We start from the raw sequence: 54485 nt of genomic DNA, 5'->3' as shown, positions 1-54485 counted from the left end.
TAAGGTAAGCATTGCCTTACTTGATAGACCTCCCCCGGAACCACCGGCCCATGTCACAGCCACTGAGGTTATGCTCACCTAAGCTGCTGGCCCGGGCTGCCCGGTGGTCCGCCAACAGGGCTCCAGAGCACGGAAGATGACCCGGAACACGACATGGAGACCGGCACGTGGCATCAGGCAGAAGGCTTCGCACCACGGTCCTGGTGACGGTGATCGTCGCCCTCCTCGTCCTGCTGTCCCTGCTGTCGATCGCCCTGGGCGCGCTCAGCGTCCCGCTCGACCAGGTCGTGCGCTCGGTCCTCGGCCATCCGCCCAGCCGCCTCGTCGACAACGTCATCTGGTCGGTGCGCGTGCCCCGCACCCTGCTCGGCCTGACGACCGGTGCCGCGCTCGGCCTGTCCGGCGCGCTGATGCAGGCCCTGACCCGAAATCCCCTCGCCGACCCGGGAATTCTCGGGGTCAGCGCCGGGGCGTCCTTCGCGATCGTCATGGCGGTCGGGGTGTTCGGGGTGGTCTCGCTCTACGGCTATGTGTGGTTCGCGTTCGGCGGCGCGCTGGTCGCGAGCGTCGTGGTGTACTTCCTGGGGCGGATGGGCCGGTCCGGTGCCACGCCGGTCAAGCTGGCGCTCGCCGGGGTCGCGATCACCTCGCTGCTCCAGTCGTTCACCAGCGCCGTCGTCCTCACCGACCAGGACGCGCTGGACCGTTACCGCTTCTGGTCGGCCGGCACCCTCGCCGACCAGGACTCGGGCGAGCTGGTGCGCATCCTGCCGTTCCTCGTCGTCGGCGCGGTCCTGGCCCTGGCCAGCGCGCCCGCCCTCAACAGCATGGCCCTCGGCGACGACGTGGCGGCCTCGCTGGGGCGGAGGTTGGGGCTGGTGCGGCTCCAAGGGGTCACCGCCGTCGTGCTGTTGACCGGCGCGTCCGTCGCCGTCATCGGTCCGGTGGTCTTCCTCGGCCTGGTCGTCCCGCACATCGCGCGGGTCCTCGCGCAGTACGCCGGGATCGGCCCCGACTACCGCTGGCTGCTGCCCCTTTCGGCCGCGCTCGCGCCCCTCCTGCTGCTGTCCGCCGACATCCTGGGCCGGATGGTGGACCGCCCGACCGAGATCCAGGCCGGTGTCCTCGTCGCCTTCCTCGGCGGCCCGTTCTTCATCGTCCTGGTCCGCCGCCGGAAGCTCGCGGAGGTATGAGCGTGCCCACCCCCGTCGCTCCCCCGCGCGCCGTCCTCGCCGACCGGCCGTTCCGGCTGACCGTGCCCCCGGTGTCGGGCGTTCTGCGTCCACGCCTGCTCCTCACGGGCGTCGGGGTCGCGCTCGGCGCGTTCCTGCTCTTCTGCTGGGGCCTCACCATCGGCGACTATCCCGTCGCCTTCACCGACGTGATCCGGGCCCTGTGGGGTTCGGGCGACGCGGGAACGGTGATCGTCGTCCAGGACCTACGGCTGCCCCGTGCCCTGGTCGGGTTGCTGGTCGGCGTCGCGTTCGGCGTCTCCGGGGCCGTGTTCCAGACGATGACCCGCAACCCGCTCGCCAGCCCCGACATGATCGGGCTCACCGAGGGCGCCGGAACCGCCGTGGTGGCGGCGGTCGTTCTGGGCTGGACCGGCGGACTCGGGCTCTCCACGCTGGGATTGCTCGGCGCGCTCGCCACCGCGCTGCTCGTGTACGTGCTGGCGTGGAAGGGCGGGGCCACCGGCTACCGCATCATCCTCGTCGGCATCGGGGTGTCCTGGATCTGCTCCAGCGCCACCAACTTCCTTGTGGCGCGCGGCAATCGCTTCGAGGCGGAGGCCGCGCTCGGCTGGCTGGTCGGCAACCTCAACGGCCGGACCTGGAACCAGGTGGACTCGCTGGCCATCGCCCTGGCGGTGCTGCTGCCGGTCACGCTGCGCATGGGCCGCTGGATGCGGACGCTGATGCTCGGCGACGACGTGGCCGCCGGACTCGGCACACCCGTCCAACCCGTGCGGCTGGCCCTGCTGTTGGCCGGGGTGGGCCTGGTCGCGTTCGGTACGGCGGCGGCCGGTCCGGTGGCGTTCGTCGCGCTGGCCTGCCCGCAGATCGCCCAGCGGCTGGCGGGCACCTCGTCGCCGCCCCCGCTCGTCTCCGGTCTCACCGGCGCGCTCGTCGTCCTCGGCTCCGACCTCCTCGCCCGCGAGGCGATCCCGGGGACGGAACTGCCGGTCGGGATCGTCACCGGCGCCCTGGGCGCGCCGGTCCTGCTGTGGCTGCTCATCCGCGCCAACCGCGCGGGCTCTGGAGGCTGATCGCATGTCGACCACTGACCCGCGCGCCCCGCGGACGTCCGAATCACCCGCCTCCGGGCCCGAGTTGCGGGCACGCGATCTCCATCTCGCCTACGACGGCAGGGCCGTGGTCGAGAACCTGAACCTGACGGTGCCGACCGGCCGGATCACGGCGATCGTCGGCGCCAACGCGTGCGGGAAATCGACCCTGTTGCGGGCGCTGGCCCGGCTCCTGGCCCCGCGCGAGGGCGTGGTGGAGCTGGACGGTGTGGCGCTGCGGTTCGTGCCGACGCGTGAACTCGCCCGCAAACTGGGCATCTTGCCGCAGACGCCGGTCGCGCCGGAGGGACTGACGGTCCTCGACCTGGTCGGCCGGGGCCGGTCCCCGCACCAGACCTGGTGGCGGCAGTGGTCGGCGGCCGACGAGGACGCCGTGAACGCGGCCCTGGAGGCGACCGACCTGACCGACCTCGCCGAGCGCCCCGTCGACGAACTCTCCGGCGGCCAGCGGCAGCGCGCGTGGATCGCCATGGCCGTCGCCCAGGGCACGCCGGTGCTGCTCCTCGACGAGCCGACGACCTATCTCGACCTCGCCCACCAGATCGACGTGCTCGACCTGATCACGGACCTCAACCGGCGCGAGGGCCGTACCGTCGTGATGGTGCTGCACGACCTCAACCAGGCCTGCCGGTACGCCGATCACGTCATCGCGATGAAGGGCGGCCGGATCGTCGCCGAGGGCGCGCCCGCCGACGTCGTGACCGAGGAGACCGTCGAGGACGTCTTCGACCTGCGCTGCCGGATCACGCCCGATCCGGTCAGCGGCACGCCGCTGGTGATCCCGCTGGGGCGGCACCACCACGACGGCAACTCCCGTACCGAGGACGCCGTTTCGACCCGCTGAGGCCCCCGCCGGTGCGGGCGGGGACCCGGTCGTCCGGAAGCGGGACGTCAGGGCCGGGAGGTCAGGTACCCGCCCATGGTGCGGAAGTGGTCGCCGGCCGCGTACTCCGTGCCGTCGTCCGTACGCACCCGGCGCACCAACAGCCCCTGGCTGCGCCCGGTATGGGCCTCGGGGCCCGCCACGATGACCACGCCGTCGCCCTCGCGGATGAAGATCCGGCCCGGGGTGCCGCCGTAGCGTCCCTCGGAGACGGCCGCGGAGACGATCCTGAGCCGTTCTCCGCGGTGGAAGGCGTACGCGTTCGGGTACGGGTCCGACTGGGCCCGTACCAGGCGCTCCAGGCGTTCCGCCGGCCAACTCCAGTCGATACGGCTGTCCTCGGCCGACCGCTTGTGGAAGAAGCTGGCGCGGCCGCGGTCCTGCGGCACCCACTGGCCGGCGTCGCGGCCGGAGGCGATCAGGTCGAGCGACTCGCGCACGATGGGCGCGATGAGGTCGACGGTCCGGTGGAACAGGTCGGTCGCCGTGTCGGTGGGTCCGACCGGCACCGAGCGCTGGATCAGGACGTCCCCGGCGTCGAGTTCGCCGTTCATGCGGTGCGCGGTGACGCCGACGCGCGGCTCGCCGTTGATGAGCGCCCAGATGATCGGCGAGAAGCCCGCGTACGACGGCAGCAGCGAGTCGTGGACGTTGAGGGTGCCGTGCGGCGGGAGGTCGAACAGCTCCGGCGGCAGCCAGGTCCGCCAGTTGTTGGCGACGATGATGTCCGGCCGTGCTTCCCGTACGGCGTCGAGGAGTTCGGCGTCGTCGGGTCGGTTGCGCAGCAGGACGGGGACGTCGTTCTTCTCGGCGAGTTCGGCGACGCTGTCGTCCCAGATCTTCTCGTAGGCATGTTCACTTTTCGGGTGGGTGACGACGAGAACGACCTCGTGGTCGGAGTCCAGCAACGCCTGCAGCGTGCGGTGACCCCAGGTCTGATAGCCGAGCATGACGACCCGCATGACAGTCCTTCCCTTCAACGACTCATTGCAAGGTAAGCCTTACCTTATCTAGCATTGGGCTGCCTGAGGGAGGCGATGCCACGGTGAAGTCACCGCTACTGGAATCCGAAGTGGTCCACGACATACTCGGAATCGGATTCGGTCCGTCAAATCTCGCTCTGTCCATAGCGGTTGAGGAGCACAACAGGAGCCTTCCGGCAGACCGTCGTCTCAACGCCCTGTTCCTGGAACGGCAGCCGCGCTTCGGCTGGCACCGGGGCATGCTCATCGACGACGCCACGATGCAGGTGTCGTTCCTCAAGGACCTGGTCACGCTGCGGAATCCGACCAGCGACTACAGCTTCCTCTGCTTCCTGCGCGAACAGGGCAGACTGATCGACTTCCTGAACCAGAAGACCCTGTTCCCGCTGCGCGTGGAGTTCCACGAGTACTTCGAGTGGGCCGCCGCACGCGTCTCCCACCTGGTCTCCTACGGCAGCGAGGTCGTCTCCGTCGACCCGGTGCGCGGCGACGACGGCGAGATCGCCTACTTCGACGTCACCAGCCGCGACCCTTCGGCTTCGGGTACGACGATCACCCGCCGGGCGCGCAACATCAGCGTCGCGATGGGCCTCGAGCCGCATGTGCCGCCGGGGCTCGAACTGGCCGAACGGATCTGGCACAACAGCGAGTTGATCCCCCGGGCGACCCGGCTCGCCGACGAGGGCAGGCCCGTGCGCCGGGCCGTGGTGCTCGGCGCCGGGCAGAGTGCCGCCGAGGCGGTGGACTACCTGCACCGCACCTTCCCGGACGCCGAGGTGTGCTCGGTGTTCGCCAAGTACGGCTACACCCCGGCCGACGACAGCCCGTTCGCGAACCGCATCTTCGACCCGGAGGCGGTGGACGTCTACTTCTCGGCGCCGTCCGAGGTGAAGCAGTCGCTCATCGACTACCACCGGTCCACCAACTACTCCGTGGTCGACATGGAGTTGATCGAGGCGCTGTACGCCACCGCGTACCGGGAGAAGGTGGCAGGCCGGGAACGGCTGCGCTTCCTCAACGTCTCCCGCATCCGCTCGGTCGACCCGGCGGCGGACGGCGGTCTCGACGTCGCCGTGGAGTTCCTGCCCACCGGCGAGAAGCAGGTGCTGTCCGCGGACGTGCTGGTGCTCGCCACCGGTTACCGGCCCCGCGACCTGAGTTCACTCCTCGGCGAGGCGGCCAAACTCTGCCTGCGGGACGACGGCGACGAGATCCGCGTGGGCCGTGACCACCGGGTCGAGACCGTGCCGGAGGTGTCGGCGGGTCTGTACCTCCAGGGCGGCACGGAGCACACGCACGGGCTGACCAGCACCCTGCTGTCGACCGTGGCGGTGCGGGCGGAGGAGATCCACCGGTCGGTGCAGTCGGCGAGAGTGACCGTCTGACGGCCCGTGACTCCCCGGGCCCGGAGGGTACGGTCCCTTCCGGGCCCGGGGTTTTCCCGTGCGCGCCGGGCGCCCTGTGGCTGACGGGCGCCACTGCTCAAACCTCGTTCGGATCAACGGCGTTGGGAGTCGGGCCCGCCGAACACATCCACCACACCCCGCACGGTCCGCACCGCTCCGCACGTCGCCGCGATCCAGTCCACCGCCATCCGGTGGTCGTCGTGCGCCCGGTCGGCCACCGCGTCCGCGACGACGAAGGGCTCCATGTCCTGCATCCACGCGTCGGCGGCCGTCAGCAGCACCTGGGTGCGCGCGAACACCCCGACGATCACCGGCTGGTCGCGCCCCGACTCGGCCAGCCTGCGCCGCAGTCGGGTCCCGGCGAAGGCACTGAACCGCTTCGCGACCAGCACGCTGTCGCCGACCTGCGGGCGGATCGCGTCCACGACGTCACGGGAGTCCTCGCCGCCGGGCAGCCGCGGATGCCCGAAGCCGGCCTCGTGGCCGTCCGGTTCCCGCTCGGCGGTCTTCAGCGTGTACAGCACGGGAATCCCCGCGGCCCGCGCCGACTCCGTCAACTGGCCGACTCCGGTGAGGAGTTCGCCGACCGGTGCGGAGGACTCGCGCAGCACGTGCAGGAAGTGGTTCTGGACGTTCAGCACCACCAGCGCCGCGCGGTCCGGATCGATGGCCCAGCCCGTCCGGTCCGGGGGCAGCGCGGCGGGGCCGGGCATGACGTACGGGATGATGTCGGATGACGGCATACGCGTCGGCCTCTCACCGGTCGTCGGACGTCGTGGGAAGACGTCGCGGGGTCACGTCATGGAGTCATGCCGTGGGGTCGTGCACGGGGGCGGGGACACGAGGCCGGGGTCAGTACGTCCCGTGGGTCCAGCGGCCGTTGGTCATCGTGGCGTGCACGGGCATGGCGCGCAGGGTGTCCGGGTCGGCGTCCAGCGGATCCACGTCCACGACGACCAGGTCGGCCGGGTCCCCGACCCTGATGAGCCGGCGTCCGCGTGCCGCCGCGACCAACGCGTCGGGGACGAACAGGCGTTGCTCGGGGTGCCAGGCGGGACGTTCGTCGTCGGTACGGCTGACGGCGGACGCGATGGCGAGCCAGGGGTCGAGCGGCGAGACCGGGGCGTCCGAGCCGAACTCCAGCCGGGCACCGGCGGCGAGCAGGTCGCCGTAGGCGAAGGCGCGTTCGGTGCGGCCGGCCCAGTGCCGGTCGGCCACGTCACGGTCGTCCGTGGCGTGCCGGGGCTGTACGCCCGCCGTGACCCCCAACTGGGCGAAGCGCGGCAGGTCTTGGGGGCTGAGCAGCTGCGCGTGCTCGATCCGGCCCCGGCAGCGGACCGTCTCGAAGGCGTCCAGGGCAACGGTGTTGGCCCGGTCGCCGATGGCGTGCACAGCGGGTTCGATGCCGTGCGCGGCGGCGTGCCGCATGAGCCGGACCAGTTCGTCCGGGGCGGTCTCCTCGATGCCGTGGGCGCCGTCCGTGCCCTCCAGTCCGGGGTAGGGGTCACGGCACAGGGCGGTACGGGTGTTGAGCGAACCGTCCGTGAAGAGCTTCAGCGGCCCGACCTGGATCAGGCTCCCGGCCGCGCCGACCTCGTCCCCCGTACGCAGCCCGCGCTTGATCGCAGCGTCCAGGCGGCTGGGGTAGACGGCGGCCGACACCCGTACGGCAGGCCGGAATTGGGCCGATCGCCGTTCCCAGTCCACGACCGTGTCGCCGAACTGGAAGTCGATGACACCGGTGACCCCGCGCGCGGCGGCGGCCCGGCAGGCCTCCTCGATCCACCCGTCGACGACGTCGGCCGGCGCGGCGGGCAGAGCGGACAGAACCTCGTGGGCCTCGTGCTCCCTGATCAGCCCGGTGGGGTGATCCCCCTTCCCGACAAGCGCGAGGCAGGCGGAGTTGAGCCACGCGGCATGCAGGTCGGCGCTGACCAACGCGACCGGCCGATCGGGCAGCACCGCGTCCAGCAGCGCCTTGTGCGGGGCATCGGGCCACAGCCCGTCCCGGAAGCCGTACCCGTAGAGCACGGAACCGTCGGCCGTCCCGGCCCGCTCCCGGACCAGGTCGGCGACGGCCCGCGCGGAGGAGGTACCGGCCAGATCGAGCCGGTGCCGGGCACTGGCCCACTCCGCGAGGTGGACATGGGCGTCCCAGAGCCCGGGGAGCAACACCCGCCCGTCCAGGTCGAGTTGCCGCCCCCCGTCCATTTCGGCACCGGCATCCGGCTCCGCCACGACGTGGGTGATCCGCCCGTCCGCCACCCGCACCCGGACGAGCGGCCCACCGGCGCCGAGTCGGACTCGGCTGAGTGTCAAGGAGCTTGGGCTGTCCGCCATAAGGGCCTCCAGGGGAATGCCGAGGGCACTCCTCCAACGATCCACCACGTTAAGTAAGGCTTACCTTACCTTGTGGATCGCTGTTCCGTTCCCCGGTCGGCGGCTCGCTACCTCACCGCTTCACCACGACACTCGTCCGCCCCCGCAGATCCCCCGACGACGCCCCGACCCACACCGAACGCCGCCCGGTCCCCAGCACCCAACCGTGCCGCTTCACATCCCACGACGACAACGTCCGCGCGGCAACCCGCACGGTAACCCGGCGCCGCTCGCCACGCCGCAGCGCGAGTCGCCGGTATCCGCCCAACACCCTGACGGCCTGGTCGAGTTGGAGGTCGGGTGAGCGGCCGACGTAGATCTGCGGTATCGCGATGCCGTCCCGACGGCCCGTGTTGTGGACCGTGAAGGTCACGTCGAGCGCATGTCCGGTCCACCGTGCCGACACGTCGCCGTAGGAGAAGGAGGTGTACGACAGGCCGTGGCCGAAGGGGTAGAGGGGCCGGACGCCCTCCGCGTCGTACCAGCGGTAGCCGACGTGGATGCGTTCCGAGTACTCCTCGGTGCCGTTCACGCCGGGGTAGCGGAGGGGGTCGCCGGCGACCGGGTGGTGGGTGTCGTCGACCGGGAAGGACTGGGTGAGCCGGCCGCCGGGGTCGCAGTCGCCGTAGAGGACGGCGGCGGTGGCCGCGGCGCCTTCCTGGCCCGGGTAGTACATCTGGAGGACCGCGCCCGTCCTCGCCAGCCACGGCATCGACGTGGAGGACGAGGTGTTGAGGACCACTGTGGTGCGTGGGTTCGCGGCCGTGACCGCCGCTATCAACTTGCCCTGGTTGCCCGGGAGTTCGAGGGTGTCGCGGTCGAGGCCCTCCGTCGCGTCCTCGTAGGCGAACAGGACGACGCTTCGGGCGGCGCGTGCCGCGGTGGCGGCCTCGGCCACGTCCTGCGCGCGGGTCGCGGTGGTGATGCGGCGCAGCCGGAACAGCAGGCCCGCGTCGCCGCCCAGGGCGGTGATCTTCAGGGTGTGAACGCCCTGGGCGAGGGTGATGGTCTTGCGGCGCACGGAGAGGCCGTCGGGGGCGGTGGAGACCAGGCCGCCGGAGAAGTACTCGCCGTAACCGGGTGCCAGGGGGAACAACTCCGCGCCGTCGAGCAGGACTTGGGGGCGGGCGGTGGGGGCCGAGTCGAAGTGCAGGACGAACGTCCACTCGTCGGACCCGGTCACCGTGAGCGAGCCGTCGTACTGCCAGGTCCTGCCCGCTGCCACCCGCTGGCCCTCGCTGTCGAAGGCGGGCGTGAGCGCGGACGCGGGAATCGCCTTGCCGAAGAGGTCCTCGCCGAGTGCGTACGTCACCCGGGTCCGCGCACCGGCCCGGGCTCTGATCGCGTCGAGCGGGCTGTCGGCGTGGTCCGGTACGACGTGCGCGCTGCCGCCGCCGCTGACGAAGGGCAGGGTGCCGGTGGGGCCGATCACCGCGACGGAGACCCCGGCGGTCAGCGGGAGGGTGCGGTTCTCGTTGCGGAGCAAGGTGGCGCCCGCCTTGGCGACTTCGAGGGCCACGGCCGCGCCCGCCCTGGCGTTGCGGGCGGGGCGCGGTGGCACGCTGCCGTCGAGGAGCCCGAACCGGTCCATCACGCCGAGGACCCGGCGTACCGCGCGGTCGACGTACTGCTCGGGCAGACTGCCGTTCTGCACGGCCGACTTGAGGGGTGCCCCGAAGTACGTCCCGTCCGGCATCTCCATGTCGAGGCCCGCGGTGATCGCGGCGACGGTGCTGTGCGCGGCGAACCAGTCGGTCATCACCCAGCCGTCGAAGCCCCACTGACCGCGCAGGATGTCGGTGAGGAGGGGTCTGTTCTCGCAGGCGAAGGTGCCGTTGACCTTGTTGTACGCGCCCATCACCGCGCCGGTGCCCGCGTCGACGGCGGCCTCGAATCCCCTCAACTCCATTTCGTGCATGGTCTGTTCGTCGACCCGTACGTCGATGGAGTCGCGGTTCTTCTCCTGGTTGTTCAGCGCGAAGTGCTTGACGGTCGCGATGAGCCCCTCGCCCTGGATGCCCTTGATCTCGGCGGCGACCAGGTCACCGGCGAGCAGCGGGTCCTCGCTGAGGGTCTCGAAGTTGCGGCCCGCGTACGGGGTGCGGATCAGGTTGACCATCGGGGACAGCAGGACGTCCTGGCCGAGGGCGCGGCCCTCACGGCCGACGACCTGGCCGTAGCGGCGGGCGAGGTCCGGGTCGAAGGCGGAGGCGAGCAGGACCGGCGCCGGGAGGGCGGTGGCGTGTGCGGTGACGCGGACGCCGGCCGGTCCGTCGGTGAGCCGCAGGGGCGGGATCTTCAGGCGGGGGACGCCGGGGATGTAGCCGGCCTGGCCGAGCGAGTTCGGGTCGGTGGCGCCGTGCAGGAGGGAGATCTTCTCGTCGAGGGTGAGCCTGGCCAGGAGTCCTTCCACGCGGGGACCGGCCCCCGCCTCGGGTCTGGCCTGGGCGTACGCGTGCGTCGGGGAGACGAGTCCGGTGGTGGCCGCGCTGGCGACCGCGATCGCGCCGCCCAGCAGTCGCAGGGCGGATCGCCGGGACACGGTGTCGGTCATGAGCCGTCACTCCTTCGGTGTGCGGGCACGACGTTGTGAACCGCTGGTGCGCCTTGCCGCCCCGGACCGCGTTCGGTATCTGAAGGCACGGTGTGCGGAGACCGACTTGACGGCCCGTTGGGCAGCGGTGGCGCGGCGGGAAAACTATGACCGTCACTGACTCGTGTCAATGAGTCGAACAGGAATCGACCACGAGCCCACAAGAACCGAAGGAGGGGAAGAGTGCGGGGCCGCCCGGCTCGGGCGGCCCCGCGGATCGTGCGTCGTGGCTCAGCGAAGAACAGGGACCAGTGAGGTGACGGTGCCGACGACGGCCGAGACCACCGTCGTCAGCGGCTGCACGGCACCGGTACCGGCACCGCCGTCCGTGTCGCCGCCCACGGGCGCGGGTTCCGGGGCGCCCGCGTCGCAGCACGCGACCTGCGCCGCCCGTGGCGCGAACTCCGGCTTGTCCTGCTGGGGAAGGTCCGCGGAGGGCGGGGGCGCGTCACCGTCGGGCGCTCCCCCGGGCGGCGCGGGCGGTTGCGCCGCACCGTTTCCGGGCGCCGTACTCCGCCCGTCGGGCGAGCCCTGTCCCGCTCCCGCCCCGTCACCGGCCGGCTGCCCCAGCTTGACCCGCGCGTCCGCCGCGGACTCCAGTGCCCACTGCTGCCGTGCGGAGCCGTCCCGGTCCGCGACCACGACCCGCGACCCGGCCTTGCCGCTCGCGGGAGTCACGGCCAGCTCCTGGCTCCAGCGGAGCAGGAACTCGCCGCGCACCGTGAGGTCGTAGTGCACCTCGCCCGCGTGCACCAGGCAGCCGGCCAGGGTGACCGTGCGCGCGGTGGTGTCGGTGGCGAGGCAGAGGCCCGGGTCGGTGAGGCTGCGCAGGAGGCCGTCCTGGTCGTAGGACCACTGCTGGGACCCGGCGTTCGAGCAGGCCGCCATGGTGACGGCGGTGCCGGACCGTACCCGGTCGCCCGGGATGTCGAGGCACAGGCCTGAGCCGAGGCTGCGCAGGACGCCCTGCTGGACGACCCCCGTCCCGGGGGCACCGGCGGCCGAGGCGGACCCGGCGGAACCCTCCGACGAGGGTGCGCCGACGGGGCTCGGGCGGGTCGAGCTGCCGCTGGGGGCGCCCCAGGTGACGTGCGGATCGGGCCTGTTGTCCCCTTCGCTCCAGCCCTTGGAGACCAGCACGGTCGCGAGCAGGGCGAGGGAGGTCAGGCCCACGCCGACGAGCGCGGCCTTGGGGTGCCGGCGCGGGAAGGTCAGCCGGGCGTCCGGTGAGGGGCGGTGGCGGCCCATCGGACGGCGGGCCGCGCGGGCATGGGCCTCGGGGGTCGTACGGCCGGGCCGTGAGTCGAGATAGCGGCGGGCGCCCCAGCCGAGGACGGTCTCGGCGAGCAGCACTTCGAGGCCGCCGTCGAAATGGCTCAACTGCTCGGCCGCGAAACGGCAGTAGCGGCATGTCATGAGATGCCGTTGCACATCAGGCAACAAGCTGCCGCCGCGGCGGATCGGGACGTCGAGGAGCCGGTTGTAGTGACGGCATTCCGCGGTGGGCGCAAGTTCCTTATGGGCACGTGCACAGCCCTGTCGGAATTGCTCGCGCGCCTGGTCCAGGGCGGCACTCGCGGTGAGCTCGTCGACGCCCAGCAGACCGGCCGGTACGGATATGGGTTCGGCCTCGACCTCGGTGTGCCACAGCAGGCATTGGGAGGCTCCGGACAGCGCGCCGAAAGCCCGTTCCGCGAGCTTTCGCCTTTCCGGGGTGCCGGGCCTCGCCGCGCGTAGACCTCGGGCACCGGTAGGTTTACGAAGTTCCGGCAGCAGGGCGGCAATTCGCTCCTCCGCCGCCCAGGCTTTCACCATCTCCCTTACAGCGACGAGGAGTTGGGGCCGCAGTGCGCCGCCGGTGACCCGACCTGCCAGGACCTGGTGGAAGGCGGCGGTGGCCACCATGGGCGCCGAACTGTCGGCAGTGGCAAGACAGATGACGGCATATTCGCTTGTCGCCTGCCAGTGGCGTGCGAGCAGGAGTGCCACGGCACGGGTGCCCGCGGTCTTATCGCCGAGTTGCGCGACGAGATTGCGGTCGGACTCCCCCGGGTGCGGTCCGGGGAGTGGCGCGAACGGCGGGCGCGGGGGGTAGGGGGATTGCACGGAACCATTTCCTTCCAAGCCGCAGGACGGCACACGGAATGCCCGCCCTGGGAAAGCAGGTACTTGATTGGTGCATACCTATGAGATGTCAGAAGGTGCCGGAGGCGACCCTGACCATTGCCTTCTGATGCCTTCTGACGGCCGGTCTCACAAGGTGGCTCACACTCGCACAAGCGGCTGACAGGAAACAAGGAGTTCGAGTGACCGATGTTCAAAACGCAGAGAATTCAGATTGGTTACCGCGGGTATCCACAGGCGTCTGCACGAAATCTCCAACTCCCCTGCGAACTAAGGGCGGCACACAGGGAACTCCGAAGTTTCTCTCGGGGTGCTCTCATCGCCGTGGGCCACCATGTGCGGCATGATCGCCCCCCACTCCTCAGCCACCCCCGCACCCGCCCGCGTCCCCACGGTCCGCAAGGCGGTCGTACCGGCCGCCGGGCTCGGCACGCGGTTCCTGCCCGCGACGAAGGCGACGCCCAAGGAGATGCTCCCGGTCGTCGACAAGCCCGCGATCCAGTACGTCGTCGAGGAGGCCGCCGCGGCCGGACTGGACGACATCCTGATGGTCACCGGGCGGCACAAGCGCGCCATCGAGGACCACTTCGACCACGCCTTCGAGCTCGAACAGGCCCTGGCCGCCAAGGGCGACACCGTGCGCCTGGACGCCGTACGCGACCCCGCGCGCCTCGCCGACATCCACCACATCCGCCAGGGCGACCCGCTCGGCCTCGGGCACGCGGTGCTCTGCGCCCGCCATCACGTCGGCGACCAGCCGTTCGCGGTACTCCTCGGCGACGACCTGATCGACCCGCGCGAGACCCTGCTCAGCCAGCTGCTGGAGGTCCGCGAACGGTACGCGGGCAGCGTGGTCGCCCTCATGGAAGTCCCCGAGGAATCAGTCCACTTGTACGGCTGCGCGGCCGTGGAGCCGACCGGCGAGGAGGGTGTCGTCCGCGTCACCGGCCTCGTCGAGAAGCCGTCCCGCGAGGACGCGCCGAGCCGCTACGCCGTCATCGGCCGCTATGTCCTCGACCCCGCGATCTTCCCCACCCTGGAACGCACCCCGCCCGGCCGCGGCGGCGAGATCCAACTGACCGACGCCCTCCAGGAGTTGGCCGCCTCGGGCACGGTCCACGGAGTCGTCTTCAAGGGCCTGCGCTACGACACCGGCGACAAGGCCGACTACCTGCGCACGGTGGTCCGGCTGGCCTGCGGCCGGGACGACCTGGGGCCCGAATTCGTCGCGTGGCTCAAGGAGTTCGTGGCGGGACTGGAGAGCGGCGGGGCCGGGGAGAGCGACGGCGCGCGGAACGCGGCCTGACCCTCGCACGCACGAGGGCCCGGTCATCGGCAGGCGATGACCGGGCCCTCGTAGCGGAGTCCGTCGGTTGCGACAACGACCGCACCCCATAACGGAATGGGGACGCTCAGCCGTTCGGGCGGAGGGTCCAGGTGACCGTCATCTCGCCGGTGACGGCGCCGTCCTCGCGCTGGATGGCGACGGTGACGGGGAACTCGGGGCGCCGGCCCGCGTCGAGTTCGGCGACGACGTCGGCGGCGGGGCGGCCGAGGGTCGCGGTGGCGCGGACCGGGCCGAGGGCGATCTTCTTGAACGCGATCTCGGCGTTGACCGGGAGCGGCACGGCCCGGGAGAGCTGGTCGCCGAAGGCGGCGAGGACGATCGCGCCACTGGCGGACTCGCCGAGGGTGAACATCGCGCCGGCGTGCGGTCCACCGACGTGGTTGCGGTACTCGCTCTGGTCCGGCAGGGCCAGCACGGCCCGCTCCGGACTCGTCTCCAGGTACTCCAGGTTCAGGGTCCGAACCATCGGCACCGTGGCGGCGAGCAATTCGCCTATCGACATCTGGTCAGCACTCATGACGGTGATGTTACCCACGAGTAGCCACATCTGGCCAGGTGTGTGCGCCCGCACACCCCGCGCGGCCGTCCCCTCGGTATGGAGTTGGTACGACCCTGACAAGGGGCGGTGACCCAACCGTGTCCGGGGCCGCACTAGGGTTACCCCCCATGTGGCCAGGACAGCAGCCGCCCGGGGGCGAGCAGAACCCGCAGGACAACCCGTACCAGCAGCCGGGGTACCAACAGCCGAATCCGTATCAGCAGCCCGGCTATCAGCAGCCCCCTCCCTATGGGCAGCAGCCGCAGTGGGGCGCGCCGGGTCAGGCGGGCGGACCGCAGCCGCCGCAGTCCCCGCAGGGCGGGGGCGGCGGGAACCGGACGAAACTGATCGCGATCATCGCGGCGACGGCCGTCGTCGTGGCCGCGGGCGTGACCGGATTCCTGGTCCTGGGCGGCGACAAGGACGACAAGGCGGACGGCGGCAAGGACAAGGCGAGCCAGTCGCCCTCGACGTCCGCCGACCCGAGCGCGTCCTCGTCCGGTTCGGACGACAACCCGCGCGGCAACGAGACCGAGAAGCCGACGATCGCGGGCTGGAAGGTCGTCGTCAACCAGAAGTACGGCACCGCGTTCGACGTCCCCGCCGACTGGCAGGTCGGCAAGCCGGGCACGTTCACCTTCTTCGAGGACGAGGTGAAGGGCGACGGCTCCCCGTACATCGGTTTCTCCGCGCCCGCCTATCTGAAGGAGAACTGGTGCGAGTCCGACGACAACAAGGACGGCACCAAGGAGACCTCGTCGCTGGCGTCGAGCGGCACCAAGGGCGAGGACGGCGCGAAGGACACCGCGAGCACCGCACGCGGTGACGCCGCCGCGTTCGCGTTCGGCGGGTACACGGACCAGAAGGACTCGTCCAAGAAGTACCTGAAGATCGGCGCGGCCAAGCCGTACACGACGACGTCCGGTGTGAAGGGCAGCGTCGCCACGTCGTACACGACGGGTGTCCCGAAGACCGGCAAGTGCTCCTCGGACGGCAAGGCGACCACGTTCGCCTTCAAGAACTCGGCGGACGACTTCGTCTCCTGGACCCTCTACGGCGCGAAGGGCGTCAGCGAGGAGATCCCCGACGCGACGATCCAGAAGATCCTCAGCACCGTACGACTGCACGGGGACCCGACGGGCGCAACGAGCTGACAGCCGTGGGCCGTTGACCGTTCGGCTGGATTCCGACGGCAATCCGTTTGGCGGGGTGTGGCATGGGCGGCGATAGTCGGCCGGTGACCGCCACCCCCGCCTCCCGCCGACCGCGCCGACCCGACTGGGCGGGCCGCAACTACTCACTGCTGACGGCCGCCGCGGTGGCCACCGGCCTCGGGGGCAACGGCGCGCTGATCGCGTCCGCGTTCGCCGTGCTGGAGGCGGGCGGCGACGGCGGCGACGTGGGCCTGGTGGCGGCCTCGCGCACACTGCCCCTGGTGCTGTTCCTGCTGATCGGCGGCGCGATCGCGGACCGCGTGCCGCGCCACCACGTGATGGTCGCGGCGAACGCCCTGAGCTGCGTCTCGCAGGCCGCCTTCGCCGTGCTCGTCCTCACCGGCGAGCCCCGCCTCTGGCAGATGATGCTGCTGACCGCGCTGGGCGGCACCGGGCAGGCGTTCTTCGGCCCGGCCGCCGAGGGCATGCTCATGTCCACGGTCAGCGGCGAACAGGCGGGCCGCGCGTTCGCGGTCTTCCGGATGGCGATGCAGGGCGCGTCCCTGGGAGGGGCCGCGCTCGGCGGCGCGCTGGTCGCGGCGGTCGGCCCGGGCTGGGTGCTCGCGGTCGACGCGGCGGCCTTCGCGGTCGCCGGCGGACTCCGCTCCTTCCTCGACGTGAGCCACATCGCGCCACGCGCACCGGGCGGCGGCATGCTGGCCGATCTCCGGGACGGCTGGCGGGAGTTCATCGGCCGCCCCTGGCTGTGGTCGATCGTCGTGGCGTTCTCCATCGCCAACGCGGTCGTCGGCGCGGCGGGCGCGGTCTACGGCCCGCTCGTCGCCCGCGACAGCCTCGGCGGCGCCGGTCCCTGGGGCCTGGCCCTGGCCGCGTTCGGCGCGGGCACGGTCGCGGGCGCCCTGCTGATGACCCGCTGGAAACCCCGCCGCCTGCTCCTCGCGGGCATGCTCGGCATCTTCCCCCTGGCCCTCCCGTCCGCCGCACTCGCCGTACCGGTCCCGGTCGGCGTCCTCTACGCGGTGATGTTCGTCGCGGGCGCCACGGTCGAGGTGTTCGGCGTGAGCTGGATGACCGCCCTGCACCAGGAGATCCCCGAGGAGAAACTCTCCCGCATCTCCGCCTACGACTGGTTCGGCTCGATCGCCCTCATGCCGCTCGCGGCAGCGGCGGCCGGCCCGGCGGAGTCCGCCTTCGGGCGTACGACCGCGCTGTGGGGCTGCGCGGGGCTGGTCGCACTGGTCACCGGGGCGGCGCTGTGCGTACCCGAGGTACGGAACCTGCGGCGACGCACCGCGACGACACCCGCGGAGCGGCCGGACCCGACGGCGGACGGATCAGCCGATGCCGAACGCCCCGTCGGGGGGCTCGGGTGACGGAACGGCGTTCTCGTCCTCGACGGGCCGCGCCGAACCGATGAACTTCCTTACCGCGAGCCCGTGTTCGAGCCGCGCGGGAAACGCGTCCGAGGCCACGAGCCGGACCAGGGCCGCCGTCTCGACCGGCTGATCCGAGGCGACGAGCACCGCGTTGCCGAAGCGCCGGCCGCGCAGGACGGCCGGCTCCGCGATGAGGGCCAGCTCCTGGAACACCGCGCCGAACGTGGCGAGTTGGGCACGCAGAAAAGCGAAGGGGGCCGCGTCCGCGAGGTTGGCCAGGTAGACCCCGTCGGCACGCAGGACGCGGGCGGCCTCACGGGCGTAGGCGAGGGACGTGAGGTGCGCCGGAACCCGCGAACCGCCGAACACGTCGGCCACGATCACGTCGGCCGACCCGTCAGGCGCCGCCTCCAGCCAGGCACGCGCGTCGGCACCGTGCACGGTCACACCGGAGCCGTCCGGCAACGGCAGGTGCTCGGCGACCAGTTCCAGCAACCCGCGGTCCGCCTCGACCACGTCCTGCCGCGACCCGGGCCGGGTCACGGCCACATACCGGGGCAACGTGAGCGCCCCACCGCCGAGGTGCAGCACGTCCAGCGGCAGCCCCGGCTCCGCGACGACGTCCAGCACATGCCCGAGCCGCCGCGCGTACTCGAACTCCAGATGCGTCGGCTCGTCCAGATCCACGTAGGACTGCGGAGCCCCGTCGACGGTCAGCAGCCAGGCGCGATCACGGTCGACGTCGGGCATGAGCTTGGCGGTGCCATGATCGACATCACGCGTCACGGGTATCGGCTCGTTCACGGGGTCCATTGTGCCGGTGACGGCGGAACGCCGGGTTCGGTCGGCGCCCCGAAAGGGGCGCGGGGAACTGCGCGACCAGCCCCCACCGGCCCGCAGCCACCCACGCCCCTCAGCCACCTAAGGGTTCAGTCGACCTCCGTAACCGTCCCGGCCCCCACAGTCCGCCCACCCTCACGGATGGCGAACCCCAGCCCCGGCTCCAACGGCACGTCCCGCCCCAGCTCGACCGCCATCGTGACGGTGTCCCCCGGCCGCGCGACGACCACCTCCCCAAGGTCGATGTCCCCGACCACATCCGCGGTACGGATGTAGAACTGCGGCCGATACCCCGTGGACACAGCGGTCGTACGACCGCCTTCACGCGCCGACAGGACATACACCCGCGCCGAGAACCGCCGCCGAGGCACCACACTCCCCGGCGCCGCGACGACATGCCCCCGCCGAACCGCGTCACGGGGCACACCCCGCAGCAGCAACGCCACGTTGTCCCCGGCCTGCGCCTCGGCCATGGGCTTGCCGAAGGTCTCGAGCCCGGTCACCACCGTGTCCAGGCCCGCGCCGAGCACTTCGATCCGGTCACCCACCCGGACCGTGCCCCGCTCGACCGCCCCCGTGACGACCGTCCCGCGCCCGGTGATCGTGAGCACGTTCTCGACCGGCAACAGGAACGGCGCGTCCAGATACCGCTCGGGCATGGGCACATACGTGTCCACGGCGTCGAGCAGCGCGTCGATCGACGCGGTCCAACGGGGGTCCCCCTCAAGGGCCTTGAGACCGGACACCCGTACGACGGGCACGGCGTCGCCGCCGTAGCCGTGCGCGGTGAGCAGTTCGCGGACCTCCAGCTCGACCAGGTCGGTCAGCTCGTCGTCGCCCGCGTCGGCCTTGTTGAGCGCGACCACGATGTGGTCGACGCCCACCTGCCGGGCGAGCAGCACGTGTTCGGCGGTCTGCGGCATGATCCCGTCGAGCGCGGAGACGACGAGGATCGCCCCGTCGAGCTGCGCGGCGCCGGTGACCATGTTCTTGACGTAGTCGGCGTGGCCGGGCATGTCCACGTGCGCGTAGTGCCGGGTGTCGGTCTCGTACTCGACGTGCGCGATGTTGATGGTGATGCCGCGCGCGGCCTCCTCCGGCGCCCGGTCGATGCGGTCGAAGGGTACGAAGGTGGACGCCCCGCGCTCGGCGAGGACCTTGGTGATGGCGGCGGTCAGGGTGGTCTTGCCGTGGTCGACATGGCCCATGGTGCCGATGTTCAGATGCGGTTTGGTGCGCACGTATGCCGTCTTGGGCATGGCTGTACCTCGAAGCCTCTCCAGAGGTGAAAAGCGGGGACCCCGAGGACTCGCCGACCCTCCCCCTGCGGGGTCCGCCGGACGATCCGGAGAGGGTCAGCTTCGGGCGCCGTCGACTGCGGCGACTGGAGCGGGAACGGCAGCCTTCGTGGCACCCGCGACGGCGGGTGCTGCGAGGTGGAAGGCGTACCGGAACATGAGGCCGATCATCGCCGACGCTTTGCCCCGAGTCGAATGGTTTTAGCGGGCCTGGGAGTTCGCTCCCCCACCGGCCCCTTCAGTGCTCTCAGGCACCGATGTTCTTCAGCGCCTCGCGTACCGAAAGCGGCGCGAACCGCCCCTTCTCCCGGGCCAGGAAGCCGCGTACCGCCTCCGGGTCCGTCTTCGCGTACTCGCGCAGGCACCAGCCGATCGCCTTGCGGATGAAGAAGTCAGGGTGCCCGGACTGGCGCAGGCAGTACGCGAAGAGGCGTTCGGTGTCGGTGCGTTCCTTGTAGCGCAGTTGGTGGAGGAGGGCCGTGCGGGCGACCCACATGTCCTCGTCCACGATCCACGCGTCCATGTCACCGACCAGCTTGGGATCGGCGGCGACCAGGCCTCCCACCACGTGGGCGGCGAGTGCGTCGACGGTGTCCCACCAGGGCACGGTCGAGACGAGATACCGGGCGACCGGCAGGAAGCCGGACGTGCACTGCCTCACATGGCGGCGCAGATAGTCGACCGCGAAGTACTGGTACTCACGCTCCGGCAACTCCCAGCAGCGCAGGGCGATCGCGGTGCAGTCGGCCTCGTCGGGGCGGGGCGTGCCCTCAAGGACCGTGCGGGACAGGGCGCGGCGCAGGGGTGTGGTGAGGCCCAGGAAGGGCGCCACGTCCTTCATGTACGCCCGCATGGACGCGGCCCGCTCCGGGTCCGCCGCGGCGGCGTACGTGACCGTCAGCCGCTCCAGCACGGTGTCGGCGAGGACGCTGCCGGGCACCCGCACGGTGCCCGCACCTGTGACGCTCATGAGACGAACCATACGGCGATCACATACACAGGTCGGTTAGTGTCGCCGACATGCTCGCCGATGCCACCACCCGTTCTGGGGGCACCGCCACGGCCGCTCCCCAGGCCACGGACCGGATCACCGGCACGGAGTTCGCCGTGGCCGTGTCCGTCCCCGCGGTCATGCCCGTCGCGCCTCTGCTGCCCGTCGTCCCGACCGGTTTCGCCGCGCGCTGCACGAGAGCCCTGCTCTCGCCGTGGTCGCGGCTGTCGCTGCTGCTGGTCCTGCTCGCCGGGGCCGCGTCGACGGTGCTGCTGTTCCACCCGCAGCGACTGCTGTCGGACGGCTGGCCACCCCAACTCGGCGGCGCCATGGCCGCGTTGGTGTTCGCGGCGGCGTACGGCCTGTGCAGCGTGGCCTTCGTGCCGCGCCCGCTGCTGAACCTCGCGGCGGGCGCGCTCTTCGGCTCCCAGCTGGGCACCGGCGCGGCGCTGGCGGGCACGGTGCTCGGCGCCGGGATCTCCTTCGGCCTGGGCCGGGTGCTGGGCCAGGACGCCCTGCGCCCACTGCTGCGGGGCCGCTGGTTGAAGGCCGCCGACGGCCAGCTCAGCAAGCACGGCTTCCGGTCGATGATGGCGGCCCGGCTCTTCCCGGGACTGCCGTTCTGGGGCGTGAACTACTGCGCCGCCGTCTCCCGTATGCGCTGGACGCCGTTCCTGCTCGCGACGGCGCTCGGGTCGATCCCGAACACCGCGGCCTACGTCGTCGCCGGCGCCCGCGCCTCCAGCCCGACGTCCCCGGTCTTCCTGATCGCGATGGCCTGCATCGCCCTGCCCGCCCTGGGCGGCGCGGTGGTGGCCTGGCGCAAGCGCCACCACCTGCGCGGCGACTGACGCTCCCAGGGCGTCACACGGCTTCCAGGATCATCGCGTTGGCGAGGCCGCCCGCCTCGCACATCGTCTGCAGTCCGTAGCGCGCCCCCCGGTCCCGCATCGCGTGCACCAGGGTGGTCGTCAGCCGCGTGCCGCTCGCCCCCAGCGGATGCCCGATGGCGATGGCCCCGCCGTGCACGTTGACCTTGGCGAGATCGGCGCCCGTCTCCTGCTGCCAGGCCAGAACGACGCTGGAGAACGCCTCGTTGACCTCGAACAGGTCGATGTCGTCGAGGGTGAGCGAGGCCCGGCGCAGCACCTTCTCGGTGGCCGGGATGACCCCGGTCAGCATGAGCAGCGGGTCGGAGCCGGTCACGGCGAAGCTGTGCAGCCGGGCGAGCGGGCGCAGTCCGAGCCGGGCCGCCGTCTCGCTCGACGTGATGAGGACGGCGGAGGCGCCGTCGTTGATCGGGCTGGAGTTGCCCGCGGTGACGTTCCACTCGATCTGCGGGAAGCGCTCGGCGTACGTCGCGTCGTAGAAGGCGGGCTTGAGGCCGGCGAGGATCTCGGGGGTGCTGCCGGGCCGTACGCAATCGTCGCGCGAGGCGCCCGCCAGGGGTGCGACCTGGGCGTCGAAGAGTCCGGCGTCCCAGGCGGTGGCCGCCTTCTGGTGCGAGGAGACCGCGAAGGCGTCCAACTGGTCGCGTGTCATCGACCACTTGGCGGCGATGAGCTCGGCGCTGATGCCCTGCGGGACGAGGCCCTCCGGGTAGCGCCCGGCGACACCGGGGCCGAAGGGATCCGTGCCGGGCAGCACGCTCGACCCCATCGGCACGCGCCCCATGGACTCCACCCCGCAGGCCACGACGATGTCGTACGCCCCGGAGATCACGCCCTGCGCCGCGAAGTGCACGGCCTGCTGGGAGGAGCCGCACTGCCGGTCCACCGTGGTCGCGGGCACCGACTCCGGGAAGCCCGCGGACAGCACGGCCTGCCGGGTGATGTTGACGGCCTGCTCACCGACCTGGGTGACCGTGCCGCCGATGACGTCGTCGATGACGGCCGGGTCGATCCCGGTGCGCTCGACGAGGGTGCGCAGGGTGTGCGAGAGGAGTTCGACGGGGTGGACCTGGGCGAGGGTGCCGTTCGGCTTGCCCTTGCCTACGGGCGTGCGTACGGCTTCGACGATCACTGCGTCACGCATGGGGCGGGCCTCCGTTTTTCCGGCAAGCACTGCTGGTTCCAGCGAGCACAACTAGTGAGTAGGAAATCCGAACTCACCATAGTCCTGTCAGTTTGAAAATCAAACCCTCCTCTAAACTGGATGCCATGGCCGCCCCCAAAGACCCGCGCCCCTGCTCCATCGCCGACGCCCTCGCACTCGTCGGCGAGAAGTACTCCCTGCTCGTCCTGAGGGAGGTGTGCCTCGGCAATCGCCGCTTCGACCAGCTGGTCCGCAACATCGGCGCCCCGCGCGACGTCCTGGCCACCCGGCTGCGCCGCCTCGTCGACGCCGGGATCCTGACCCGGCGGACCTACAGCGAGCACCCGCAGCGCTTCGAGTACCGGCCCACGGAGGCGGGGCTGGAACTGGAGCCGGTCCTGATGACCCTCATGGCGTGGGGCGACCGCCATCTCCGGAAAGACGACGATCGCCCCATGGTGATCGAGCACATCTGCGGCAACGAACTGGTCCCCGCCGTCACCTGCACGGCCTGCGGTGACCCGGTGCGTCACGAGGACCTGACGGCCCACCCGCAGTCACCGGGCTGGACCGTGACGGGCCCGACGGCGGCCTGAGCCGACAGCGCCGGGCCTGCTTCCGAGAGGAACCGGGCTCACGCCCCCTTGTAGACGTCCAACCGCCCGCACATCCCGAACTTCCCGTACGCCGAAGGCTGTTCGGCCCGCACGACGGCATCGGCGAGGTGCGAGAAGTCGCCCTGCTCCAGCCGGTCGAGCTGCTCCCCGGTGGCCGTGGCAGCGGCCCGCGCGCCCCGCTCCCAGCGCTCGCGCCACTCCGTGAGCCGGGGTCGTACCAGCGCGGCGGCGGCCCGGTGGAACGCGGCCAGCGCTTCCGGACCGGCTGAGGAGCGCAGCGCCCGGTAGCCCTCCAGGGCGAGGTCGCGCCGGGCCCGGGCCACCCGTTCCTGCTCGGCCTCCGGTGCGTCGGCCGGGATCGTGGTGGCGGCCGCGTACGTCTCCGGGTCGGCGAGGTACCGCGGAGGCAGCGTGAGCACCGCGTCCCCCGCCTCGGGCAGGCCGCTGTTCTGCATGAGGACGGTGATGCGCAGGTCGTCCTCGTTGACGAGCCGGTGGACGGTGCCCGGCGTGAACCAGGCGACCGTCCCGGCCGCGAGCGGCGTCACCTCGTACCCGGAGGTGCTGAGCGTCTGCACCGCGCCGTGGCCGCCGGTGACGACGTACCCCTCCGAACAGGTCAGGTGCATATGGGGAGTTCCGCCGCAGACGCCGTCGGAGGCGGGCCAGTCGTAGACCGAGAGGTGCGAGACGGCGACCCCGCCCGGCAGCCCGGGGAAACCGCTCACCACGGGCGCGCCTCCAGGTACTTGGCGATCTCCTCCCGCTCCCACGCCCCGTCGGCCACGACGACCCGGTAGCGGCGGGTGAGCGTGTCACCGGGGGCGAGTTCCAGCTCGTCGTGGAAGGCGAAGGAGGGGGCGATGCCGGCGAAGGGCTCGTTGCGCACGAACCAGTGGGCGGGGTGGGTGCCCTCGGCGCCGGACTCGTCGTTCTCGGGGGCGTGCGCGAAGACGACGGTGGCGTGGCCGTCCGTGCCGTCGTGCTCGCCGGAGACCGCGAGCCAGGGGCCCTGGGAGCCCATCAGCTCGGGGCCCTCGCCGTCGGGGCCGATGATCCGGCCGTCACGGAAGGCGCGCGGGCCGCGCCAGAACAGGCCCGTATAGCCGGCCGCCTCGCGCCCGTGGGTGGTCGGACTGCCGAACCGCAGCGGCTCGTCACGGCGGTTGGTCACCGCGCTCGTCCAGGTCAGCGCCCAGGAACCCGACTCCGTGTCGACGTCGTGGACCTCGATCCGGCGCCGCTCGTCGGCCCAGAGTTCACCGCTGTACGGATGCCAGGTGAGCCGTTCCGCGATGACGAGACGGTCGGCGTCGGCGTCGATCTCGTCGAAGGCGACATGGGCCATCGACCCGACCCGCTCCGGGAGTTCGAGATACCCCTCGCCGTGCACGTAGGTGTTGCCGCCCCACAGGTTCTGGCCCGACAGATGCGAGGCGGTGAACTGGAGGCCCTTGTGCCAGCGGTGGTCGTTGGGCCGGTAGTCCGTGACGACGTCACCGGCAAGGGTCCGGATCGGGTGGAGGTACGGCTTCGGCGCCTCCCAGGCGGCCTCGGGCCGGTACACATAGCTGAACAGCTCGACGCCGGTGGCCGGTTCGGTCACCGTGACGCGGTCCCCGTGGGCGTGGACAATCCGCAGGCCGGTCACGCCGGCACCTCCTCGCGCGCCACGGGCGCCCAGCCGGGGGCGCCACCGTGCAGCGCCGTGTAATAGGGGTCTCCGGGGCCGATCTCGCCGGCCCGCACGGTCGTGTCCGTGAACGCCGACTTGTAGAGCGCGGTGATCAGCTCCAGGCTGGTGCGCCCGTCGGTGCCGCTGCTGCGCGGGCGTTGACCGGCGCGCATGCTCACGACGAGTTCACGCAGCTGCTCCAGGTGCGAACTCGGCACGTCGGGCCCGAAGTCCTGCCAGGCCGCCGCCTCCTCGCCCGACACGTCCGGGGCGGGGGTGACCCGCCAGTTGTCGTTGCTGTGCCCGTAGAGGTGGGTCAGCTCGACGGTGGCGCGCTCGCAGTCGATGCGGATACGGCTGACCTCGTCCGGGCTCAGCACGCTGTTCACGACGGTCGCCATCGCGCCGTTCTCGAAGCGGACCAGCGCGGTCGAGACGTCCTCGGTCTCCACGTCGTGGACCAGCCGCCCCGCCATGGCCTTCACCTCGCTCCACGGCCCGAGCAGATCGAGCAGGAGGTCCATCTGGTGGATGCCGTGTCCCATGGCGGGACCGCCGCCCTCGGTCTCCCAACGCCCGCGCCAGGGCACGGCGTAGTAGGCGGTGTCGCGGTACCAGGTGGTCTGGCAGTGCGCCACGAGCGGCCGCCCCATGGCCCGCTCGGCGAGCAGCCGCCGCACATGCCGGGCACCCGACCCGAAGCGGTGCTGGAAGACGATCGAGGCGTACGGCCCGCCGACCGTTCCCTCCTCGTCCTCCACGGCGTCGAAGTCGGCCAGCGTCGGCACCGGCGGCTTCTCGCACCAGACCCAGGCCCCGGCCCGCAGCGCGGCGATGGTCTGCGCGCGGTGCAGGGTGGGCGGGGTGCAGATGGTGACGAGGTCGGGCCGCTGTTCCCGGAGCATCCGCTCCAGGTCGGTGTAGGCGTGCGGGATCCCGGCCTCGGCGCTGAAGGCCTCGACCGCGTTGGCATCGATGTCAACGGCGGCGACGACCTCGGTCTCGCCCTCCTCGGCGAGCCGGGCGAGCGCGGGGAAATGGGACCCGCGGCCGATGGCACCGGCGCCGACCACGGCGGCCCGGACCCGTCGGCCGGTGAGCGGGGGCAAGGGCTGGAGGGCCCCGGGGTCGGTGGCGGGTGTGGACATGGTCGTGATCAGCACTCCTCCGGGGACAGCGAGCGCATGCAGCAAGCGCTTTCCTCCGCTGCAACGTATGCGCCGCCCCCGCAGCAGGTCAACACCGCGAAGCCGGAGTCGTCGGACCACTCGTAAAACCTCTGTGTACGGATACGTCCGGCGGCGACGAAACCTTCCGCCAGGAATGGTCCGACCGCCGCGGACCCCTCGCGTCCGGAGCCGCCCGTCGCCGTGAAACCCCTGTGTCGGGCCTGTCACACCGGGACGCTACGCTGCCCCTCACACACACCCGATCACCGCGCGCGGCGTTTTGGTGTGTCCTTTGCCCCTCCACGATCAGCACTTGGACGCCGTAACTCCATGTCTTGGTTTGAATCCCTCATCCTCGGACTCGTCCAGGGGCTGACCGAGTTCCTCCCCGTCTCCTCCAGCGCGCACCTGCGGCTGACGGCGGCCTTCTCCGGCTGGAAGGACCCGGGCGCGGCCTTCACGGCGATCACGCAGCTCGGCACGGAGGCGGCGGTGCTGATCTACTTCCGCAAGGACGTGGGCCGCATCCTCGCCGCGTGGTTCCGGTCCCTCGCGAACAAGGAGATGCGGCGCGACCACGACGCCCAGATGGGCTGGCTGGTGATCGTCGGCTCCATCCCGATCGGCGTGCTCGGGGTCACCCTCAAGGACGCGATCGAGGGCCCGTTCCGCGATCTGCGCATCACCGCCACGATGCTGATCGTCATGGGCGTCGTCATCGGCATCGCCGACCGCCTCGCCGCCCGCGACGAGCACGGCGGCCGGCACCGCGCCCCCAAGCAGCGCAAGACCCTGGTCGACCTCAACGCCAAGGACGGCCTCCTGTACGGCCTCTGCCAGGCGCTGGCGCTGGTCCCCGGCGTCTCCCGCTCCGGCGCGACCATCAGCGGCGGCCTCTTCATGGGCTACACCCGTGAGGCGGCGGCCCGTTACTCCTTCCTCCTCGCCATGCCGGCCGTACTGGCCTCCGGCGCCTTCGAGTTGAAGGACGCGACGGAGGAGGGACATGTGGCGTGGGGGCCGACGATGTTCGCGACGGTGATCGCGTTCGTGGTCGGTTACGCGGTCATCGCCTGGTTCATGAAGTTCATCTCCCACAAGAGCTTCATGCCGTTCGTCTACTATCGCGTCGCCCTCGGCATCGTCATCATCGCGCTGGTGACGGCGGGCGTACTGAGCCCGCACGCGGCGGAGTCGGCGGGCTGAGCCACCGGGCGGGGGTGACCAACTCATGGCGCTGACCCAGCAGTTCGCCCGGGTGACGCCCGAGTACCTCGACCGCTGCCGCGCTACGGCCCTCGACTCGCCACTGCTGTTCGACCGGAGCTAGCCCGGAGTTGATCGCCCTCCTCGACCGGGCCGTCTCGGGCGATCCCGACGGCAACGTGGGATTCCTGGACCACGACGAGGTCTACGACGGTTTCGGCGACCCTCCTCGGCTGCTCGACCCCGGCGCGGTCGCCGACACAGCCGCCGCGCTGGGCCGTGTCCAACTCGACGACCTGCTCTCGTCGTTGCCCGCGTCCACGGCGGACGCGGCCATCTCCTGTGGATTCAGGGGCGGGTTCGACGGGGACGTGCGGGTCGACTGAGCGTCACGCCCGGCCCGGGGCCCGGTGCTCGGCGCCCGTGACCAACCCCATACGGTCTGAGTAGCCGTCCGGTAGCGCAGTGTCAGTCCTTGCCCCTAGGCTGTTCGCATGTCCCCCGATTCCGTGGCCCCTGGTTCCGTGCGGTCTGCTGCCGAGGTGAACGAGCAGATCCGGGCACTCTGGCTGCGCGCGGGCGGCTCCCTCTCGACCCAAGAGCGCGAGGAATACGAGCTGTTGGTGGTCGAGTGGGCCGCGGCGATCCGCGACGAGGTCATCGCGGCGGCCTGACGCGACACCCGCCGCCCGGACCCCGCACCGGAGCGCAGGCCTCACCGCCCGCCCGTCCCCCGTATCACCGTTCCCCTCACATACGACGCGTCCGGTGACATCAACCAGGCGATGGCGGCGGCGACTTCCTCGGTTTTTCCCTGTTCGACGGCGTTGACGCGGATGCCCGGGCCGACTTCCTCGGCGAGGGTCAGGGTGAGGGCCTCGACGGCGGCGTTCGTCATCGTGTGGTGGGCGGGGGCATCGGGGGTGGCAGCGCACGGGATCACGTTCACGATCACGCCGTTTCCGCGTGGGGTCATCACTCGTGCGGCTCGGCGTGAACACAGCAGTGGGCCAAGGAGGTTGGCCTCGACGAATCGGCGCAGGTCGGCCGGGTCCGTGTCGGCGAGGCCGGCGGACGGCCCTGACAACCCCGCGTTGTTCAGCAGCCCGTTGTTCACCAGGCCGGTGACCGGGCCGAGTTGCTTCTCGGCCGACGTGAACAGCCGCTCCACGTCCGCCGATACGGACGTGTCCGCCCGCACGCAGAGCGCGCGGGCGCCGGACCGGCGTACCCCCTCCGCCGCCTCCTCGGCCGCGTCCGCATCCTCTGCGTAGCCCACCACCACGTCGTGACCCTCCTCCGCGAGGCGGCGGCAGGTCGCGGCGCCGGTTCCCGTGCCGGCGCCGGTGACGACCGTGACAAGACGTTTCATGGACCACTCCTCGCGACGAAGGACGAACAGGACTGCCGAAGAACGACAAAGAGCGACGAACAACGCCGAAGAACGCCGAAGACCCGCGCAGACCTGGGAGAACCACCGAATGTTCCCCACCTTGTATCCGCGTCCCTCTTGGCGCGACACCCTCCGTGGCCAACACTGAGCCGATGACGCAGCGTGTGGAACTGGCGATTGTGATGGACCGGCTTGCCGTGGACGAAGTGGTCACCGAATACGCGGTGGCGGTGGACGACGGGAACTGGGAGGCGTACCGGAAACTGTTCGCCCCCGACGGGCGTGCCGACTACCGGTCCGCCGGAGGGATCGAGGGGAACGCGGAGCAGATCGCCGGGTGGCTGGCGGAGAGCATGCGGTTGTTCGCGATGCGGCAGCATCTGATCGTCAACCGGCGGATCAGCTTCGGCGCCCCGGACCAGCACACCGACGACACCGCCCACGTCCAGGCCGACTACATCAACCCGATGCGCCTCGCCAAGGACGACGAGAGCGCCGACAACCCCTCCACCGCACCGGATTTCGTGTGCGGCGGGCGCTACTCGTTCGGGCTGCTGCGGACCGACGACGGCTGGCGGCTGACCGAGGTCGTGGTGGAGGAGAAGTGGCGGCGTCTTCCCGAACGGCGCCCGGAAGCCGTGGTCCACTGAGACGGCCGGGGCGGGGCCCACTGTGCGAGATCGTCCCGGGGACGCACACTGGAGCGACCAGCGGGTAGGGAGGTGCTGTATGAAGACCTTCGGCGACTGGCTCGCCTCTCCGTGGCGGCGATCCCTGCTCGCCGCGCTCGCGGGCGCCCTGCCCGTGTTCGCGTTCCCCGCGCCGTCCCTGTGGTGGTTCGCCTACGTCGCGCTCGTCCCCTGGATCCTGCTGACCCGCTCGGCACCGACCGGACGGCGCGCGGCCTACGACGGCTGGTTCGGCGGCCTCGGGTTCATGCTGGCGGTGCACAGCTGGCTGGTGCCGAGCCTGAGTGTGTTCATCGTCGTCATCGCGGGGCTGCTGGGCGTGCTGTGGGCGCCGTGGGGCTGGCTGGTGCGCCGCTTCCTGGGCGGCGTGCCCTCGCCCCGGCGGGGTGCCGCCGCGCTGCTGGTGCTGCCCTCTGGCTGGCTGATGGTCGAACTCGTGCGTTCCTGGCAGGGGTTGGGCGGTCCCTGGGGGCTGCTCGGCTCCACCCAGTGGCAGGTGGAACCGGCGTTGCGGCTCGCCTCGGTGGGCGGGGTGTGGCTGCTGAGCTTCCTGGTGGTGGCCGTGAATGTCGCGGTCGCCGTGCTGGTGTCGGTCCGTGAGGTGCGCGTGCCCGCGGTCGCGGGGCTCGTCGCGACCGCCGCCGCGACCTCCGCCGCCTGGGTGTGGTCGCCGCGCCCCGACGTGGACGGCAGCGTGCGGATCGCCGTCGTACAGCCCGGTGTCATCGCGGGCGACGACAGCGGTGTCCGGCGCTTCGACCGCGAGGAGCAGCTGACCCGTCAACTGGCCGGTCGGCACGTGGACCTGATCGCGTGGGGCGAGAGCAGTGTCGGCTTCGACCTCGCCAAACGGCCGGACCTGGCACGTCGTATCGCCGCCCTCTCGAAGGAGACCGGCGCCGACATCCTGGTCAACGTGGACGCCGAACGCTCCGACAAGCCCGGCATCTACAAGAGTTCGATCCTGGTCGGCCCGAAGGGACTCACAGGTGACCGCTACGACAAGATGCGGCTCGTGCCCTTCGGGGAGTACATCCCGTTCCGCTCGCTGCTCGGCTGGGCGACCTCCGTCGGCAAGGCGGCCGGCGTCGACCGCAGGCACGGCACCGAACAGGTCGTGATGAGCGTGGGACACGGGCTGCGCGTCGGGCCGTTGATCTGCTTCGAGACCGCGTTCCCCGACATGAGCCGGCATCTGGCACAGGACGGCGCGGACGTGCTGCTCGCGCAGTCGTCGACGTCGTCGTTCCAGAACAGCTGGGCGCCCGAGCAGCACGCCACCCTCGCCGCCCTGCGCGCCGCCGAGACCGGCCGCCCGGTGGTCCACGCCACCCTGACCGGCGTCTCCGCCGTCTACGGCCCGAGCGGCGAGCGCATCGGCTCCTGGCTCGGCACCGGCGCGAGCACGACCCGGGTCTACGACGTCCCGCTCGCGCACGGCATCACGCCGTACGTCCGCTACGGCGACTGGCCGGTGCAGGGCTCGCTGCTGATCCTGGCGCTCGTGTGCGCCGGGGAGGGGATGCGGGCGTTCAGGCTGCGGCGGACCGCTCCGCGACCTCTCGTACCACCCGCTCGCACAGTTCATGAGTCGCCAGCGCGTCCCGGGCGCTGAGCACCTTTCCGGCGCGTACGGCGTCGAGGAAGGCGTGGACGACCTGCTCGATGCCGCGCTGGCGGGCCACCGGCACCCAGTCCCCGCGCCGCCGTACGGTCGGCTGGCCCTTGTGGTCGACGACCTCGGCGAGGTTGAGGACCTGGCGCTTGGTGTCCTGGCCGGAGACCTCGAGGATCTCCTCGACCGAGCCGCTGAGCCGGTTCATCACACCGAGCGCGGTGAAGCCGTCGCCAGAGAGCTGGAGCACGAGGTGGTGCAGCAGGCCGTCCTGGGTGCGGGCGCGCACGGTGACGTCCTCGACCGGGCCCGGCACCAGGAACCGCAGGGTGTCCACGATGTGGATGAAGTCGTCCAGGATCATCGCGCGCGGCTCCTCGGGGAGCCCGATCCGGTTCTTCTGCATGAGGATCAGCTCGCGCGGGTGGTCGAGGCACTGCGCGTACCCGGGGGCGTGGCGCCGGTTGAAGCCGACCGCGAGCGACACGCCCCGCTCCTCCGCGAGCCGTACCAGCCGCTCGGAGTCGGCGAGTTCGTAGGCGAGCGGCTTGTCGACGTACGTCGGTACGCCCGCCTCCAGCAGCCGGGTGACGATCTCGGGGTGCACGGCCGTGGGCGCGTGCACGAACGCGGCGTCGAGGTCCTGCGCGAGGAGCGCGTCGAGGTCCGTGTGCCGCTGCTCCGCCGGGAGGTGCAGGCCGTCGGCGACCTCGGCGAGGGTGGCGGGCGTGCGGGTCTGCAGATGCAGTTCGACCCCGGGCAGTCCGCCGAGCACCGGCAGGTAGGCCTTCCGCGCGATGTCACCGAGTCCGATGCAGCCGACCTTCACGGAGCCTCCCTGGCGTTTGACCTGCGATACCTTCCGGAAGCATACGGTGGCCGATATCCGCTGGTGCGGGCGGACGGAGCACGCGAGGATGCCTGGATGACCATCGAACGCAGTGAACCCTCGACCACGGCCGACGAACGCACGATGCTGGACGGCTGGCTGGACTACCACCGGCAGACCCTCGCGTGGAAGTGCGAGGGCCTGTCCGACGAGCAGTTGAGGACCGCCTCCGCTGAACCGTCCGGGCTGACGCTCATGGGCCTGGTGCGGCACATGGCCGAGGTGGAGCGGAGCTGGTACCGCCGGGTCATGGCGGACGAGCAGCTGACCCCGATCTACTACACCGACGAGGACCCGGACGGCGACTTCCATCTCACCGAGGCCGACACCTGGGCCGAGGCGTACGCGACCTGGCAGGCCGAGATCGGGGCGGCGCGGGAGCAGGCGGCGCGGTTCACCCTGGACGACATCTCCGTGGGCAAGCACCGGCGCACCGGCGAGCGCTTCAACCTGCGCTGGATCCACACGCACATGATCGAGGAGTACGCCCGGCACAACGGCCACGCCGACCTGCTCCGTGAGCGGATCGACGGGAACACCGGCGACTGACGTCACGTCACCCGGAGCGGGCGGGCGCCGTCCGTAAGGGGGCGGAGATCACCCGTGCGGGGCATCATCCGCTCGTCCGCTGTCCCAAACGGGTCCGGAACCAGCAGAGTTGCGCGAATGCATCGAACGACGACCACCGCAACGCTCCTGGTCACCGTAGCTGTCTCTGCCCTCTCGGGCTGTATGACCGTCCAGCGGCCGGCGGCCCCCGCTCCCCCGGCCGCGCCGTCCCCGGCGTCGGTGCCGCGACCGGAGGGCAGCGCGTCGCCGCAGGTCGTCCAGGCCCCGGCACGGGAGGCGCTCGAATACATCAGCCCGTCCCACCGCCCCGAACCGGCCGCGCGTCCCCCGCACCGCGCACCCGTCGCGCCTCCGCGCACGGCCCAGGCACCGGTCCCCCGCGCCCACCCGCACCCCCGGCCTCAGCCCCATCCGCACCCGAAGCCGCACCACCCCCGGCAGCCGGGCTCGGACATCCCCGACGCGGTCAGGTCGGTGCCCAAGAACACGCAGGACGTGTGCGCCCTCGGCAGGAAATACGGCGGCTGGCAGCCGGACAGCCCGCAGTCGGTCATCTGCGGCCAGACGTACGGGCGTTGACACCCCGGACCGTGGCGAGGGGTCTCCGTCCGCCGGGCACCACTGCGCGCTACGGCCGCTGTCTCGGCGGCCCCCACGCCCCGCCCTCGCCCGGGCCCCCGTCCCCCAGCCGCAGCTCCAGCCGCCCGATCGCGGCCCGCACTCCGTTGCCGTAGCCGTCGTCGGCGAGGACCGTACAGGCGCTGCGGGCGCGGCGGATGTGGGTGCGGGCGGCGTCGGGGCGGTCGAGCTTCACGTAGTCCGCGGCGAGGTTGAGGTGCAGGGAGGGGTAGAAGGCGCGGATCGCGACCGCCCCCTCCCGACCGGCGCCCGCGGTGTCCCCGGGGTCTCCGGAGTCCCCCGCGTGCCGCCCGTCCGTCAGCTCGTCCGCCGCCGACAACGCCCTCAGGTCCCAGGCGAGTTCGTCGGTCGGGTCGTCCTGGGTGTCGGCCAGGTAGTGGGCCAGGGTGCAGCGGTGCAGCGGGTCGCCGTCCTCGCCGAGCTCCGCCCACAGGCCGAGCAGCCGCTCCCGGGCCTCCTCACGGTCGCCGCCGTGGTGCAGCATGACGACCTGTCCGATCCGCGTCAGCAGAGCGTCCGGCGCCGCCTGCTCCTGTCGCTCCGCCACCGCGTCCTCCGCACTCGCCAGCCACCCTGACTGTCCCTGTCGAAGCTAACCGGCGGCACTGACAATCCCCGTCAGGCGGCCCCGGACCGGTCCGGGTGTGGTCAGCCCAGGTTCGGGATGCGCCAGTCGATCGCGGTGTGGCCCTGCCGGGCGACGGCCTCGTCGATCTGGGTGAAGGGGCGGGAGCCGAAGAACTTCTTGGCCGACAGCGGGGAGGGGTGCGCGCCCTTGACCACGACGTGGCGCTCCTCGTCGATCAGTGGGAGCTTCTTCTGCGCGTAGTTCCCCCACAGGACGAAGACGGCCGGGTCGGGGCGCTCGGCGACCGCGCGGATGACCGCGTCCGTGAACTTCTCCCAGCCCTTGCCCTTGTGGGAGTTGGCCTCGCCGGAGCGGACGGTGAGCACCGCGTTGAGCAGCAGGACGCCCTGCTGGGCCCACGGCATCAGATAGCCGTTGTCCGGGACCGGGAGGCCCAGCTCCTCCTTCATCTCCTTGTAGATGTTCCGGAGGGAGGGCGGGGTCCTGACGCCGGGGCGGACCGAGAAGCACAGGCCGTGGCCCTGGCCCTCGCCGTGGTACGGGTCCTGGCCGAGGACCAGCACCTTCACCTGGTCGTACGGCGTCGCCTCCAGCGCGGCGAAGACCTCCTCGCGCGGCGGGTAGACGGGACCCTTCGCGCGCTCCTCCTCGACGAACTCGGTCAGCTCCTTGAAGTAGGGCTGCTGAAGCTCGTCGCCCAGGACCCCGCGCCAGGACTCGGGGAGCATGGAGATGTCGGTCACGTCAACTTCCTTACCGTGTGCGGCGACTGCGATGCGGGCGGCCGCGCGGTGCGGTCGCCTCCATGCCCCAGAACCTACAGGCGGCCACTGACAACGGGTGCCGGAAGCCGGGTCACCAGCTGGTCTTGCGGTACAGCTCCCACATCATCATGATCGTCGACGGGTCGAGGGCCTGTTCCCCGCCGGAGATGTCGTCGCTCGCGGCGACGTACTGCCGGCCCTGCCACAGCGGCAGCAGCCGTGCGTCGTCGACCAGGACCTGTTGCGCGTCCTCGAACTCCTTGACCACGTCGGCCCGGTCGCTCTCCCGGCGGGACTCGGGCAGCAGGACGTCGGTGATCCTGGTCGACACGTAGGGCGTGCCGAGCGCGTTCTGCTGCCCCACGAAGGGCGCGATGAAGTTCTCCGCGTCGGGGAAGTCCGGGAACCAGCCGCGCCCGAAGACCGGGTACTCGCCCTTCTGGTAGCCCGTCACGTACGTCTTCCAGGGGCGGCTCTTCAGGGTGACCGTGAAGAGCCCGGAGGCGTCCAACTGCCGCTTGAGCTCCCGGAATTCGAGGCCGGTCTCGGAGCCGTAGCGGTCGCTGGTGTACCAGAGGGTGAGCGGGACGCGCTGGTGGATGCCCGCGTCGGTGAGGAGTGTGCGGGCCTTGGGGACGCTGGGGTCTCCGAAGTCGTCGAAGAAGGCGGTGGTGTGGCCGATGAGGCCCTTGGGGACCATCGAGTAGAGCGGGTCCACGGTGTCGCGGTAGATCTTGTGGGTGATCGCCCCGCGGTCGACGAGCTGGGCGACGGCCTTGCGGACGGCGATGTTGCCGGCCCAGCGGTCCTTGGGGTTGAACACCAGGTAGTTGATGTCGGTGCCGGCGCCGTCGACCAGTTGGAGGCTCTTCGAGGCGCGGCCCTGGAGGGCGATGATGTCGTCGGCGGCGAGGCCCCGGTAGGTGACGTCGATCTGCTTGTCCCGCAGTGCCTTCACCATGGTGGCGGAGTCCTGGAAGTAGCGGATCGTCACCGCGCTGTTCTCCCGCTGGGCGAAGCCCTTGTAGCGGTCGTTGCGCACGAGTTGGGCCCGCTTGCCGTCGTCGTACGACTTGAGGGTGTACGGCCCGGAGCCGAAGACCTTGCCGTCCTTGCGCAGGGAGTGCGCGGGGTAGTCGTCGGGGTCGACGATCGACATGGCGGGGGTGGCGAGCACGAACGGGAAGGTGGCGTCGGGCTTGTTGAGGTGGAAGACGACGTCGCGGTCGCCCGCGGCCTCCACCCGGTCGAGGCTGCCGAGCAGGCCGGCGGGTCCGCCCGCCACGTTGATCAGGCGGATGCGGTCGATGGAGTGCTTGACGGCCTGCGCGTCGAGGCGGTCGCCGTCGGCGAACCTCATGCCGGCGCGGAGTTCGCAGCGGTATGTGGTGTTCGAACCGTCCGTGAAACGGCAGGACTTGGCCGCGTCCGGCTCGGGCGTGGTCGCGCCGGAGGGGTAGGCGAGCAGCGTCTGGTAGATGTTGCGGAACAGCTCCCAGGAGCCGTCCCAGGACGCGGCCGGGTCGAGGGTGCTGGGGGCGCTGGTGGTGCCGACGACGATGGGTCCGCGGTCGTCGGAGTTCCCGTTCGAGAACACTCCGCATCCGGCCGCCAGGGATATCGACGCGATCGCCGCGCCCGCCCGCAGGCCTCGGTTCCGGTTGAACACGCGCTCGCTCCTCGATCCGCCGTACCAAGGGTCGGCAGACCGTACCGCAGTTCCGCGGCCCGGAATGGTGGTTCGGGAGGGGCTGTTGAGCAGCGTTTTTATGACGACGTTGTCATTCGGCTGTGCGCGTTCTTTGTCTCGACAGGGGCGCCGGTTCCGTCAAGGGAACAGTGAAGGGACCGGCGCCCGTGCGGAGTCGGTCAGCCGACGCCGGCGTTGAGGAGGATGCCGCCGTCGACGACGAGGGTCTGGCCGGTGATCCAGTCGGACTGGTCCGAGGTGAGGAACGCGGCGGCGCCGCCGATGTCGGACGGGACGCCGAGCCGGGCCAGCGGGTAGGAGGCGGCGGCCTCCTCCTCGCGCCCCTCGTACAGGGCGGCGGCGAACTTGGTCTTCACGACCGCGGGGGCGATCGAGTTGACCCGTACGCCGGGCGCGAACTCGTGCGCCAGCTGGAGGGTGAGGTTGACCATCGCGGCCTTGCTGACGCCGTACGCGCCGATGAACGGCGAGGCGGAGATCCCGGCGAGGGAGGCGATGTTGACGATGGCGCCGCCGTTGTCCTTCTGCCAGGCGTGCCAGGTCTTCTGGGCGAAGCCGAGGGCCGAGATGACGTTGGTCTCGAAGACCTTGCGGGCGACGTTCAGGTCGAGGTCGGCGATGGGGCCGAACACCGGGTTCGTACCGGCGTTGTTGACCAGGAAGTCGACGCGGCCGAAGGCCTCCATCGTGCGCTCGACGACGACGGCCTGGTGGGCCTCGTCGTGGGCCTTGCCGGCGACGCCGATGACGCGGTCGGCGCCGAGGGTCTCGACGGCCTCCTTGAGGGCTTCCTCGCTGCGGCCGGTGATGCAGACCCGGTCGCCGCGGGCGAGCAGTGCCTCGGCGACGCCGTAGCCGATGCCTCGGCTGGCGCCGGTGATGACGGCGACCTTGCCGGAGAGTTCGGGGAGTTCAGTCATTTTTCGTGTTCCCTAGTTGAGCGGTCCGCCGGCGACGTACAGCACCTGGCCGGAGACGAACCCGGCCGCCTCGTTCGTGAAGAAGGCGACGGCGTTGGCGATGTCGTCGGGCTCACCGACGCGCTGCACCGGGATCTGGGTGGCGGCGGCGGCCTTGAAGTCGTCGAAGCCCATGCCGACGCGGGCGGCGGTGGCCGCGGTCATGTCGGTGGCGATGAAGCCGGGGGCGACCGCGTTGGCCGTGATGCCGAACTTGCCCAGCTCGATGGCGAGGGTCTTGGTGAAGCCCTGGAGACCGGCCTTGGCGGCGGAGTAGTTGGCCTGGCCGCGGTTGCCGAGGGCGGAGGACGAGGAGAGGTTGACGATCCGGCCGAAGCCCGCGTCGACCATGTGCTTCTGGACGGCCTTGGTCATCAGGAACGAGCCGCGCAGGTGGACGCCGAGGACGGTGTCCCAGTCGGAGACGCTCATCTTGAAGAGGAGGTTGTCGCGGAGCACGCCCGCGTTGTTGACGAGGATCGTCGGGGCGCCCAGCTCGGCGACGATGCGGGTGACGGCGGCCTCGACCTGTGCCTCGTCGGAGACGTCGGCGCCGACCGCGAGGGCCTTGCCGCCGGCCGCGGTGATCTTCTCCACGGTGTCCTTGCAGGCGGCCTCGTCGAGGTCGATCACGGCGACCGCACGGCCCTCGGCCGCGAGGCGTACGGCGGTGGCGGCGCCGATGCCCCGCGCCCCGCCGGTGACAATCGCGACCCGCTGCTCAGTGGTGGACATTGCTGGTTCTCCTCGCCCTTGAGAAAGTCTCGCCCTCGCGGCCCGCCGGTGAGCGACCGCTTAGTACCTTCGGCGTACGTGACGCTAGAAGCCCTGGCACTCGGTGTCAACGTGCGCGTGGCCCGGTGTGATCCATTACCTCACCAGCAGGTCGAGCAGGCGCTGCGTCTCGGCCGCCGGATCGACGGTGAGACCGGTGTGCACGGGCCCCGGCTGGACCACCGTGGAGCGGGGCGCGATCAGCCACCGGAACCGCCGCCCCGCATCGTCCGAGGCCGCCTGCCCGGCCGCCGCACCCCCCGCGCACACGCCTTCCACCGCGCCGAGCGCGGCCCTGATCCCGGCCACGTCGGCGTCCGGGTCGAGAGCGAGCAGCCGTGCCTCGTCCAGATGGGTGCGGGCGCCGACGTAGGACTGGGCGCGGCAGTAGACGAGCACGCCCGCGTTGATGCACTCGCCGCGCTCGATGCGCGGTACGACCCGGAGGAGGGCGTACTCGAAGACGTCCCGGGTGTTCGCCTCGCTCGGGCGGATGATGTGGCGCTCGGTCACTGGAGTCCCTCGATGCGCTCGTGGAGGGAGGGCACGCGCGCGAGGAGGGGCGCCGCGTACGCCTCACGGAGGAGGTCCGGGGTGTCGAAGCCGGGTTCGCCGGTCAGCCAGGCGTCGGGGATCTCGGCGGTGACCTCGGCGAGGAGTTCCGCGGTGACCTGCGGTGCCAGGGCCGCGGCCGCGGTCGCCACGTCCGGTGTGAAGCGGGCGAGGGCGTGGTCGGCGGCGGCGTAGGGGCGGGCCGCCGAGGTCGGGGCGCCGGGCCAGTTGTGGTGCCAGATCATGGTGGCGCCGTGGTCGATGAGCCACAGGTCGCCGTGCCACATCAGCAGGTTGGGGTTGCGCCAGGAGCGGTCGACGTTGTTGACGAGGGCGTCGAACCAGACGATCCGGCCGGCCTCCTCGGGGCTCACCGTGAAGGCGAGCGGGTCGAAGCCGAGCGCGCCGGACAGGAAGTCCATGCCCAGGTTGGCGCCGCCGCTCGACCTCAGCAACTCCTGGACCTGCTGGTCGGGTTCGCCGAGGCCGAGCACCGGGTCGAGGTCGAGGGTCACGAGCCGCGGCACCCGGAAGCCGAGCCGCCGGGCCAGCTCCCCCACCACGACCTCGGCGACGAGCGTCTTTCGGCCCTGTCCCGCGCCGCTGAACTTCATGACGTACGGCGCGAGGTCGTCACCCTCGACGAGCCCAGGGAGCGAACCGCCCTCGCGCAGGGGCGTGATGTAGCGGGTCGCGATGACTTCTTTGAGCATCGCTCCAGATTACTGGTGTGTTGACGGGCTCACCGGCGTCTGGTCAGGCCTTATGTGTGGCCGACAGCGGAACGACAGGGACGTTTTACGTGTTCCTGATCTCGATCAGGCCAAGCTCACGACACCGTCTGAACGACGGTCGCCCGCTCGTCGTACCCCTTTGCGGACACACATGCTTCCCATGGAAGGAACGTCAGCATGACCAGCGAATCGTTCGAACCCGTCACGGCGCCGTCCCGTCGTACCGCGTTGGCGGCGGTCGGCGCGGCGGGACTCGCCGTCGCGCTGACCGCGTGCTCGTCCGACGACGACTCGTCGTCGGGCTCGTCGAGTTCCAAGGACACCTCGGGCTCCGGCACGGCCGGCTCGTCCACCGCCCAGGGTGACGCCGGCGGCACCGAACTGGCGAAGACCTCCGACATCCCCGAGGGCGGCGGCAAGATCTTCGCCAGCAAGGGCGTGGTGGTCACCCAGCCGACGGCGGGCACCTACAAGGCGTTCTCGTCGAAGTGCACCCACCAGGGCTGCGCGGTGAGCAGCATCAGCGGCGGGGCCATCGTCTGCCCGTGCCACGGCAGCGAGTTCTCCGTGACCGACGGCAGCGTCAAGAAGGGCCCGGCCACCCAGGGCCTGCCCGCCGAGCAGATCTCCGTGTCCGGGGACTCGATCACGCTGGCGTGACGGCCGGCACCCGCTGAGGTGGCGGTCAGCCGCGGCCCGCTCCGCGTGGTCGTTTGAGGCAGCCCAGCACCTCGTCCGTGGTCGCGACCGTGGCGACCAATGCGAGGGTGTTGCGGATCATCGCGGGGGTGTACTCCGAGGGCACCCCCGCGATGGCGTCACTGGGGACGACGACGGTGTAGCCGCGGTTGACGGCGTCGAAGACCGCGTTGGGAATCGCTACGTTGGCCGAGACGCCGGTGACGACCAGGGTGCGGCAGCCCGAGTTCCGTAGCAGCGCGTCGACCTCGGTGCCCTGGATGGGCGACAGACCGTGCAGCCGTCGTACGACGAGGTCCTCCTCGGCGACCACGATCGGGGGCGCCACGCGGACCGCCGCGGTGCCCGACAGCTGCTGGACGGGCAGGCGTTCGGCGGCGCGGAACAGCCGGGCGTTGTGGTTCGCGCCCCGGCCGTCGGGCCGGCGTTCGGCGATCGCGTGGATCACCTGGACCCCGCTCTCGTGCGCGGCGGAGACCAGCCGGGCGACGTTCGCGAGCGCACCCGACTGCCTGGCGGCGAGGGCGAGTTCGGGCAGTGCGCTGTCCGGTCCGACCACTCCCTGTTGACATTCGACGGTCAACAGGACAGTGCTCACCGTGTCGAGGATCTCACTGAGTTGTGCGTGCGACGGCATGGCGCTCCCTTGTCGTCGACGGCCGGGGCGGGTGACAGTAACGAGCATCGCGTGCGGACGGAAGACGGCCGGCGGTTTTCCCGACCCCTGTCCTGACGTACCGTCAGATGCGGCTTGCCCGCCGCGTGTTCCGTAGCCGAAGGGGATCGCATGACCGCCACTCAGCGCCGAGGCCGGAAGATCATGATGACACCCGAGGAGCTGGACGAGTTCCTCGCCACCGAGCGCACCTGCCGGGTCGCGACCGCCTCGGCGGACGGGGCACCGCACGTCAGCCCGCTCTGGTTCGTGTGGGACGGCACCTCGCTGTGGCTGTACTCGATCACCCGCAGCAAGCGCTGGGCCGACCTGCGCCGCGACCCGCGCGTAGCGGTGGTGGTCGACGGCGGGCACGCCTACGACGAGTTGCGGGGCGTCGAGCTGTCCGGGACCGTCGAGTTCGTCGGCGAGACCCCGCGCACGGGCGAGCCGCATCCCGAACTCGTCGCCGTGGAGAAGCTGTTCGCGCAGAAAAACTTCGGCCTGGACGCGATGCCGTACGACGGACGGCACGCGTGGATACGGCTGACGCCGGACACCCTCGCCTCCTGGGACTTCCGCAAGTTGGCCGCGCTGTAAGGCAGTTGGCCGGCACCTCTCAGGCGACCGTCTCCGCCGCCGACCGCAGCGCCTCGACCGCCGCGCGGATGGACGGGCGGCGGTCGGCGTCGGCACGCCAGACGACGTAGACATGGCGGCGCACACGCTGCTTCAAGGGGACGGTGACGACCCCGGCGGGCATCGGGTGGCGGCCCAGCAGAGGGGCGACGCAGACGCCCAACCCGGCTGCGACCAGGCCGAGTTGGGTGTGGGTCTCGGCGGCGCGGTGGCCGATGATCGGTTCGATGCCCCGGGAGCGGAGCGTGAACATCAGCCACTCGTGGCAGAACTCGCCCTCGGCCCAGGTGATCCACTCGTCGTCGGCGAACTCCCCGAGGTCCACCTCGTCGCGCCCGGCCAGCGGGTGATCGGCGGGCATCGCCACGTCGGCGGGGTCGTCCAGGATCGGCGCCTTCACCAGGCCGTCCGGGAGCGGCATCGGCTTGTTGTACCAGTCCAGGACGACGGCGAGATCGAGGTCGCCGCGCACGACGCCCGCGATGCCGCGCTCCGGTTCCTGCTCGGTGGAGCGGACGCGCAGCGCGGGGTGGCGGGAGCGGAGGGCGGCGAGCGCGGCGGGGAAGAGGCCGCGGGCGGCGGTCGGGAACGCGGAGATCCTCAACTCGCCGACCACCTGCCCGCGTTGGGCCTCCAGGTCGGACTGGGCCAGCTCCACCTGGGAGAGGATGCGTCCCGCGTGCTCCGCGAGCAGCCGGCCCGCGTCGGTGAGCCGTACCCCCCGCCCGTTCTTCGCGAGCAGCTGCTGCGCGACCTCCCGCTCCAGCTTGGCCATCTGCTGCGAGACGGCCGAGGTCGTCACGTGCAGCGCCTCGGCCGCGCCGCTGACCGAGCCGTGCCGGGCGAGGGCGTCCAGGGTGCGCAGGCGCTCCAGGTTCAACATGTAAGCGATCCTACGAGATACCGGGGGCGAAATCTCGCTTGTGCTACGAGGTCGGGGCCAGGATCTTGGTATCCATGACCACCGTCACGACCACGACCGCCACCGTCCCGGACACCACCGCTCCCCTCCCCCGCCGCGCGCTCGACTGGCGGCTGCGGTTCGGGGCGCTCTCCCTCATCTGGGGCTTCAGTTTTCTGCTCATCAAGGTGGGCACGGACGGCTACGCACCCTTCCAAGTCACCTTCGGGCGGCTGCTGTTCGGGACGGCGGTGCTCGCGGCGGCGATGGCGGTGAAGCGGGAGCGGCTGCCGCGCGGCGGGCGCACGTGGGTCCATCTGACGGTCGCCGCGTTCCTGCTCAACGCCCTGCCGTTCTCCCTCTTCGCCTACTCCGAGCTGACGATCCCGTCCACGCTCGCGGGCATCTGCAACGCGACCTCACCGCTGTGGGGCATGGCGCTGTCCCTGGTCGCCCTCTCCGAGGACCGCCCGACCCGCGTCCGCGTCGCCGGTCTCGGCCTCGGCTTCCTGGGCGTCCTCACGGTCCTCGGCGCATGGCAGGGCTTCAGCGGCCTGGACGCCCGAGGCACGGCGATGGCCCTGCTGGCCTCGCTCTGCTACGCGATCGGCTGGATCTACGTCCGCCGCACACTGGCGGGCACGGGCTCGTCGCATCTCTCCCTGACCGGGGCCCAGTTGCTCCTGGCGACGGTCCAACTGGCCGTGATCACGCCCCTGTTCACCTCCATGCCGACCCACTTCCCGCTTCTCCCCCTCCTGGCGATCGCCGCCCTGGGCGCTCTGGGCACGGGCCTCGCCGTCCTCCTCCAGTACGGCCTGGTCGCCGAAGTCGGGCCCACCACCGCCCAGATGGTCACGTACTTCATCCCGGTCATCGCCACGGCGGCGGGGGTGGCGATCCTGGGCGAGTCGCTGACGTGGTCGACTCCGGTGGGAGCGGTGATCGTGCTGGCGGGGGCGGGGCTCACGCAGGTGAGGGCGCGAGGGAAGCGGTAGGGGTCGGGGCGGGGGGGGGAGGGCCCGGGGGCGATGTCAGGCGCAGTCGTCCCCGGCAGGCACGCCCGGGTGGAAGCGGGAGGCAGGCACGCTCAGGCGGAAGCGGGCGGCACGGGACCGGCGCGGGCGGCGCGTCCGGCCCTCGTCCCCGACTCCCCCGCTGACCGGCCTCAGACGTAACCGCGAACCGGCGCCGGGCCGCACGCCGAAGCGATCGCCTCCGCGAGGGGTCCGGTCTCCTCGGCCGTCAGGGTCGAGACGGTGACCCGGATACCCGGCGGCGCGGTCATCCGGAAGCGGGCACCCGGGGCCACCGCCCACCCCGCGTGGAGGAGGCGGGACACTGCGCCGGTCTCGTCCGGTACCGGGATCCAGACGTTGAGTCCGCTGGTGCCGTGGGCCGTGACCCCGCGTTCGGCGAGCGCGGTGATCAGCGCGTCGCGGCGGGCGGCGTACGCGGCCGCCACCGCCGGGGTGTCGACCGCGCCCTCGGCCCACAGCCGGGCCACCGCGCGCTGGGTGATGCGGGTGACCCAGCCCGGACCCAGGCGCTGGCGGCCCCGGACGCGGTCGAGGGTGACGGCGTCGCCGGTGAGCACGGCGAGGCGCAGGTCGGGGCCGTAGGCCTTGGCGGCGGAGCGGACGAAGGCCCAGATGCGGGTGGTGCCGGCCAGGGGGTGCAGCGGGCGGTCGACGATGCCGTGGCCGTGGTCGTCCTCGATCAGCAGGGTCTCCGGGTGGCCGCGGAGCACGGACCGCAGGGCACGCGCGCGTGCGCCGCTCACGACGGCTCCGGTCGGGTTCTGCGCCCGGTCGGTGACGATCAGGGCCCGCGCGCCGGACTCCAGCGCGGCGCTCACGTCGTCGGGGAGCGGTCCCTCGTCGTCGACGCGGACGGGGGTCACGCGCAGTCCGAGCGCCGGTACGAGGTCGAGGAGGCTGCCCCACCCGGGGTCCTCCACGGCGACGGTGTCCCCGGGCTTGAGGTGCGCGGCGAGAACCCGCTCGATGGCGTCCAGGGAGCCCGAGGTGACGGCCACGGGGCCGGGCGGCACGCCGTCCGCGTCCAGCTCGGCGCGGGCGATGCGGGCCAGCTCCGGTTCGACCGGGTCGTCGCCGTACATGACCGGCTGCCGGTCGGACTGCTCGGCGGCGAAGGTGAACGCCCTTGCCAGGGACGGCAGTAGCGCCGGATCCGGGTTGCCGTGCGAGACGTCGCGCACGCCCACCGGCACGTCGACCCGGATGTGCTCGCGCCCGGTCGTGGCCGGCTTCGGACGCACCCGGCTGCCCCGGCGCCCTGCGGTCTCGATGACCCCGCGCTCGCGCAGCGTCCGGTACGCCGCCGCGACCGTATTGGGATTCACCCCCAGCTTGACCGCCAACTCCCGCATGGGCGGCAGTGGTTGCCCGGGCTCCAGCTCTCCCGAACCCACCGCACGCTCGACGTCCGCCGCGATGTCAGCTGCGCGTCGCCCTTCGATCCGATATCCTCCTAGCACAAATCAGATTATGCACTAGTGCATAATGAAACGCAACCCGACGACCGTGGCCCGAGACGGGACGCCACACCCACCCCGGACACCGCACCCCGGACGTCGGGCAGACCGAGCGGAAGCACGAGCAGAAGCAATGGAGAGCACCATGCAGGGGACCACCGCGCAGCCGACGCCACAGCCCGCCGCCTACACGCCGACCGACCGGACCGTCCCCACCCGCTCCGCCGAACGGGCCTCGTACGACAAGGAGTTGGTGCACGCGATACTCGACGAGGCCTACGTCTGCCACCTCGGCTTCGTGCGGGACGGCGTGCCGGTGGTGCTGCCGACGCTGTACGGGCGGGTCGGCGAGCGGCTGTATGTGCACGGCTCGACGGGCGCGCGTCCGCTGCGGATGACGGGGAAGGCCGATCCGGGGCTGCCGGTGTGCCTGACGGTCACGCACGTCGACGGTCTGGTGCTGGCCCGCTCCGCCTTCCACCACTCGATCAACTATCGCTCCGTGGTGGTGCACGGCATCGCCCGCCAGGTGACGGACCCCGAGGAGAAGCGCACGGCGCTGGACGCGCTGGTCGACCACGTGGTGCCGGGCCGCTCGGCGGACTCGCGGCCGGCGAACAAGAAGGAACTCGCCGCCACCATGGTGATCCGCCTCGACCTCGACGAGGTCTCCGCGAAGCTCCGCACCGGCGGCGCGAACGACGACCCCGAGGACCTGGACCTCCCCCACTGGGCCGGAGTCGTCCCCCTCCGACCGGCCTACGGCACCCCGCTCCCGAACGACGACCTGACCCCCGGCATCGAACTCCCCGACTACCTCGCGGAGTTGTGATGCTCGTCCACCCCTGGGACGCGCCCCGGGACGACACCGAGTGGCAACGCTGGCTCACCACCCACGACTTCGGCCAGCTCGCCGTCAACGGCCCGCCCGGTGAGCCCCCGTTCGTCCAGCCCCTGCACTTCTTCTACGACCCGGAGCGCGGCGAGGCGATCACCCATCTCGCCCGCCCCAACCCCCTGTTGCCCGCACTGACGGCGGACCCGCAGGTGGTCCTGAGTGTCGTCGACGACTACGCCTTCATCCCCGGCCCCTGGCAGGCGGACCCGGATGGGCCGCCCGAGCACGGCGTACCCACGAGCTTCTACGCGGCGGTCCAACTCCAGTGCACCGCGCACCTGGTGGACGACCCGGCCGAGCTGGCGGCCCTGCTCAACCGCCAGGTCGGGCACTTCCAGCCCGAGGGCGGTTCCTCGACGGTCGCGGCGGGCGAGGCGCCGTACGGGAGGCTGCTGTCGGGGATCCGGGCGGTGCGGCTCGAAGTGACCGGTGTGCGGGCGAAGTTCAAGTACGCGGGCAAGCGGGCGGCCGGGGTCCAGGACCGCATCGCGGCGGGGCTCGTGGCGCGGGACGGCCCCCGGGACGCGGCGGCGCGGGAGCATCTGGTGCGGCGGCGGGGGCAGGGCTGACGTCGGGCCCCTCGGGCTTCCGCTGCGGGCAGTGCCGTCGCGCCCGGTCGTACAGGGCAGGGGACCCGGGGCCCGGCTGAGGCGGACGGCGACGGAAGGGCGAGCGTGTTGTGGTGCCCGGCCGGTTGGCTAGGCGGCCGTTCCGCGCCGGGAGAGTTCCCTTTCGGGGCCGCCGCTGGCCACCGGTTCGCCGGAGCCCTTCGTGGGGGCCGAGGACTGGGCGATGAACGCGCCCAGCAGGACCACCCCTCCCCCGATGATCTGGGGCGCGGAGAGGTGTTCGCCGAGGAGGACCCAGGCCAGGACGGTCGCGATGACCGCTTCGAGGCAGGCGACGACGCCCGCGACCTGCGGGGAGAGTCGGCGCACGGAGACGACTCCGGTGACGTACGCCAGGACCGTGGCGATCAGCACGATCCAGGCGAGCAGGACGGCGGCGGGTACGGCGGTGCCGTTCATGTGGGCGTCGCCCGCGAGGAGCGACCAGTCCATGGTCCAGGGGCGGGCCACGGCAGTGAGGACGAGGGCGCCGACGAGCAGGCCGTACGCGATCACGCCGAGCGGGTCGGGGGCCTCGTCGCCCGCGTCGCTGCCCTGGTCGGACAGGACGAAGTAGCCGACCTGGCAGCAGGCGGCGCCGAGCGCGAGCAGCAGTCCCACGGCGTCGAAGCTCAGGCCGGACCACACCTCGACGACACAGGCGAGCCCCCCGGCCGCGAGGACCACGCCGAGCGCGGCGGCACGGGTGACCGGGCGCCGCTGCACGAACCGCACCCAGCCGAGCACCAGCGCGGGTGCGAGGTATTCGACGAGCAGGGCGACCCCTACGGGTATCCGGGAAATCGCGGCGAAGTAGCAGGCCTGGACACCGGCCACGGCGAGCAGCCCGAAGCCGAGAAGCAGCGCGGGACGACGGGGTACGAGCGCGCGGTGCCGTACGGCGAGGGGCAGCATCACGAGGGCCGCGCCCGCCACCCGCAGCCACACCACGTGCAGCGGGTCGAGCCCCGCCTCGATCAGCGGCTTCGCCGCGACCCCGGACCCTCCGAAGGCCAACGCGGATCCGAGCGCGAGGCCCAGCCCGACGCCCCTGCCGCCTCCGGCCGCACTGCTCTCAGACGTATGCACCGGCACATGATGACAAGGGATGACATCAGCGTCATCCTCGTTGACACCTGTCTCAGGGCGTGGACAGGACCGCGCCGGGGGCACCACCCCGCACCAGGAGGCGCAGCAACCGACAGCGGGCGCTCAGCAGGCGGTCTCGCCGGCACCCCCGACGTACTCCTCCAAGCGCCCCTCGATCCAGATCAGCGCCTCGGGGGACTCGATGCCCGCGCGGTGCAGGACCTCGACGGCGCGGGACTCGGGGTCCGCGACAATCGCGGCGAGGAGGTCGATGCCGCAGGCCAGGTCGCCGCCGCGGAGGGCGGCGCGCTCGCAGGCGTACTCCAGGGCGTCGGCGGCCAGGGGCGACCAGCCCTCCGCCGCGGGTACCACGGGGAGCGCGCCGGAGTCCTCGACCACGCCCTGCCAGCGGAGGCCGTAGCCGATGCTGCGCTGGACGAGGTAGCCGAGCAGGCGGGCGATCTGCGGGCCGTCGCCGAAGACGGCGCGTGCGTCGGGGTCGGACTCCAGGAGGCTGTGCAGCAGGTGGGCCGTGTCGATGTGCCGGTCGCCGTCCCGCAGTGCCCGGCGGCGCGCACCGGCGATCACCGCTGCCAGCTCTTCACTGAGCCTGGCATCGTTGTCCGCGCGGTGGATTCCTTGCTCGCGGGCCGACTGGCTGGGGATACGGGGTTGCACTCTCCTACCCCATCAGTCCCCCGCATCGAGGGCATCCCCGGAGGGAAGCATTTCGGCGTCCCACACAAAGTGGACCCGGGGCGACGGAATCTCCTCCTTACGGATGAGATCACGCCCGCCGACCCCGAGAGGCGCGCGCCGCCCTGCCGCGCGCCCCGTACGCAACCGCGCTGCACCCGGCGTACGTCTTCCGCGAACGTGGAGAGCAGGTGCTGGCTGGTGGCATTGCCGGCGGTCGACGGCAGGCAGTACGTGTACCGGGTGTACGCCCCGGAGGACGCGCTGCTCGCCGACCTGTTCTGGGACGCCTGGCACTGCCACGACGAGAGCGCCCACCCGCGCGCGTGGGACCTGTTCGACGCGGCGGTCATACGACGGGTGAGCTGAGTCGTGCGACGCGGCCCGTGCGCACAATTCCTGACGGTTCATCAGTATTGAATGTTGCGCGTCCTGCGGCTACGTTCCGCGACACCGTAGCCCGATACGAAGAGGTGGTCGCATGGCCGAGATCAGCGCGGAGGCCCGCATCGGGGCCCCGGCCGAGAAGGTGTGGACTCAACTCACGGACTGGTCCGCGTACGGCGAGTGGAACGCGACCCACACCAACTTCCCCAAGGGCGGCCCCGACGTCCTCGAGGTGGGCGGGACCTTCCAGGAGAACATGAAGCTGATGGGCTTCCCGGCGGAGGTCGAGTGGACCATCGAGGAGGTGGAACCGGCCCGGGTGTTCGCCATCCGCGGCAAGGGCCCGATGGCCGTGAACGTCGCCACGCGCTACACGCTCACGCCCGACGGCGACGCCACGACGGTCCGGATCGACGGGGAGTTCACGGGTGCGGCGGTGTCGTTGATGGCGGGCAAACTGAAGGACTCGGGTACGGCTGCCCTGAACGAGTCGCTGCGCAAACTGGCCGGGCTGGTGGCCTGAGGAACGCGCCGGGGCACCGCAGGAACGGGAACGCGCACAGGGAAGGCGCCCCACGGAAGTTCCGTGAGGCGCCTTGGCCTGCCACCTCTTCCGGCCCGGAGGACATCAGTCCTCGTCGGCCAGAATCAGGTACAGCTTCTTGCGGGCGTCGTTGATGACGGTCAGCGCCTTCTCGCGCTGCTCCTTGCTGCCGGTCTTCCAGACCTGGCCGAAGGCCTCCATCAGACCGAAACCGGCCTGGCGGATCTCGCTGAGGGCCTCCCAGTCGACACCGCGGGAAGCCTCTTCCCAGGGTGCGTCGGGGCCTTCCTCGGCGGCGGTGCGGCCGGCCTCGGTGAGGGCGAAGAGCTTCTTGCCGCCCTCCGACTCACTGGCGATCAGGCCCTCGTCCTCCAGCAGCTGCAGGGTGGGGTAGACCGAGCCGGGGCTCGGCTTCCACGCGCCGCCGCTGCGCTCGGCGATCTCCTGGATCATCTCGTAGCCGTGCATCGGCCGGTCCTTGAGGAGGGCCAGGATCGACGCGCGTACGTCGCCGCGCCGCGCCCTGCCGCCCCTCGGGCCGCCGCGCCCTCGTCCGCCCCAGGGGCCGGGACCGAAGCCCGGTCCGAATCCGGGGCCTCCACCGGGCCCACCCGGGCCACCGGGCCCGAAGGGACCGAAGGCCCCACGCCGCCCGTCAGGGCCACCCCGACCGCGCCGGGAGAAGCCGTCCTGTCCATGTCCACGCTCGTATCCGTGGGTACGCATCGCAATCACTCCATTCCATCGTTGATCTGTCGCGATGCGTCAACGATATATCGGAACTGTTCGGATGACAACCCCCTGCGCGTCGGACTCGAAGAAGTTCGGGTCCTGGTCCAGCAACCTCATGACCGAGTGACACCGGCGTTACCGCGGGCCTGGCGTGACGATCCTGCTGTCCCGGCTGAAGAACGTCGGCTCCGCACGGCCGTACCGGCCGGCCACCGGGCAATCGAGGAACTCGGCCGGGCAGCGCGGACGGCATTCATCTGCGACTACCTCGCCGACGCCGACCCGCGCCGCGAGATCAACGACGGCCTTCAGGTCTCCGACAAGGAATCCCAGGAAATTTCGATGCTCGCCCTGCACCCCACGTGAACCCTTACGGCCGGTTCGAGCTGGACATGAATTCCCACCTCGACCTCGCCGCTGCGGCACCAGCCTAGGTGGCCTGACCTGAATCGCCGGTCAGAGCGGCCGCGGTCAAGGTGAGGTGCTGGACCAGAACCGCGGCTGCGGTGTCGGCGTCGCGGGCCAGCGCCGCCTCTTCCAGCCTGCGGTGTTCCTCGGCGCCGTCCCGGTCGGGGTTGCGGTGCGCCGACCAACGGCGGGCCAGCTCGCTCGCGGTCCACATCCGGTCGAAGGTCTCCAGCAGTGCGCGGTTGCCGCACCCCTCCAGCAACGTGCGGTGGAAGGCCCGATGAGCTTCGGCCCAAGCCCCGGTGTAGTGATCGCCCTCCTCCGGCACATACGCCGGAGTGCGCACCAGACGATGGTGGGCGGCCCGTACACGGGCCTCCCAGTCGACGTCGCCGCGCTCGATGGACATGCGTAGTACGACCGGTTCGACAGTCCGACGGGCCTCCGCGATCTCCTGCCAACGGCGGTCGGAGAAGGACGGGACTGCGAAACCGCGGTTGGGCAGCCGGTCGGCGAGCCCCTCGCCGACCACCCGCACGAGCGCCTCGCGCACCACGGCCAGGCTCACGCCCTGCTCCTTGGCAAGATCCTGCGGCTTGAGGGGGGCGCCAGGGGAGTGGTCCCCGCGCATGATCGCGTCCCGCAGGTGTGCATAGACCTGCTCGGAAAGCATCTGCTTCCCCGGCGGGGTCGAGGAGTGCGCCGTCTGAGTCATGCGCCCATCCTAGACGATCCACTAGATAATCGATTATCCGTGTTATGGTCGATTCAGTAGCCGATCAAGACCGCCCTCGTCCGAAATGGAACGACCACTGTGCCTGCCAACGACCCCTTCGCCCGCCTCCCCCAGGCGGCCTCGTTCACCGTCACCAGCACCACCGTCACCGACGGTGCCGCGTGGCCGCCCGAGCAGCACTCCTCCGGACTGCCCGGCGGGAAGGACACATCCCCGCAGCTGTCCTGGAGCGGCGCCCCGGACGGCACCAAGAGCTACGCCGTCACCGTCTACGACCCCGACGCCCCCACCGGGTCCGGGTTCTGGCACTGGGCAGTCGCCGACATCCCCGCCACCGTCACCGAGCTCCCCGAGGGCGCCGGCGACGACACCGGCTCACAACTACCCGAGGGTGCCTACCAGTTGGCCAACGATGCCCGCGTGGCCCGCTACATCGGCGCCGCCCCGCCGGCCGGACACGGACCGCACCGTTACTTCGTCGTAGTGCACGCCCTGGACATCCCCGCCACAAATGTTCCGGCCGACGCCACACCGGCCGTCCTCGGCTTCACCATGGCCGGTCACACCCTCGGACGTGCCGTGTTGACCGCCACTGCCGAAACACCCGCCTGACAGCGCCGCCCGACCCCCCGACCCCCGGAGACACCACCGCCATGCACCTCGACGCCCTTCCCGACTCCGCCCGCACCGGCGACGGCCCGATGGACCTGATCGCCGTCCGTGACGTCAGCAGCGCCATCAGTGCCGCTCACCTGTTCATACATCTCGTCCCCGAGACCGCCGAGGAGGCGGCCGGGCTCGGGGTGACCGACCGCGGCCCGGCCTATCTGGCCTTCCGGTCCGCCGCGATGGGCGCGGTCCCGTGGCAGGTCACGCTCGCGGCCTTCTACAACTTCAGCCCGCGGGCGGTGAGGGCCATGGCGGGCGTGTGGAAGGCCGCGTCGCCCGAGCGGTGGCAGGCCGCCCGCTTCCTGGCCGCCGGACGGGCGATGCGGCGTGTCAACGTACATCTCACGGACGACCACCTCGCCGAAGCGCGCTCGCTGATCGATCCGGTCGTCGCCGGCGCCGACTACGCCGGCAAGGTGCTCGCCGCCGCGAACGCCTCGGTCGCGCCTCCATCCGATCCTCTTGTCGCGCTGTGGCAGCAGATCACGGTGGCGCGCGAGTGGCGCGGGGACGCCCATCTCGTCGTACTCGCCGACAACGGCCTCGGGCCATGCGACTGCCTCGTTCTGCACACCGCGACCGGCCGCCTCCCGACAGCTCTCGCGCGAGCGACCCGTCAGTGGAACGACGAGGAGTGGAGCGCGGCGACAGCACGCCTCGTCGAGCGCGGCTGGCTCGACTCCCACGGCGTTGTCACCGACGCCGGCAGTACGGCACGCGAGCGCATCGAAGTGGAAACGGACGAGCACTGCGCCGCGCTGTGGGCGCCGATCGGCACCGCGGGTGCCCGCCGCTTCGCCTCGCTCATCGCGCCGATCACAGACGCGTTCACTGCGGCGGGGACGTTCCAGGCCGTTCGCGGACAGTCTGATCTCGCATAAACGGTCCTTTGCTCGAGCAAGATCGGAACCGGGCCGCCGGACCGCCACCGGGCCCGGTTTCGCTCTCAGAACCCGTTCTCGCCTCCGGTCTCATGACGGACCCTCAGCACCCTCTGAAGACCGACCTCCGCCTACCACACCCGCCGCTTCGCCATGGTGCCCCGGCTGAAGAAAGCGCTGCGGGTGCCGACCGCGGTCCGGGCCGACCATGGCGGGCCGGCAGCCCGCCGCCGGCGCCCATCGACCCGGACCTGCCGAGCGAGATGGCGCTGCGGACCGCGCGGGAGGTCAAGGCACACGCCCCGCACTGCCGGGTCGTCTTCACCGTGTACGAGATGAAGCGGCTCGGCCGCGACGCCGCCGAACTCACCGCCGCCCGCAAGGGCAAGCACGGCGGCCGCCCCCCGTCATCACCGACGACATGCTCCACACTGTGCGCCGGCGCCGCGCGGGCGGCGAGTCCGTCGAGCAGATCCAAACCGACCTGTTCATCCCCACCGGCAAGCGCAGAGGACTGAGCCCCTCCGTCGCCGGCATCCACCGGGCCCTCGCCGAGCACGCCCTTCGCTGGGACGGGTCAGCCCAGAAGGACTTCGAACGGCTTCGAAGTGCTTCCCTCGCCGCGCGCCCACCCCGTTGACTGGCAAGGCCGGCCCACGACCACCAACCGAGGGAGAACGTGATGAGGATGTGGAAGCGCGCGGGCATCGCGGCTCTGCTGACCGCGGCGATGATCGGCATCGTGACCCCGGCGGCCTCGGCGGCCCCCATGCACTCGGAGACGAGCACGGTCACCCCGATGTGCGCGCCACCCTGCTATCAGTAGGACCGCTTCGATGACCGCGATTCACGCCCGGCTGCGTCGCACGCTCCAGTTGAAGGTGCCCCGGCACACCACTTCGCCCGTGATGTCCGTGATCTCCGCGCGGGTGGAGAAGCGGACCCGGTCGGTCTTGCCGGACAGGAGGGGGCCCAGTGCGGCGTAGGCCTCGGGGGTGAGGTGGCAGACGGCTCGGAGGCGGCCGCGGGCCGGGGCCAGGAACTCCAGGGTCGCGGACGTGCCCAAGGGGACGACGCCGTCGAAGTCGCCGGGGGTCTCGCTCGCGGCGATGATCGCGCCCAGGCCCGCCGCGTCGAGCAGGGCGACGAGGCCGCTGGAGTGGAGGGAACCGATGACGTTGGTCAGCGACTCCGGGACCCCCGCGGTGATCTCGGCCTCGCCGTCCGCGGCCCGCACCACCTGGATGCCGACGGTGCGGTGGGCCGGAACGGGCTCCAGCAGTGTGCGGGCCAGTGCCGTGACGTCCATGGGCGGAGCGTCGCACGCGGTCGCGGCGGCTGAGGGGGCTCTCCGCGACCGTGCGGCGAAGTCCCGGTTACACCTCGATGTGCCAGCCCATGATGACCGTACGGTCGCGGGGCAGGCCGAAGTGTTCGGCGGCGTCGGCCGTGATGTGGGACGTGGCGATGAACAGGCGTTTGCGCCAGGGGGCCATCGTCGGGGCCTCTCCGCGCCGTAGCTCGATGGTGGACAGGAAGTAGGACGCCTGGTCGAGGTGGAGCGGGCCCTCGGTCTCGGCGGGGTCGATCAGGGTCAGGGTGCCGGGCACGTCCGGTGTCTCCATGTAGCCGAAGCGGGCGGTGACATGGATGATCCCGTCGTCCGCGTAGCCGAGGCCGTCGACGACGATGCGCCGGTCGAGCGGGACGCGTGGGACGGGCTCGGTCTCGATGGACAGGATCACGACCTGTTCGTGCCGTACGTGGTTGCGTTCCACGTTGGCCCGCATCGCGAGGGGCGCCGTCTGCTTGCCCCGGTTGAGGAAGACCGCCGTACCGGGGACCTGGATCACCGGCCGCTCCCCGCTGCGGAGTTGGTCGACGAACTCGCGCAACGAGCCCTCGTGGTCGGCCCGTTCGGCGGTGACGACCTCGCGTCCGCGCTGCCAGGTCGTCATGACGGTGAACGCGGTGAGGGCGATCAGCAGCGGCAGCCACGCCCCGTGCACGAGCTTGGTGAGGTTGGCCGCCACGAACAGCAGGTCCACGGTGAGCAGCAGGGTCGCGCCGGTCGCGATCAGCCACACGGGTGTGTGCCACTTCGCGCGGGCCACGTAGAAGAACAGCAGGGTGGTGATGGTGATCGTGCCGGTGACCGCCATGCCGAACGCGAAGGCCAGCGCCGCGGAGCTGCGGAAGGCGAAGACCAGGGTGAGGACGGAGACCATCAGCAGCCAGTTGATCCAGGGGACGTAGATCTGGCCGATCGTGGACTCGGAGGTGTGGGCGATCCGCAGGCGCGGGAGGTAGCCGAGCTGGGCGGCCTGGGAGGCGACGGAGTACGCGCCGGTGATGACGGCCTGGGAGGCGATCACGGTGGCCGCCGTGGCGAGCAGGACCATCGGCCAGCGTCCCCAGTGCGGCACGAGCAGGAAGAACGGGCTGCTGATGTTGGCCGGGTCGTCGAGGATCAGCGCGCCCTGCCCGAGGTAGCTCAGGACGCAGGCGGGGAAGACGAGGAACATCCAGCCGCGGGTGATGGCGCGGCGGCCGAAGTGCCCCATGTCGGCGTAGAGGGCCTCGGCGCCGGTGACCGCGAGGACCACCGCCGCGAGCGCGAAGAAG

At 71.4% G+C, this 54485-nt stretch carries 58 protein-coding genes and 1 pseudogene (1 of these 59 running past the window's edge); 28 read left to right on the top strand and 31 right to left on the bottom strand.

Translation table 11 applies throughout. The annotated features are described in order from the left end of the window. The first annotated feature begins 203 nt into the window (after positions 1-203). Genes OHT77_RS37610 through OHT77_RS37600 form a run of 3 tightly spaced genes read left to right on the top strand, consistent with a single transcriptional unit; the run spans position 204 to position 3152 of the window. A complete protein-coding gene (locus OHT77_RS37610; RefSeq protein ID WP_443048226.1) occupies positions 204-1193 on the top strand; it encodes a FecCD family ABC transporter permease in 990 nt (329 codons plus the stop codon). After that, positions 1190-2269, top strand: coding sequence for a FecCD family ABC transporter permease (locus tag OHT77_RS37605; RefSeq protein ID WP_328832815.1), 1080 nt, complete (start codon positions 1190-1192; stop codon positions 2267-2269). Before OHT77_RS37610 ends, OHT77_RS37605 begins: the two co-directional genes overlap by 4 nt. 4 nt (positions 2270-2273) lie before the next feature. Next, positions 2274-3152, top strand: a complete 879-nt coding sequence (locus OHT77_RS37600) for an ABC transporter ATP-binding protein (protein WP_328832814.1) — start codon at positions 2274-2276, stop codon at positions 3150-3152. 47 nt (positions 3153-3199) lie between these two features. On the opposite strand, the gene OHT77_RS37595 is transcribed toward OHT77_RS37600, so the two are convergent. Continuing rightward, positions 3200-4153 (bottom strand): methionyl-tRNA formyltransferase, encoded by a 954-nt coding sequence (locus OHT77_RS37595; RefSeq protein ID WP_328832813.1) that lies wholly within the window; start codon positions 4151-4153, stop codon positions 3200-3202. 83 nt (positions 4154-4236) lie between these two features. Between OHT77_RS37595 and OHT77_RS37590 the strand changes: the two genes are divergently transcribed. Further along, positions 4237-5559 (top strand): lysine N(6)-hydroxylase/L-ornithine N(5)-oxygenase family protein, encoded by a 1323-nt coding sequence (locus OHT77_RS37590; RefSeq protein ID WP_328832812.1) that lies wholly within the window; start codon positions 4237-4239, stop codon positions 5557-5559. Between the two features lie 113 nt (positions 5560-5672). Here the strand turns inward: OHT77_RS37590 and OHT77_RS37585 are convergent, their stop codons facing one another. The 4 genes from OHT77_RS37585 to OHT77_RS37570 form a co-directional block, all read right to left on the bottom strand. After that, entirely contained in the window at positions 5673-6323 is a 651-nt protein-coding gene (locus tag OHT77_RS37585) for an isochorismatase family protein (RefSeq protein ID WP_328832811.1), read from the bottom strand. Positions 6324-6432: 109 nt separating this feature from the next. Continuing rightward, positions 6433-7899 carry an amidohydrolase gene (locus tag OHT77_RS37580; RefSeq protein WP_443048170.1) on the bottom strand — a complete coding sequence of 489 codons (1467 nt, stop codon included), beginning with the start codon at positions 7897-7899 and terminating at the stop codon, positions 6433-6435. Positions 7900-8032: 133 nt separating this feature from the next. Beyond that, entirely contained in the window at positions 8033-10513 is a 2481-nt protein-coding gene (locus OHT77_RS37575; RefSeq protein WP_328832809.1) for a beta-glucosidase family protein, read from the bottom strand. Between the two features lie 270 nt (positions 10514-10783). Further along, entirely contained in the window at positions 10784-12658 is a 1875-nt protein-coding gene (locus OHT77_RS37570; protein WP_328832808.1) for an RICIN domain-containing protein, read from the bottom strand. Positions 12659-13019: 361 nt separating this feature from the next. Between OHT77_RS37570 and galU the strand changes: the two genes are divergently transcribed. Further along, complete coding sequence (gene galU, locus OHT77_RS37565; RefSeq protein WP_328832807.1) at positions 13020-13982, top strand: UTP--glucose-1-phosphate uridylyltransferase GalU; 963 nt, start codon at positions 13020-13022, stop codon at positions 13980-13982. Positions 13983-14088: 106 nt separating this feature from the next. Here galU and OHT77_RS37560 read toward each other — a convergent pair whose 3' ends face one another. Continuing rightward, positions 14089-14526 carry a DUF4442 domain-containing protein gene (locus tag OHT77_RS37560; protein WP_266776222.1) on the bottom strand — a complete coding sequence of 146 codons (438 nt, stop codon included), beginning with the start codon at positions 14524-14526 and terminating at the stop codon, positions 14089-14091. 164 nt (positions 14527-14690) lie between these two features. Here OHT77_RS37560 and OHT77_RS37555 point away from each other — a divergent pair, with 164 nt between their 5' ends. Together OHT77_RS37555 and OHT77_RS37550 are read left to right on the top strand one after the other, a co-directional pair. Then, positions 14691-15716, top strand: coding sequence for a hypothetical protein (locus tag OHT77_RS37555; protein WP_328832806.1), 1026 nt, complete (start codon positions 14691-14693; stop codon positions 15714-15716). A 62-nt stretch (positions 15717-15778) separates the two neighbouring features. Then, entirely contained in the window at positions 15779-17110 is a 1332-nt protein-coding gene (locus OHT77_RS37550) for an MFS transporter (RefSeq protein WP_328832805.1), read from the top strand. Here the strand turns inward: OHT77_RS37550 and OHT77_RS37545 are convergent. The 3 genes from OHT77_RS37545 to OHT77_RS37535 all read right to left on the bottom strand — a co-directional run bounded on the left by OHT77_RS37545 (position 17072) and on the right by OHT77_RS37535 (position 20221). After that, complete coding sequence (locus OHT77_RS37545; protein WP_328832804.1) at positions 17072-17917, bottom strand: spermidine synthase; 846 nt, start codon at positions 17915-17917, stop codon at positions 17072-17074. The genes OHT77_RS37550 and OHT77_RS37545 overlap by 39 nt on opposite strands. Positions 17918-18042: 125 nt before the next feature. Next, positions 18043-19212, bottom strand: coding sequence for an elongation factor Tu (gene tuf / locus OHT77_RS37540; RefSeq protein WP_328832803.1), 1170 nt, complete (start codon positions 19210-19212; stop codon positions 18043-18045). Positions 19213-19498: 286 nt separating this feature from the next. Next, positions 19499-20221, bottom strand: coding sequence for a DNA alkylation repair protein (locus OHT77_RS37535; protein ID WP_328832802.1), 723 nt, complete (start codon positions 20219-20221; stop codon positions 19499-19501). A gap of 50 nt (positions 20222-20271) precedes the next feature. On the opposite strand from OHT77_RS37535, the gene OHT77_RS37530 reads away from it, so the two are divergent. Continuing rightward, entirely contained in the window at positions 20272-21093 is an 822-nt protein-coding gene (locus OHT77_RS37530; protein WP_328832801.1) for a TVP38/TMEM64 family protein, read from the top strand. 13 nt (positions 21094-21106) lie between these two features. On the opposite strand, the gene OHT77_RS37525 is transcribed toward OHT77_RS37530, so the two are convergent. Further along, positions 21107-22276, bottom strand: coding sequence for a thiolase family protein (locus OHT77_RS37525; protein ID WP_328832800.1), 1170 nt, complete (start codon positions 22274-22276; stop codon positions 21107-21109). 125 nt (positions 22277-22401) lie between these two features. Between OHT77_RS37525 and OHT77_RS37520 the strand changes: the two genes are divergently transcribed. Further along, positions 22402-22872 (top strand): winged helix-turn-helix transcriptional regulator, encoded by a 471-nt coding sequence (locus OHT77_RS37520; RefSeq protein WP_328832799.1) that lies wholly within the window; start codon positions 22402-22404, stop codon positions 22870-22872. Between the two features lie 38 nt (positions 22873-22910). Here the strand turns inward: OHT77_RS37520 and OHT77_RS37515 are convergent, their stop codons facing one another. Genes OHT77_RS37515 through OHT77_RS37505 form a run of 3 tightly spaced genes read right to left on the bottom strand, consistent with a single transcriptional unit; the run spans position 22911 to position 25716 of the window. Beyond that, entirely contained in the window at positions 22911-23624 is a 714-nt protein-coding gene (locus OHT77_RS37515; RefSeq protein ID WP_328832798.1) for a cupin domain-containing protein, read from the bottom strand. Next, on the bottom strand, positions 23618-24544 hold the full coding sequence (locus OHT77_RS37510; RefSeq protein WP_328832797.1) for a PmoA family protein: 927 nt from the start codon (positions 24542-24544) through the stop codon (positions 23618-23620). The genes OHT77_RS37515 and OHT77_RS37510 overlap by 7 nt, the downstream gene beginning before the upstream one ends. Beyond that, a complete protein-coding gene (locus OHT77_RS37505) occupies positions 24541-25716 on the bottom strand; it encodes a Gfo/Idh/MocA family protein (RefSeq protein ID WP_328832796.1) in 1176 nt (391 codons plus the stop codon). The genes OHT77_RS37510 and OHT77_RS37505 overlap by 4 nt, the downstream gene beginning before the upstream one ends. Positions 25717-26067: 351 nt before the next feature. Here OHT77_RS37505 and OHT77_RS37500 point away from each other — a divergent pair, with 351 nt between their 5' ends. The 3 genes from OHT77_RS37500 (at position 26068) to OHT77_RS37490 (ending at position 27617) form a co-directional block, all read left to right on the top strand. After that, entirely contained in the window at positions 26068-26943 is an 876-nt protein-coding gene (locus OHT77_RS37500) for an undecaprenyl-diphosphate phosphatase (protein WP_328832795.1), read from the top strand. Between the two features lie 131 nt (positions 26944-27074). Then, positions 27075-27329 (top strand): hypothetical protein, encoded by a 255-nt coding sequence (locus tag OHT77_RS37495; RefSeq protein WP_328832794.1) that lies wholly within the window; start codon positions 27075-27077, stop codon positions 27327-27329. A 108-nt stretch (positions 27330-27437) separates the two neighbouring features. Beyond that, positions 27438-27617 carry a hypothetical protein gene (locus tag OHT77_RS37490; protein ID WP_328832793.1) on the top strand — a complete coding sequence of 60 codons (180 nt, stop codon included), beginning with the start codon at positions 27438-27440 and terminating at the stop codon, positions 27615-27617. Positions 27618-27658: 41 nt separating this feature from the next. Here the strand turns inward: OHT77_RS37490 and OHT77_RS37485 are convergent, their stop codons facing one another. Further along, positions 27659-28315: an SDR family NAD(P)-dependent oxidoreductase gene (locus tag OHT77_RS37485; protein WP_328832792.1), complete on the bottom strand. Its 657-nt coding sequence runs from the start codon at positions 28313-28315 to the stop codon at positions 27659-27661. 173 nt (positions 28316-28488) lie between these two features. On the opposite strand from OHT77_RS37485, the gene OHT77_RS37480 reads away from it, so the two are divergent. Both OHT77_RS37480 and lnt read left to right on the top strand, forming a co-directional pair. Then, positions 28489-28986 carry a nuclear transport factor 2 family protein gene (locus OHT77_RS37480; RefSeq protein ID WP_328832791.1) on the top strand — a complete coding sequence of 166 codons (498 nt, stop codon included), beginning with the start codon at positions 28489-28491 and terminating at the stop codon, positions 28984-28986. Between the two features lie 79 nt (positions 28987-29065). Beyond that, positions 29066-30640 (top strand): apolipoprotein N-acyltransferase, encoded by a 1575-nt coding sequence (gene lnt, locus OHT77_RS37475; RefSeq protein ID WP_328832790.1) that lies wholly within the window; start codon positions 29066-29068, stop codon positions 30638-30640. On the opposite strand, the gene OHT77_RS37470 is transcribed toward lnt, so the two are convergent. After that, positions 30558-31469 (bottom strand): Gfo/Idh/MocA family protein, encoded by a 912-nt coding sequence (locus tag OHT77_RS37470; protein WP_328832789.1) that lies wholly within the window; start codon positions 31467-31469, stop codon positions 30558-30560. The genes lnt and OHT77_RS37470 overlap by 83 nt on opposite strands. Positions 31470-31565: 96 nt before the next feature. Here OHT77_RS37470 and OHT77_RS37465 point away from each other — a divergent pair, with 96 nt between their 5' ends. Next, positions 31566-32078, top strand: coding sequence for a DinB family protein (locus tag OHT77_RS37465; protein WP_328832788.1), 513 nt, complete (start codon positions 31566-31568; stop codon positions 32076-32078). A 117-nt stretch (positions 32079-32195) separates the two neighbouring features. Beyond that, positions 32196-32678, top strand: coding sequence for a hypothetical protein (locus OHT77_RS37460; protein ID WP_328832787.1), 483 nt, complete (start codon positions 32196-32198; stop codon positions 32676-32678). Positions 32679-32727: 49 nt separating this feature from the next. On the opposite strand, the gene OHT77_RS37455 is transcribed toward OHT77_RS37460, so the two are convergent. From OHT77_RS37455 to OHT77_RS37425, 7 genes are all read right to left on the bottom strand, one after another. After that, positions 32728-33285 (bottom strand): hypothetical protein, encoded by a 558-nt coding sequence (locus OHT77_RS37455; protein ID WP_328832786.1) that lies wholly within the window; start codon positions 33283-33285, stop codon positions 32728-32730. 101 nt (positions 33286-33386) lie between these two features. Continuing rightward, positions 33387-34070, bottom strand: a complete 684-nt coding sequence (gene ung, locus OHT77_RS37450) for a uracil-DNA glycosylase (protein WP_328832785.1) — start codon at positions 34068-34070, stop codon at positions 33387-33389. Between the two features lie 112 nt (positions 34071-34182). Further along, positions 34183-35760, bottom strand: coding sequence for an ABC transporter substrate-binding protein (locus OHT77_RS37445; protein WP_328832784.1), 1578 nt, complete (start codon positions 35758-35760; stop codon positions 34183-34185). 200 nt (positions 35761-35960) lie between these two features. Further along, a complete protein-coding gene (locus OHT77_RS37440; protein ID WP_328832783.1) occupies positions 35961-36722 on the bottom strand; it encodes an SDR family oxidoreductase in 762 nt (253 codons plus the stop codon). A gap of 12 nt (positions 36723-36734) precedes the next feature. Continuing rightward, positions 36735-37496, bottom strand: a complete 762-nt coding sequence (gene fabG / locus OHT77_RS37435) for a 3-oxoacyl-ACP reductase FabG (RefSeq protein ID WP_328832782.1) — start codon at positions 37494-37496, stop codon at positions 36735-36737. 135 nt (positions 37497-37631) lie between these two features. Further along, positions 37632-38048, bottom strand: a complete 417-nt coding sequence (locus tag OHT77_RS37430) for a DUF3037 domain-containing protein (RefSeq protein ID WP_328832781.1) — start codon at positions 38046-38048, stop codon at positions 37632-37634. Further along, positions 38045-38800, bottom strand: coding sequence for a HipA family kinase (locus OHT77_RS37425; RefSeq protein ID WP_328832780.1), 756 nt, complete (start codon positions 38798-38800; stop codon positions 38045-38047). Before OHT77_RS37425 ends, OHT77_RS37430 begins: the two co-directional genes overlap by 4 nt. A gap of 198 nt (positions 38801-38998) precedes the next feature. Between OHT77_RS37425 and OHT77_RS37420 the strand changes: the two genes are divergently transcribed. Continuing rightward, positions 38999-39481, top strand: a complete 483-nt coding sequence (locus OHT77_RS37420) for a Rieske (2Fe-2S) protein (RefSeq protein ID WP_328832779.1) — start codon at positions 38999-39001, stop codon at positions 39479-39481. 25 nt (positions 39482-39506) lie between these two features. Here the strand turns inward: OHT77_RS37420 and OHT77_RS37415 are convergent, their stop codons facing one another. Beyond that, positions 39507-40157 carry a cysteine hydrolase gene (locus OHT77_RS37415; RefSeq protein WP_328832778.1) on the bottom strand — a complete coding sequence of 217 codons (651 nt, stop codon included), beginning with the start codon at positions 40155-40157 and terminating at the stop codon, positions 39507-39509. Between the two features lie 150 nt (positions 40158-40307). Here OHT77_RS37415 and OHT77_RS37410 point away from each other — a divergent pair, with 150 nt between their 5' ends. Next, positions 40308-40775 (top strand): pyridoxamine 5'-phosphate oxidase family protein, encoded by a 468-nt coding sequence (locus OHT77_RS37410; protein ID WP_328832777.1) that lies wholly within the window; start codon positions 40308-40310, stop codon positions 40773-40775. A 19-nt stretch (positions 40776-40794) separates the two neighbouring features. Here the strand turns inward: OHT77_RS37410 and OHT77_RS37405 are convergent, their stop codons facing one another. Continuing rightward, the gene (locus OHT77_RS37405) at positions 40795-41697 is read right to left on the bottom strand and encodes a LysR family transcriptional regulator (RefSeq protein ID WP_266766794.1); all 903 of its coding nucleotides are present in this window, start codon (positions 41695-41697) and stop codon (positions 40795-40797) included. Between the two features lie 74 nt (positions 41698-41771). Here OHT77_RS37405 and OHT77_RS37400 point away from each other — a divergent pair, with 74 nt between their 5' ends. Then, a complete protein-coding gene (locus OHT77_RS37400) occupies positions 41772-42713 on the top strand; it encodes a DMT family transporter (RefSeq protein WP_328832776.1) in 942 nt (313 codons plus the stop codon). Between the two features lie 170 nt (positions 42714-42883). On the opposite strand, the gene OHT77_RS37395 is transcribed toward OHT77_RS37400, so the two are convergent. Further along, positions 42884-44215: an aminotransferase class I/II-fold pyridoxal phosphate-dependent enzyme gene (locus tag OHT77_RS37395; protein ID WP_328832775.1), complete on the bottom strand. Its 1332-nt coding sequence runs from the start codon at positions 44213-44215 to the stop codon at positions 42884-42886. Between the two features lie 142 nt (positions 44216-44357). Between OHT77_RS37395 and OHT77_RS37390 the strand changes: the two genes are divergently transcribed. Together OHT77_RS37390 and OHT77_RS37385 are read left to right on the top strand one after the other, a co-directional pair. Next, positions 44358-45044: a pyridoxamine 5'-phosphate oxidase family protein gene (locus tag OHT77_RS37390; protein WP_328832774.1), complete on the top strand. Its 687-nt coding sequence runs from the start codon at positions 44358-44360 to the stop codon at positions 45042-45044. Beyond that, on the top strand, positions 45044-45679 hold the full coding sequence (locus OHT77_RS37385; RefSeq protein ID WP_328832773.1) for an FMN-binding negative transcriptional regulator: 636 nt from the start codon (positions 45044-45046) through the stop codon (positions 45677-45679). The genes OHT77_RS37390 and OHT77_RS37385 overlap by 1 nt, the downstream gene beginning before the upstream one ends. A gap of 129 nt (positions 45680-45808) precedes the next feature. Here the strand turns inward: OHT77_RS37385 and OHT77_RS37380 are convergent, their stop codons facing one another. Both OHT77_RS37380 and OHT77_RS37375 read right to left on the bottom strand, forming a co-directional pair. After that, on the bottom strand, positions 45809-46813 hold the full coding sequence (locus OHT77_RS37380) for an EamA family transporter (RefSeq protein ID WP_328832772.1): 1005 nt from the start codon (positions 46811-46813) through the stop codon (positions 45809-45811). Between the two features lie 117 nt (positions 46814-46930). Continuing rightward, positions 46931-47485 (bottom strand): Clp protease N-terminal domain-containing protein, encoded by a 555-nt coding sequence (locus tag OHT77_RS37375; RefSeq protein ID WP_328832771.1) that lies wholly within the window; start codon positions 47483-47485, stop codon positions 46931-46933. 219 nt (positions 47486-47704) lie between these two features. Here OHT77_RS37375 and OHT77_RS37370 point away from each other — a divergent pair, with 219 nt between their 5' ends. Next, positions 47705-47872, top strand: a complete 168-nt coding sequence (locus OHT77_RS37370) for a hypothetical protein (RefSeq protein ID WP_106971117.1) — start codon at positions 47705-47707, stop codon at positions 47870-47872. Positions 47873-47984: 112 nt separating this feature from the next. After that, positions 47985-48413 carry a type II toxin-antitoxin system Rv0910 family toxin gene (locus OHT77_RS37365; RefSeq protein WP_328832770.1) on the top strand — a complete coding sequence of 143 codons (429 nt, stop codon included), beginning with the start codon at positions 47985-47987 and terminating at the stop codon, positions 48411-48413. 105 nt (positions 48414-48518) lie between these two features. On the opposite strand, the gene OHT77_RS37360 is transcribed toward OHT77_RS37365, so the two are convergent. Next, a complete protein-coding gene (locus OHT77_RS37360) occupies positions 48519-49160 on the bottom strand; it encodes a PadR family transcriptional regulator (protein WP_266766802.1) in 642 nt (213 codons plus the stop codon). A 67-nt stretch (positions 49161-49227) separates the two neighbouring features. Between OHT77_RS37360 and OHT77_RS37355 the strand changes: the two are divergent. After that, positions 49228-49523 (top strand): annotated as a pseudogene (locus OHT77_RS37355) (Tn3 family transposase); the annotation flags it as partial. Positions 49524-49596: 73 nt separating this feature from the next. Here OHT77_RS37355 and OHT77_RS37350 read toward each other — a convergent pair. After that, a complete protein-coding gene (locus OHT77_RS37350; protein ID WP_328832768.1) occupies positions 49597-50289 on the bottom strand; it encodes a GntR family transcriptional regulator in 693 nt (230 codons plus the stop codon). Positions 50290-50388: 99 nt separating this feature from the next. On the opposite strand from OHT77_RS37350, the gene OHT77_RS37345 reads away from it, so the two are divergent. The 4 genes from OHT77_RS37345 to OHT77_RS37330 all read left to right on the top strand — a co-directional run bounded on the left by OHT77_RS37345 (position 50389) and on the right by OHT77_RS37330 (position 52686). Continuing rightward, on the top strand, positions 50389-50922 hold the full coding sequence (locus tag OHT77_RS37345) for a YbhB/YbcL family Raf kinase inhibitor-like protein (RefSeq protein WP_328832767.1): 534 nt from the start codon (positions 50389-50391) through the stop codon (positions 50920-50922). A 41-nt stretch (positions 50923-50963) separates the two neighbouring features. Further along, the gene (locus OHT77_RS37340) at positions 50964-51860 is read left to right on the top strand and encodes an SCO6745 family protein (protein ID WP_328832766.1); all 897 of its coding nucleotides are present in this window, start codon (positions 50964-50966) and stop codon (positions 51858-51860) included. 421 nt (positions 51861-52281) lie between these two features. Next, entirely contained in the window at positions 52282-52500 is a 219-nt protein-coding gene (locus OHT77_RS37335) for a hypothetical protein (RefSeq protein ID WP_328832765.1), read from the top strand. Positions 52501-52542: 42 nt separating this feature from the next. Beyond that, a complete protein-coding gene (locus OHT77_RS37330) occupies positions 52543-52686 on the top strand; it encodes a hypothetical protein (protein ID WP_328832764.1) in 144 nt (47 codons plus the stop codon). A 21-nt stretch (positions 52687-52707) separates the two neighbouring features. Here the strand turns inward: OHT77_RS37330 and OHT77_RS37325 are convergent, their stop codons facing one another. Together OHT77_RS37325 and OHT77_RS37320 are read right to left on the bottom strand one after the other, a co-directional pair. Continuing rightward, the gene (locus tag OHT77_RS37325; RefSeq protein WP_328832763.1) at positions 52708-53169 is read right to left on the bottom strand and encodes a PaaI family thioesterase; all 462 of its coding nucleotides are present in this window, start codon (positions 53167-53169) and stop codon (positions 52708-52710) included. A 67-nt stretch (positions 53170-53236) separates the two neighbouring features. Beyond that, positions 53237-54485, bottom strand: partial view of a potassium transporter Kup gene (locus OHT77_RS37320; RefSeq protein ID WP_328832762.1) — the 3' portion only. Its footprint extends 722 nt past the window's final position; only the last 1249 of its 1971 coding nucleotides appear in the window; the start codon falls outside the window, past its right edge — the gene reads right to left on this strand; the stop codon is at positions 53237-53239.

The organism is Streptomyces sp. NBC_00252, from assembly GCF_036187565.1.
GTDB lineage: Bacteria > Actinomycetota > Actinomycetes > Streptomycetales > Streptomycetaceae > Streptomyces.
Note: the sequence above shows the minus strand (reverse complement) of the source record. Positions and strands in the feature narration are given on the sequence as shown.

Excerpts from the sequence above, each read along its gene's own strand:
- fabG (WP_328832782.1), bottom strand. The coding sequence starts at position 37,496 with ATGTCCACCACTGAGCAGCGGGTCGCGATTGTCACCGGCGGGGCGCGG.
- OHT77_RS37390 (WP_328832774.1), top strand. The coding sequence starts at position 44,358 with ATGCAGGGGACCACCGCGCAGCCGACGCCACAGCCCGCCGCCTACACG.
- OHT77_RS37350 (WP_328832768.1), bottom strand. The coding sequence starts at position 50,289 with ATGACTCAGACGGCGCACTCCTCGACCCCGCCGGGGAAGCAGATGCTT.
- OHT77_RS37365 (WP_328832770.1), top strand. The coding sequence starts at position 47,985 with ATGGCCGAGATCAGCGCGGAGGCCCGCATCGGGGCCCCGGCCGAGAAG.
- OHT77_RS37325 (WP_328832763.1), bottom strand. The coding sequence starts at position 53,169 with ATGGACGTCACGGCACTGGCCCGCACACTGCTGGAGCCCGTTCCGGCC.
- OHT77_RS37410 (WP_328832777.1), top strand. The coding sequence starts at position 40,308 with ATGACCGCCACTCAGCGCCGAGGCCGGAAGATCATGATGACACCCGAG.
- OHT77_RS37555 (WP_328832806.1), top strand. The coding sequence starts at position 14,691 with ATGTGGCCAGGACAGCAGCCGCCCGGGGGCGAGCAGAACCCGCAGGAC.
- OHT77_RS37595 (WP_328832813.1), bottom strand. The coding sequence starts at position 4,153 with ATGCGGGTCGTCATGCTCGGCTATCAGACCTGGGGTCACCGCACGCTG.
- OHT77_RS37505 (WP_328832796.1), bottom strand. The coding sequence starts at position 25,716 with ATGTCCACACCCGCCACCGACCCCGGGGCCCTCCAGCCCTTGCCCCCG.
- OHT77_RS37500 (WP_328832795.1), top strand. The coding sequence starts at position 26,068 with ATGTCTTGGTTTGAATCCCTCATCCTCGGACTCGTCCAGGGGCTGACC.
- OHT77_RS37605 (WP_328832815.1), top strand. The coding sequence starts at position 1,190 with ATGAGCGTGCCCACCCCCGTCGCTCCCCCGCGCGCCGTCCTCGCCGAC.
- lnt (WP_328832790.1), top strand. The coding sequence starts at position 29,066 with ATGAAGACCTTCGGCGACTGGCTCGCCTCTCCGTGGCGGCGATCCCTG.
- OHT77_RS37530 (WP_328832801.1), top strand. The coding sequence starts at position 20,272 with ATGCTCGCCGATGCCACCACCCGTTCTGGGGGCACCGCCACGGCCGCT.
- galU (WP_328832807.1), top strand. The coding sequence starts at position 13,020 with ATGATCGCCCCCCACTCCTCAGCCACCCCCGCACCCGCCCGCGTCCCC.
- OHT77_RS37335 (WP_328832765.1), top strand. The coding sequence starts at position 52,282 with ATGCTCCACACTGTGCGCCGGCGCCGCGCGGGCGGCGAGTCCGTCGAG.
- OHT77_RS37525 (WP_328832800.1), bottom strand. The coding sequence starts at position 22,276 with ATGCGTGACGCAGTGATCGTCGAAGCCGTACGCACGCCCGTAGGCAAG.
- OHT77_RS37485 (WP_328832792.1), bottom strand. The coding sequence starts at position 28,315 with ATGAAACGTCTTGTCACGGTCGTCACCGGCGCCGGCACGGGAACCGGC.
- OHT77_RS37405 (WP_266766794.1), bottom strand. The coding sequence starts at position 41,697 with ATGTTGAACCTGGAGCGCCTGCGCACCCTGGACGCCCTCGCCCGGCAC.
- OHT77_RS37385 (WP_328832773.1), top strand. The coding sequence starts at position 45,044 with ATGCTCGTCCACCCCTGGGACGCGCCCCGGGACGACACCGAGTGGCAA.
- OHT77_RS37520 (WP_328832799.1), top strand. The coding sequence starts at position 22,402 with ATGGCCGCCCCCAAAGACCCGCGCCCCTGCTCCATCGCCGACGCCCTC.
- OHT77_RS37600 (WP_328832814.1), top strand. The coding sequence starts at position 2,274 with ATGTCGACCACTGACCCGCGCGCCCCGCGGACGTCCGAATCACCCGCC.
- OHT77_RS37400 (WP_328832776.1), top strand. The coding sequence starts at position 41,772 with ATGACCACCGTCACGACCACGACCGCCACCGTCCCGGACACCACCGCT.
- OHT77_RS37535 (WP_328832802.1), bottom strand. The coding sequence starts at position 20,221 with ATGAGCGTCACAGGTGCGGGCACCGTGCGGGTGCCCGGCAGCGTCCTC.
- OHT77_RS37585 (WP_328832811.1), bottom strand. The coding sequence starts at position 6,323 with ATGCCGTCATCCGACATCATCCCGTACGTCATGCCCGGCCCCGCCGCG.
- OHT77_RS37460 (WP_328832787.1), top strand. The coding sequence starts at position 32,196 with ATGCATCGAACGACGACCACCGCAACGCTCCTGGTCACCGTAGCTGTC.
- OHT77_RS37465 (WP_328832788.1), top strand. The coding sequence starts at position 31,566 with ATGACCATCGAACGCAGTGAACCCTCGACCACGGCCGACGAACGCACG.
- OHT77_RS37560 (WP_266776222.1), bottom strand. The coding sequence starts at position 14,526 with ATGTCGATAGGCGAATTGCTCGCCGCCACGGTGCCGATGGTTCGGACC.
- OHT77_RS37440 (WP_328832783.1), bottom strand. The coding sequence starts at position 36,722 with ATGACTGAACTCCCCGAACTCTCCGGCAAGGTCGCCGTCATCACCGGC.
- OHT77_RS37425 (WP_328832780.1), bottom strand. The coding sequence starts at position 38,800 with ATGCTCAAAGAAGTCATCGCGACCCGCTACATCACGCCCCTGCGCGAG.
- OHT77_RS37480 (WP_328832791.1), top strand. The coding sequence starts at position 28,489 with ATGACGCAGCGTGTGGAACTGGCGATTGTGATGGACCGGCTTGCCGTG.
- OHT77_RS37340 (WP_328832766.1), top strand. The coding sequence starts at position 50,964 with ATGCACCTCGACGCCCTTCCCGACTCCGCCCGCACCGGCGACGGCCCG.
- OHT77_RS37575 (WP_328832809.1), bottom strand. The coding sequence starts at position 10,513 with ATGACCGACACCGTGTCCCGGCGATCCGCCCTGCGACTGCTGGGCGGC.
- tuf (WP_328832803.1), bottom strand. The coding sequence starts at position 19,212 with ATGCCCAAGACGGCATACGTGCGCACCAAACCGCATCTGAACATCGGC.
- OHT77_RS37490 (WP_328832793.1), top strand. The coding sequence starts at position 27,438 with ATGTCCCCCGATTCCGTGGCCCCTGGTTCCGTGCGGTCTGCTGCCGAG.
- OHT77_RS37420 (WP_328832779.1), top strand. The coding sequence starts at position 38,999 with ATGACCAGCGAATCGTTCGAACCCGTCACGGCGCCGTCCCGTCGTACC.
- OHT77_RS37360 (WP_266766802.1), bottom strand. The coding sequence starts at position 49,160 with ATGCGTACCCACGGATACGAGCGTGGACATGGACAGGACGGCTTCTCC.
- OHT77_RS37330 (WP_328832764.1), top strand. The coding sequence starts at position 52,543 with ATGAGGATGTGGAAGCGCGCGGGCATCGCGGCTCTGCTGACCGCGGCG.
- OHT77_RS37415 (WP_328832778.1), bottom strand. The coding sequence starts at position 40,157 with ATGCCGTCGCACGCACAACTCAGTGAGATCCTCGACACGGTGAGCACT.
- OHT77_RS37550 (WP_328832805.1), top strand. The coding sequence starts at position 15,779 with ATGGGCGGCGATAGTCGGCCGGTGACCGCCACCCCCGCCTCCCGCCGA.